Genomic DNA, 57,536 nt, shown 5'->3' with positions numbered 1-57,536 from the left:
TCGCCGATAAGGTAAATTTGGTCGTTCATTTTGCTAAAATTTATACATTACCAACGATAGTTTTTATCAAAAAGACTATCTAGATTTTGCTTTAATTCATATGCTCTATTCAAGTGTTTTTCTATATCGTTTTTATTCTCGCCGACAGCATTTATTCCCACAAAGTCAATCGATATACTCACGCCGTTATCGCTAATATTTGAAACTCGCATAACATAAAGATAGATATCGAATTTGCTCCCGTTTTTAAAAACCTCAAGCTGCTTGTTGTATATTGTTATAGCCTGCTTTATTATCATCTTTGTCTTATATTCTTGTTCAGTATTATAACCAGATACGGTTGGAACTAAATTTTCGATATTTTTCTCGTAGGACGCAAAATCAGCTGTTTTAATCACATTTTTACTCTTATAAGTTTCAAGGGCAGATTTCAAAAACTCTATATTTAAATTTACCATCGAATAAGAATCAGCTTTAATCCAGTCCAATCTATATTTTTCATTTCCAGAACTTCGTATATTTCTCCAAAATTTATCGTAGTTTTCTTTATTAAAATCAATCCAGCCGCCCGACATATCTATGGCTACCCTCTTTGCTATATGAAAATTCATATTACTTGAGGCTCCATCGCCCTTTGACGCTATGCCGCACCCGCAAAATAGTAGCGCAATCATAAAAATAATCAGCTTTTTCATCGCTTCTCCTATAAACATAATTTTGCAAAATTTTACTACCGCAAGCATTAAATTATACTTGCGTAGCGCAAGCTAAATTTCGCATCAAATTTGAGCGCTATCACTCGCCAAGTACTAGCATCGCGCCAAGGGCACTTTGGTTTATGTCGCTACAAAAGTGCCCAAGCCCCATTAGATACTTTAAATTTTCTGCCTTTTTCATCTAAAATAGCCCTTTTAAAAGCCCCTTTAAATTTTGCTTTTCGCCGTTTGCGCCTTCATCATCTTTGCCGCCTAGTTTTTTGTCCAAAAATCTACCTATCTCTTTTTTGACCTTATTTTCAAGATATTGCGACCTGACGTCGTATTTTAGCTTGTCTGTCGTACCTGAGATTTGCACGTTTAGATCGGTCTTTTCTAGCCTGCAAACAAGCGGCGCGTTAAGCATTTTTGTCGCGATATTATAAGTGCCATTTGCAACCTTTATATCGCTCTTTGGTGAGCTTAAATTTACGTTAAAAACGACGTTATCGCCCTTTATATCGCCGTAAATTTTGCCGTCTTTGTAAATTTCTTTTGTGATGTCCTTGCCGGTGAAGATTTTTATATTGTTTGTGAGATTTGTGCTGGCTAGGTGACCCTCTTTTAGCAAGATGTCAAATTTACCGAGCTTTTGTTTTGTTTCGTAGTTAAATTTAGCATCGCCGTTGCCGTCATATAGATGATCCAGCCCCAAAGTCTGTGTTAGTCCTTTGACTTCGAAGTTTTTTAGCACCGCACCAAGCGCGCCACCTTTGTAGTTCGCCTCTAGTTTGCCCTTAAATAGATCATCTGAAGTGGCTTTTACGCTTAGATCATCCACTTTACCATTTGCTGTTACGAGGGCTGCAAATTTACCGTGAAGCTCGCGACCAGCTAAAAATGCAAGCTTATTTAGCTCTGAAACTACCGCTTGAAGCTTTAAGCTAAGCGTGCTTTTGCCCACGTCAAAACTGCCATCTATGCCCTTTATATCAGCTAGCGAGCTAAGAAAGTCGCCGCTAAATTTTGCTATGTCGCCTTTATAGTCTAGACTCAAATTTGAGCTAAATTTCTCATTTTCTGGGAATTTTTTATCAAGCATTTTGCTAAGTGTTGCGGCGTTAAATTTGCCATCATTCAAAGCGATCGTTGCGGTGACGCTTGGGTTTTTACTAAAGATATTTTGCCCCTTTGCTTGGACATTTGTCTTAGCGTTTGCCAGCCTATCGTTGCCGCTAAGCGCCAAGATCTCTCCTAGCTGCGCATCTTTTAGGCTAAGATCAATATTTTCATTTTTTATGGTGGCGTTTAGCTTACCAGCAAAGGCATCGCCGCCTAAATTTAGCTCATCTATCTTGCTTGCTTTAACCTTCACATCGCCCGCAAGCGCCATCGTTGAGCCCACCTCAAAGCCACTAACTGCTTTAAATTTCTCAGGGTCGCTAATGAGCAGAGCAAATTTGCTAAAAATTTGGCTGTTTTTTATGTCAAAAACGCCCTTTACATCCTTTAGCTCGCCAAGGTCGCTAAGCATGTTTGCGTCAAAATTTACAAGCTCACCTTTTGCTGTGGCGCCACCTTTTAGCTCAAATTTCGCCGCGTTTTTAAGCTTTGCAAGACCATTATCTATAAGGCCATTTTTTATCTCAAATTTAGCCTCGCCTGCAAGCTTTTTTAGCTCATTAAAGCCGCTAAAATTTGCGTTTAAATTTATCTGCCCGTCTGCGTAGCTAGGCTGCAAAGCAAGCGCTAGAAGCTCTTTTAGCTTGATGTTAGTTGCATTTAGGGCTAAGTTTTTGCTATCAAAATTTGCATTTATCTTGCCGCCAAGGCCGTTTATCTCAGCTTTTAGGTTTTGAAGGGCATTTTCTTGCATTGTAATTTCGCCGTTTGCATCCACAGCGCCGCTTAGTTGCTCGCCTAAGAGCTTGCCAAAAAGGGCAAGATCAGGCACGTTTAGGGAAAAGTCGCTCTTTAAATTTTTGCTACTTAGATCATAAGTCGTCTCGTTTGTTTTTAAAGTGGCTTCAGGTGCGATGATAATGGTTTTTGCGCTCACTTTTTCATTTGCAAATTTAGCATTTACGCCACCTTTAAAGTTTATATCTTTTGCTAAATTTAGCCCAAATTCATTTTTAAGAATTTCTTTGTTTATCACTGCATCGCTTGCTAAAATTTGAGCGTTTATGATGGGCTCATTTTTCTCATCAACTCCTTGCATGTTGCTCGTTAGATCAAGCTTGCCGCTAGCTAAATTTGGCTTTTTAGCAAGAGCTGATATCTCAGAAATTTCTATATTTTTAGCGTCAAGGTTTATGGCTTTTGGCAGGTAGTCTTTTAAATTTACGTTTAAATTTATATTTGAGCCAAGCGCAGTGCCAGTGGCCGTTAGCTTGATGTCACTAAATTTACCAGCCACATTTGCTTTAAGAGCGACGTCTTTTTTTAGTCCAAGCTCGCTAGCCTTTGCCTTGTCAGTGTTTATATCTATGTTTAAGCTCATACTTTGAGCAAGCAGTGAAAGCTCGCCATTAGCTTTTAAATTTATGGCGTTCATCACGGTCGCTTCTAAATTTAGCGTGTTAAGTCCAAGGCTAAAATCTTTAAATTTCACATCGATACCACGAGCAAGTGCCTCTTTTTCTATTTTGTTGGCTATAAATTTATTACCAAAAGAGCTAAAGATAAAGCCAAAAATGCAAAGGATTATCAGTGCCAAAGCCGCTACTATATAGGCTATTTTTTTCATAAATTTCCTTTATATTAGTTTTACATATCATAAAACTTTAGTGTAAGTGACTAAAGTTTTAATAAAATTTAACTATAAATTATTGACTTTTTTAGAAAAAAGTGCTAGGATTTCATCACTCAAAAATAAAGAGTGCTAAAAAAGACAATTAAACCAAAAGGATGAACAATGAACTTTCAACCATTAGGCAAGCGTGTTCTAGTCGAACGCGTAGAGGAGACAAAGACCACAGCTTCGGGCATTATTATACCTGATAACGCAAAAGAAAAACCTTTAAGCGGCGAGGTAAAAGCAGTCGGGGCTGAAGTAGAGGGCATAAAAGTTGGTGATAAAGTTGTATTTGCAAAATACGGTGGCACTGAGATAAATTTAGATGATAAAACATATCTTGTTTTAAACATCGACGATGTTTTAGGCGTTTTAAAATAAGGCTGCAGATGGCTGCAATTATGTATGTTGATTTTCCGCAAGAAGGTCTTTTTGGAGACGAGATGTCAAAAGCTTTTGAGGATTTGGCTAAAAGCATCAACCAAGAACCCGGTATGATATGGAAAATTTGGACTGAGAACAAACAAACAAAAGAAGCCGGCGGAATTTATCTTTTTGACAATAAGGAGAATGCGGAAAAATATCTGAAAATGCATAGTGAAAGACTAGCTAAAAACGGCTATTCAAATATTCGCGGCAAAATTTTTGATATTAATATGCCTTTGTCAATGATAAATAAGGCTGATTTTTTAAAATAAATTAAAACCGAAAGGAAAAACAATGGCAAAAGAAATTTTTTACTCTGATGATGCAAGAAACCGCCTATACGAGGGCGTAAAAAAACTAAATGATGCTGTGAAAGTGACAATGGGACCAAGAGGCAGAAATGTTCTTATCCAAAAGAGCTTTGGCGCTCCAAACATCACAAAAGACGGCGTTAGTGTGGCTAAAGAAGTTGAGCTAAAAGATACTATCGAAAACATGGGTGCAAGCCTAGTTAGAGAAGTGGCAAGCAAGACAAATGACCAAGCGGGCGACGGCACTACAACAGCGACTGTGCTAGCTCACGCGATATTTAAAGAGGGTCTTAGAAACGTAACTGCTGGCGCAAATCCTATCGAAGTAAAACGCGGCATGGATAAAGAAGTAGCAGCTCTTATAGATGCACTAAAAAACATCTCTAAAAAAGTTTCTGGCTCAAAAGAGATCGCTCAGATCGCTACTATCTCAGCTAACTCAGACGAGAGCATCGGCAAGCTTATCGCTGATGCGATGGAAAAAGTCGGCAAAGATGGTGTCATAACAGTAGAAGAGGCAAAGTCTATCCAAGACGAGCTAAGCGTTGTTGAGGGTATGCAGTTTGACCGCGGATATCTAAGCCCATACTTCATCACAAATCCTGAAAAGATGCAAGTTGAGCTAAGCAATCCATTTATATTGCTATTTGACAAGAAGATCACAAATTTAAAAGACCTGCTTCCAGTGCTTGAGCAAGTACAAAAGAGTGGCAAACCACTTCTAATCATCGCTGAAGATATCGAGGGGGAGGCGCTTGCAACGCTTGTTGTAAATAAACTTCGCGGCGTGCTAAACATCTCAGCTGTAAAAGCTCCTGGCTTTGGCGATAGAAGAAAAGCGATGCTTGAAGATATCGCTATCTTAACAGGTGGTGAAGTCATTAGTGAAGAGCTAGGCAGAACACTTGAAAGCGCCACTATAAACGATCTTGGACAAGCTTCAAGTGTAGTTATCGACAAAGACAACACAACTATCGTAAATGGCGCAGGTGAGAAGTCAGCGATCGACGCTAGAATCACTCAGATAAAAGCTCAAATCGCAGAAACAACAAGCGACTACGACAAAGAAAAACTACAAGAGCGCCTTGCAAAACTAAGTGGCGGCGTGGCAGTTATTAAAGTAGGTGCTGCGACTGAAACTGAGATGAAAGAGAAAAAAGACCGCGTTGATGATGCTCTAAGCGCTACTCGTGCAGCTGTTGAAGAGGGTATCGTAGTAGGCGGCGGTTCAGCTCTTATCCTTGCTTCAAAGAGTGTAAATCTAAATTTACAAGGTGATGAGGCAATCGGCGCTGAGATCGTTAGAAGAGCGCTTCGTGCTCCACTTCGCCAAATCGCTGAGAATGCCGGCTTTGACGCAGGTGTTGTCGCAAACGCAGTTGAGACAAGCAAAGATGCAAATTTTGGCTTTAATGCTGCAACTGGCGAATATGTAAATATGTTTGAAGCCGGTATCATCGATCCAGTTAAAGTTGAGAGAGTCGCGCTACAAAACGCTGTTAGCGTGGCTAGCTTACTACTAACGACTGAGGCAACTATCAGCGAGATAAAAGAAGAAAAAGCAATGCCTGCAATGCCTGACATGGGCGGAATGGGTGGTATGGGCGGCATGATGTAGCAGCCCTTTTTCGAGCTAGAGCTTTCTAGCTCGAATTTATACTTAAACTTTAGACTCACTAAATTTATAAAATTATTTACTCCTTTTTAAATTTATTCTTGTATCATTTTGCTTTCTTTTAGGGAGAATTTACAATGAAATATGATGAAATTTTTAGAGAATACGACATCCGTGGCATTTTTGAAAAAGACTTGACAGAAGATAGCGTCAAGGCTATAGGGCTTGCTTTGGGTAAGAAATTTAACGAATTTGGCGTAAAAACTTTAAGTGTTGGTTTTGACGCAAGAATAAGCGCTAGTACGCTTTTTAGGTATCTGCTAAGCGGCCTAAATAAGGCTGGTGGCTTTAAAATTTATAGCATCGGCTTACTTCCAACTCCTGTTGGCTACTTTAGCGTTTATGCTGATTATTTCGACGCAAATATCATGATCACGGGCTCTCACAACCCAAAAGAGTACAACGGCTTTAAGATCACTATCAAAAAAGATAGTTTCTTTGGCAAAGATTTGCAAATTTTAAAAGATAAGGTGAACGAGATAATCGCTTCTGGTGAGCAAATAGCAGACGATGAGAGCTGCGAGAAATTTAATATCTTAGAAAAATATGTCGAGTTTTTTGTAAAAGAATTTAGTGAGCTTAAAAATTTCAAAAAGCCTTTTGTTATCGACTGTGCAAATGGCGCTGTTGGCGTGAGTTTGGTGCCTATCGTCAAGGCACTTGGACTAAATGCAAAAATTTTATATGAATATCCAGACGGAAATTTCCCAAATCACCATCCAGATCCAAGCGAAAAAGAGAATTTAAAAGAGCTATTTTCTCTTATAGAAAAGAAAGAATTTGACCTTGGATTTGGCTTTGACGGAGACGGCGACAGGATCGCGGTTATAACGCCAAAAAGAGATATAAAAGGCGATGAACTAGCATATCTTTATGCTCTAAATATGAAACATCCAAAGGTGCTTGGCGAGGTTAAATGCTCACAAAATATGTACGATGAGATCGCTAAGATCGGCGAAGTTTTTATGGGAAAAACAGGACACAGCAACATCAAAAAGATGATGAAAGAGCTAAACGTAGATCTTGCAGCTGAAGTGAGCGGTCATATCTTCTTTAAAGAGCGATACTTTGGCTTTGATGATGCGCTTTATGCGATGATGAGAGTGCTCGAACTAGTTCATAAGGGCTTTGACCTTGACGGCGAGCTTGATAAGATGCCACTTGTCTTTAGCACCGATGAGATCAAGGTAAAGACGACTGACGAGGCTAAATTTAAGATAGTTGCCAAGTTAAAAGAGTGCGTGAAAAACGAGAGTTGCGACCTGCCAAAGATAAAAAATATCATTGATATTGATGGTATTAGAATTCAGTTTGAAAATGGCTGGGCGCTGGTGCGTGCATCAAATACAACGCCAGTTATCGTCACTAGATTTGAGGCAAAGAGCAAGGAATTTCTAGAAGATATCGAGCAAAAAGTGACAAATTTGTTAAAGAGCTTAATGTAGCTTACAATGAGCATTTTGGGCTAAATTTACTCCAAAATGCTCTTTAAAATTTTTGTTTAAACATTTAAAAACTAAGTTGTATCTTTCTCGCCTAGCTTTCGTGGATTTTTTGGAAACTTTGCATACATATCATCCATCTAGAATTTAAATTTATAAAATAACAATTTAAATTTATAAAATAACATGCGGCTTAACTTTTTTGAACCTTCATGTGGATAATGTAATTTAAATCCACAAGTAGCCTATCTAATGTCGGCATTCTTTTTAAAATAGCTCATTATTGCAAGGGTTCATCTACTAGCTTACTGCTCAGTCAGATATGCAAGTTTATATATTTTATGACAATATCACCTACTGAAAAAGCCTACGAACATATTTGTTAAATTTAAAAAAAGAGAGATGGCGTAAAGATTTACGCCATTAAATTTTTAGAGTTTGCCACCTTCAACGACAAGTGATTCGGGATTGACACTGTCGCCGTAGATCGGTTTTAGTGTAGCATCATAGTCTTTGTGGAAGAAATTTTCTTTTCCAAGCTCAATGATTTCATTGTTTAGCCAGTCAAGTAAAACTTTGTTACCTTTTTTAACAGCTGGTGCTATCACGTCCACATCACCAAGTGCTTCAACGCCTACAACAAAACCAGGAGTCTCTTTCGCCCAGGCAAAAAGTAGGGCGTTATCATGCGCTAGAGCAGCACCTCTTTTATCAACCAAAGCTGCGAAAGTTTCGGTGTTTTGATCATACTTTAAAAGCTTGATATCAGGATAATTTTTTGTAAAAAATGCGTCTGCTGTTGTGCCTTTATTGACGATCAAAGTTTTATCTTTTAGCTCATCAACGCTCTTTATCACAGCGCCCTCAGGGCTAACGATGCCAAGAGATACTTTCATATATGGAAGCGCAAAATCAACAACTTGCGCGCGCTCAGGGGTCTTCGTGAAATTTGCAAGCGTGATATCGACCTTGTCAGCTGTGAGCACTTCGACCCTGCCAGCAGCCTCGACTAGCTCAAATTTAACCTTGCTCTCATCGCCAAGCAAGTCTTTTGCGATGCGTTTTGCAAAGTAGATGTCATAGCCTTGGTTTTTGCCGTCTTTATCGACGTAGCCAAATGGCGGTTTGTCGCTAAAAACGCCTATCCTTATATATCCACGCTCTTTGATCTTTGCGATCGTATCAGCTTGGTTTGAAGCGGCTGCTTTGTCCGCACCTTTGTCATCACCACAACCCGTTAGAAAGACGGTAGCGACTAATGCTAATAAGAAAAATTTAAATTTTCTCACTCTTTCTCCTTTTAGAAAATTTAGTAAATAAGAGCGGTCAAATCTCGCTCTAAACGCATTTTGAAAAAACGGCAAATTATCTCTTATTTTTTCTAAAATGAGAATAAATTTAGAAATTTCTTTGCGCGATCGCTCTTTGGATTAGTAAAAAACTCCTCTGGCTCGCTGATCTCCACGATCGCTCCAGCGTCCATAAATACGATCTTGTTAGCAACCGCTCTTGCAAAGCTCATCTCGTGTGTGACTATTAGCATCGTCATGCCATCTTTGGCTAAATTTAGTATCACATCAAGCACTTCTCTAACGATCTCTGGATCAAGCGCAGCCGTAACCTCGTCAAATAGCATGATCTCAGGGTTTAAACAAAGGCTTCTAACGATTGCTATGCGCTGCTTTTGACCGCCGCTTAGCTCCTTTGGATAGGCAAATTTCTTATCAAGCAGCCCAACCTTGCTTAGCCACATATCAGCCGTTTTTTCAGCCTCGACTCTATCTCTTTTTTGCACCTTTAAAGGCCCAAGAAGGACGTTATCTATGACGTTCATATGATCAAATAGCTCGTAGCTTTGAAAGACCATGCCGACCTTTTGGCGGATCCTTTGCCACTCTTTAAATTTAGCATCTATCACTTCGCCGTCTATGATTATCTCGCCGCTTGCGATGTTCTCAAGGCCGTTTATGCACCTAAGAGTTGTGCTTTTGCCACAGCCAGATGGCCCAAGAAGCACGACTACTTCACCACTTTTAACCTCTAAGCTTATATCTTTTAAGGCGTGAAGCTCTCCATAAAATTTGTTTATTTTTTTAAGTTCTAAGATATTTTCGCTCATTTTAGCTCCATTTTTCTTCTAGTTTTTTCGATAGTTTTGAGACTGGATAGCAGATCGCAAAATATAAAAAGAATATGAGCGTGTATATCCAAAATGGCGCCATAGGATTTGTAAATACATTTCGCTCGATGATCTGCTGGCCGACCTTGACTACCTCCACAACGCCAATTAGCACGACAATAGAGGTCGTTTTTATCATACGGCTTAGTAAATTTACAGCTCCAGGAACTAGCCTTCTTGTGGCAAGTGGGATGATGACGTGAGAGTAAATTTGAAATTTACTAAGTCCAAGCGATGCGGCTGATTCAAATTGATGTTTTGGTATTGATGTTATTGCACCACGCACGATGTCCATCATTTCAAAAATTCCCCACAAGCTAAAGACGATGAGTGAGGCTGTAAATGCTGAAATATGAATATCAAACGCCTTGCTGACACCAAAATAAAATAAAAATAGCCAAACGATCTGAGGCATTATACGAACGATTTCTAGGCAAATTTTTAAAATAAAATAGATAAATTTATTTTTCATGCTCATAAGTACGCCAAGCACTAAGCCGCCGATTATAGAGATAAAAATAGAGATAAATGAAATTTCTGTGCTAATGACTAGACCTTCAAAGAGCCTTAGTAAATTTTGTGTATCAAATAATATACTAACTCCTTGCATTTCTCACCCTTTTTTCGACATAGCTAAGCACCAGCGAGACTGGCAAGATGATGATGAGATAGCTAATTACTAGCATAAAAAGCGCTTCGTCTGTTTTGTAATAAAGCCCAATGAGATCCTTTGCGACGTAAACTAGATCAGCAAGAGCTACGATACTAACGATGCTTGTTTCTTTTAGTAAAAAGATAATATTTGCACTAATGCTTGGCACCGCTACGCTAAATGCTTGAGGCAAGATAACATATCTTAAGAGCTGATTTTTGCTAAGTGCGATGCTAAGACCTGCTTCTATCTGCGACTTTCTAACCGCCTCAAAACCAAGTCTAAAGCTCTCACTCATGTAACTACCGCCAAGAAAGCTAAGTCCCGCGACCGCACAGGCAAAGCCGCTCATCGATACACCAAGCTTTGGCAAGCCGTAGTATAAAAAGAAAAGCTGTATAAGAAGTGGTGTATTTCTTGAGAGCTCGATGTAGCAATCAATTACTTTTGATAGAAATTTTAGCTTGTAAAATTTCACGGCCATACAAAAAATACCGATCAAAATAGAAAAAATAATCCCTAAAAAGGCAATCTCACAGGTAAGCACTCCGGCCTTAACATAAAGCGGATAAAATTTCTCAATAAACTCAAAATCCATAAAACTTTAATCCAATCTGAAAAATGGAGTTATTTTATCTTATAATCATAAATTTAAAACTAATTAGATATGATCTTGCTTTAAATTTAAGCTTGCAAAAAGGATAAAATTTGATCGATCTTTTTCAAATCATCGGTTTTTTAGGGATGATTTGCATCGTGATGGGCTACTTTTTACTTCAGATCGGCCGCCTAAATAGCCGTGATCTAGCCTATCAGATAATAAATTTAGTAGGTGCGGTGCTACTTATCATCTCGCTTTTTGTGCACTTTAACCTCGGTTCATTTTTGATAGAGGTCTTTTGGATATTCATTACGATTTATGGAATTTATAAAATTTACAAGGAGAGAGCGTGAGAGCATATGCAGAGTGGGAAGAGCAGGAGCTTTTGTTTTTATCGCTGCCACATAGTAAGAGCGACTGGGAGCCTTATTTAGAGGAGATTTTGACGAGCTATGAGGAGCTTGTGGTTGCTATCGTGCCATTTCAAAAGGTGGTGCTCATCTGCCCTGATGAGGCAAATTTTGCTAGGTTTAAGAAATTTAAAAATGTAGAGTTTGTAAAGCTTGATACTGATGATACTTGGATCAGAGACTACGGCATGATCGATGTTTGCACTGAAGACGGCGTAAAGAGTTACGACTTTAAATTTAACGCTTGGGGCGGTAAATTTAAGAGCTCAAAAGATGATGCGATAAATTTAGAGCTAGCTAAAATTTACAAAACCAAGCTTGAGCCAGTTGATATGATACTAGAGGGTGGAAGTGTCGAGTTTAACGGAGATGGCGTGCTTTTAACCACCTCAAAATGTCTGCTAAATGAAAATAGAAACAAAGCACTTAGCAAAGAGCAGATCGAAGAAAAACTAAAAAATTTATTTGGACTAAAGCGTATCATCTGGCTTGAAAATGGCTTTATAAAAGGCGATGACACAGATAGCCACATCGACACTTTAGCGCGTTTTATCACGCCTGATACTATCGCTTACGTAGCTTGCAATGACAAGAGCGATGAGCACTTTGATGAGCTTAAAATGATGGAAGATGAGCTTAAAAAAACTGGCTTTAAGCTACTTGCTCTGCCACTACCAAAACCTAAATTTTATGATGGCAAAAGGCTTGGATGCACCTATGCAAACTTTATCTTTATAAATGGCGCGCTAATCGTGCCAACATATAATGACGAAAACGATGAAAAGGTGCTAAATTTACTAGCCCAGGCGCTGCCAGATAGAAAGATCATCGGTGTAAATTCGCTAGTTTTTGTGCGCCAAAATGGCTCGCTTCACTGCTCAAGCCAAAATAGATACAAAAGGGCTTAGCCTTGTCAAGTCCGTTTGATTATGAGTTTAACCGCATAAATAAGCAGGAGTGCACGCAGGGCGAAAATAAGGCAGTTATCGCGGCTGGAGCTTGCGCCTTTTTGCTCGCGCTTGTGAAATTTACAGCTGGGCTTTTTAGCGGCTCGGTCGCTGTGCTTGGCTCGGCGATTGACTCGATGCTTGATTTTATTGTCTCGCTTTTAAATTTATTTGCGCTTAGAAAGTCAAGAAAACAAGCCGATGAGAGGTTCAACTTTGGCTACACAAAGCTAGAGGCCTTAGCTGCTCTATTTGAGTGCGTCATCATCGTTGTGGCTGCTGGATATATATTTTATGAGAGTGTTAAGAAATTTAGTGAGCCAAATTTAGAGATAGACCTTGGTTTAAGCCTTGGCGTGATGGTCTTTTCGGTCATAGTGACGCTATGTTTGGTGCTATTTTTGAACCAAATTTCTAAAAAAAGTGGCAACCTTATCATAAAAGCAGACGCGCTGCACTATAAGATCGACCTTTTTAGCAACCTTGCAGTCATCATCTCGCTACTTATCATTAAATTTAGTGGATTTGTGATGATAGATGCGATCTTTGGTATCGTGATAAGTGGCTACATCGCTCAAAGCGCTATAAATTTAGGTAAAGACGCCTTTGGTATCTTGTTGGATCACGCAGCAAGCCCTGAGGTCACAGATGAGATCATCAAGATGATAAAGGCAAAGCAGAGAATTTCAGACTTTCACTATCTAAACACAAGACAGAGCACAAATACCATATTTTTAACGCTGCATTTAGTTTTTGACAAAGATATCTCACTTTACGATGCGCACGAGGTGGCCGACTCACTTGAAGCCGAGATAAGGGAGAAATTTAGGGATTATTCGTGGCAGATAACCACGCATTTAGACCCATACAACGATAAAGAAGGGAAATGAGATGAAAGTAGCACTACTTCAACAAGAATTTAAAGGCACAAAAGAGGCGACCATCGCAAAGACACTTGAGCTAATCAGCGAGGCAAAAAAAGGTGGCGCTGATCTAGTTGTCTGCCAAGAGCTGCACCAGACGCAGTACTTTTGCCAAAGCGAGGATACAAATTTCTTTAATCACGCAAATGACTGGCAAGAGGACGTCGCTTTTTGGGGCAGGGTAGCAAAAGAAAATGGCGTTGTTTTAGTCACTTCACTATTTGAAAAGAGGGCTGACGGACTTTATCACAACACCGCTTTTGTCTTCGAGCGTGACGGCAGCGTGGCTGGCAAGTACCGAAAAATGCACATCCCTGATGACCCTGGATTTTACGAGAAATTTTACTTCACACCTGGTGACATTGGCTTTGAGCCAGTTGAAACCAGCCTTGGCAAGCTTGGCGTTTTGGTCTGCTGGGATCAGTGGTATCCAGAAGCAGCAAGGCTGATGGCGCTAAAAGGGGCGAAAATCCTCATCTATCCAACGGCTATTGGCTGGTTTGAAGGCGATAGTGATGATGAAAAGTCAAGACAGCTTGAAGCGTGGGTGGCGGTGCAAAGAGGTCACAGTGTGGCAAATGGCCTGCCAGTTGTTGCAGTAAATCGTGTGGGCTTTGAAAAAGATGATAGCGGCGTGATGGATGGGATAAAATTTTGGGGAAATAGTTTTGTTTTTGGGCCACAAGGCGAGCAGCTTTTCCGTGCAAATAGCACAGATGAGCTTTGCAAGATCGTTGAAATAGATATGAAAAGAAGTGAAGAAGTGCGAAGAATTTGGCCATTTTTAAGAGATCGCAGGATCGATGCCTACGCAAATATCACAAAGAGGTTTATCGACTAAATTTAGAGCTAGAAATTCTAGCTCTTTTAAAATGTAAATTTCTTATCTACGATGCGAACTATCCTGCCGCCAAGCCTTTTTGCCTGCTCTTCATTGTGCGTGGTGATGATGATGGTGTATCTTTGCGACAAGCTTTTTAAAAGCTCCTCTACGATCAAAATATTTTTCATATCAAGCGATGAGCAAGGCTCGTCAAGCATGAGCACTTCAGGTTTTGTAGTTAGCATCCTTGCGATGCAAAGTCTTTGCTTTTGACCACCAGAGAGCTTGCTAGCTGGCATATCTAGGTCACTTATTTCACCTAGTAAATTTACGCTTTTAAGTAGCTCTTCTACCCTTTTTTGCTTATCTTTTATGCTGCCCTCGTAAAATTCCATCGCATAGGTCAAATTTCTTTCTACGCTAAAGGGAAAGAGTGTGGCATCTTGAAAGAGTATGGCTAGTTTTCGTCTCAGCCAAATTTCGCCCTTAATTTTAATATTTTCACCTTTAAATAAAATTTCTCCGCTATATCTGCCACCCTTTTGCTCTAAAAAGCCATTTAGTGCCGAAAGAAATGTTGATTTGCCACATCCTGAGCTACCCATTAGGCAGATGATCTCGTTTTCGGCGACGTTTAAATTTAGATCTTTTAAAATTTCATTATCTTGGTAAAAGATACTAAGATCTTTTATGTTTAAAATATCTGGCAATTTTCTCTCCTATATCAAATAAAACTACGGCTGAAAGCAGGTGCAAAATGATCAATATAAAAATGAGCACAAGCGCCGTGGCATAGGCATTTTGCGTTGCGACTGACTGGCTTAGGAGCATGTGCAGGTGAAAAGGCAGTGCCATAACTGGCGAGAGCAGGCCTTCTGCCTTTGCCATAAAAACGACCCCTGTTAAAAGTAGTGGCGCAGTAGCTCCTATGGCGTAGCTGCCAGCTAGTATCAAGATCGATATGATATTTTTCCTAATAGTTGGCAAAACCAGCTTTCTAGCCATGAAATTTTTATCAACACCAAGCGCAAAGCTATCTCTTAACATCTTCTCATCGATCTGCGAGATTACCTTTTCAACGCTTACTTCAACAAACGGAAAGACCATCAAAGCAAGCGTAATGCTAGCTGTTAGTAGGCTTTTAGGGATATCAAGACTAACGATAAAAAGCCCATAAACAAACATCCCAAGCAAGATAGAGGGTATGGAGGCCATCGTTTGGATGATAAATTTAAGCCCAAGTTTGATCGTGCTAGAGGTGCAGTAAATTTGCCTATAAATGGCGCAGCTAACGCCAAGAAGTGCAGAAAATATCATAGATAGTATCATCAGCAAAAATGAGCCTACGATAGCGTTTCTTATGCCGCCACTCTCACCTAAATTTAAACCTTGCGGATTTTTGATTAGAAAGTCTAAATTTATCTGAGAGATGCCATTTGCAAAGATGAAATAAAATATCCAAAATATCACCGCGACCACTATAAATACGCAAAGATAGGCATAAAATTTGACTATAAAATCTTTAAAAGCGTTCATTGTTTTTCTCAAATTTAAATATAAAAATATTTAGCATAAATATAAAAACAAGCAGGACAAATCCGCTTGCAATAAGAGCGTGATAGTGCAAGCTGCCAGCCTCGCTCATACCCATTTCAAGGGCTATTAGAGATGGTATGGTCTGAGCTTTTGAGAGCAGGTGCGGAAAAAGCGGGGTGTTGCCTATGACCATCATCACAGCCATCGTCTCGCCAGCTGCCCTTGAAAATGCGAGTATAAAGCCTGAAATACTAGCTTTTATGGATTTTCTTAAAATTATTTTTCTTATAAAATATCCAGTGCTTACGCCAAGCGCGTCTGAGTTTGTTTTGAAATTTTGCTTTAGCAAATCGACGCTTTGGAGCAAGTGCGAGGTAAAAAAGGGCAGTATCATGACGCTAAGTATGAGGCTAGCTGCCAAAACTGACTCGCCAGCGGACATTTTTAGCCCTGACTCTAAAATTTTTATAACTGTGTAAAGCGCGAAAAATCCATATATGATAGAGGGTATGCCAGCTAGTATTCGTATCATCCAGTCTAGCACATGCCTAAGCCAGGCACTCGCAAAAAAGCATATAAATATAGTAACGCCAAGCGAGATAAAAAATGAAAATATGCAAGCTAGAAACGCAACTGCGAAATTTGCGATTAGGATATTAAACAGCCCAAAGCTAAAAGGCTCCGTGCTAACGTCCCAGTCGCCATTTAGTAAGAAGTCAAAAAGGCTTACTTCTGCAAAAAAACTCGTGGAATTTAGCAGTAAAAACCCCACAAGTAAAAGCAAAAGCATGGCGGATAAAAGTGTAAAAAGATATACCCCGCCTTTAAAAATTTGCCCTGTCATTAGACTATTTTACTGGTATAAATCCCATTTTTTCGATAGTCTTTTGACCTTCGGCTGAATTTAGCACATCAACAAAAATTTGCTCACTCTTGCTTAGATCGCCACTTTTTACAATGATGAGCGGGCGAGAGATGTAGTATTTGCCATCAACTATATTTTTAACAGTTGGCTCGACGCCATCAACGTTTAGCGGTATTAGCTTGCCTTTGTTTTGGTTTGTGATACCAAAAGATGCGTAGCCAATAGCGTTTTTATTTTCGATTATTTTTGAGACAAGCGCGCCCATAGAAGGTGATTGGATGACGTTTTTGCTAACTTTGATATCTTTCATGATCTTTTTTTGAAATACCTCGTGAGCACCGCCACCAAGATCTCTTGTAACTACGACTATTTCGTCATTTGGTAGGGATTTGTCAAGGTCACTCCACTTTTTGTACTCGCCTGAGAAAATTTTGACGATCTCGTCTTTGCTTAAATTTCCGCCCTTTAGCTTTATCACCTCATTTTCTGGGTTTACAGCCACGCAAAGTGCGTCTATGCCAAGCGTATAGGCTTTCATATCCTTGATCTTTGCCTTTTCGCTATCTTTTATATCGCGAGCTAGCATGCCAAAGTCAGCGACATGATCAAGTACAGCTTTTACGCCAGCGCCAGAACCACCAGCTGAGACAAAAATGGTGATATTTTTGTTTGGCAAAGAGCTATCAACCTTGTCCCAAGTCTCGTACTTTTCAATAAAGTCGGTTGAAATTTTAGCAATAACTGGAGCCAGAGTAGATGAGCCACTAAAGCTAACCTGCGTTTTCTCGTCTGCACCAGAAGCGAAATTTAAAGATAAAAGCAGCATAGAAGCAGCCAACATAAGTGATTTTTTCATGAAAAACCTCCAAAATTTGATTGTTATTAACATTTATAAAAGCTATTGATTAGTTGTAAATTTGCAACAGTTTTTCTAAAACTTAGAACTGCGGTGGATTATACAATAAAAAACGATATTTAAATAGCCGGTTTATCAAATTTATTTTGGCTGATAAAGAAATATAAATTTAATCTTAAGAAAATATTTTTTTAAGTCTTGATTGTGTAGAATGGTTGCAACTTTACTAAAACGGCATGAAAATATCATATCAAATAAGGTAAAAAGCTAAATTTATAGAATAAAATAGCCTTAAATTTCTTGAAAGGATCTTAGATGAAAACTACTTCTTTGGCACTTGCTGGCTTGCTTTTAGCAACAACTCTTTCAGCAAAAGAATTTATCAGTATCGGTACTGGCGGCATGACAGGCACTTATTATCCGATAGGTGGAGCGATTTGCCGTTTAGCAAACAAAAATACTAATGTAAAATGCTCAGTCCAATCAACTGGCGGCTCGGTTTACAACGTAAATAACGTTTTGAAAAAAGAGCTTACATTTGGCTTTGTTCAAAGTGACGTTGTCTATGATAAATTTAATGGCACTGGCAAATTTGACGGAGCAAAAGATGAAAATTTACGCTCAGTAGTTGCTATCTATCCAGAACTTCTTGCATTTGTTGTAGCAAAAGATAGTGGTCTTACAAGTAATCTTGCTTCATTTGCAGGTAAAAAATATAACGTCGGAAACCCAGGCAGTGGCAACGAAGTGAGCACGCTTGAAGTCTTTAAAGCAAAAGGCTTTGACGTTTCAAAACTAGGATACCGCGGCGTTTTAACAGTTGGCGAATGCCCACACGCACTAAAAGATAAAAAGATAGACGGATACAGCTTTGTCGTCGGTCACCCAACTGCAAATATTACTGATGCTGCGACATCTTTGCCGATTGATATCCTAAATATCGAAGGCAGCGAGATCGATAATCTTCTTAAAGAGAAGCCATATTTTGCAAAAGGTGTGATCCCAAAAGGCTCATATGATGGCGTAGATCACGATGTAAATACTATCGGTGTAAAAGCTGTTTTGGTAACTAATAAAGATACAAAAGATGAGGCTGTAAAAGCTGTGATAAAAGCTATTTTAGACAACTTTGATGAGTACAAAACTCTTCACCCAGCGCTAAAATCAGTAAACAAAGAAGATCTTGTTCAAGGTCTTTCAGCTCCGCTTCACCCAGCTGCAGAGGCTGCATTTAAAGAGGCTGGCATCTTAAAATAATCCATTTCCAGGGGTTTTTGCCTCTGGATAAAATTTAAATATACAAATTTTTAATTTATATATTTAAATTTTAAAGGAGAGAGATGAACGAAGTCAAAGACAACGAAGAACAATTTGTCGAGGTAAAAACAAGGGAGATAAATAGCAATTTTTACAACTATTTCATTGCGATCGTATGCTTTTCTTGGTCAGTTTTTCAGCTTTATATAGCTTATTTTCCGCTAAATACAAACATTTCGCGCTCGATACACTTAGCCTTTGCGGTTGGTCTTGTATTTTTGCTTTATCCAGTCACTTTTCATAAAAAAGCACATTCTAGTTTGCCATTTTACGATCTGGTCTTTTGTGTGGTAGGCGTTGTTGCCGTGCTTTATCCAGCGGTTTATTTTTATGAACTAGCTGATAGGACAGGGGACTACATCACGCAAGATATTGTCATATCGTTTTTAGCGATCATTGTCTTGCTCGAGGCTGGCAGGCGTGTCATGGGACCAGCACTTCCAATTATTTGTATATTATTTTTAATATATGATCACTTTGGCCCTTATATGCCAGACATCATCGCTCATCAGGGTGCCAGCTTTGAAAAGATCGCAGGCCATATGTTTTTGACAACTGAGGGTGTCTTTGGTGTGCCTATCGGAGTTAGCGTTAGTTTTATCTATCTTTTTGTTCTTTTTGGCTCATTGCTTGAGAGGGCAGGTGCTGGGCAATATTTCATAAATTTAGCTTTCTCTCTTCTTGGAAAATATAGAGGCGGTCCAGCTAAAGCCTCGGTCATCGCAAGTGGTCTAACTGGTATGGTTTCAGGAAGCTCCACTGCAAATGTTGTAACAGTTGGTACATTTACCATACCACTTATGAAAAAAGCCGGTCTTTCACGCACAAAAGCTGGAGCCATCGAGGTTGCAGCTGGCGTAAATGGACAGCTTATGCCTCCGATCATGGGCGCAGCTGCCTTTATCATCGCTGAGTTTTTGGGCATGACATATACAAATGTTATGATGGCAGCGGTAATTCCAGCTTTTGCTTGCTATTTGTCACTATTTTTTATTGTTCATTTGGAGAGCGTCAAGCTTGGCTTAAAAGGTATAAATCAAAGCGAATTTCACTCAAGATTTAAAATTTTTGTAAGCGGACTTCACTATATAACTCCGATTTTGATTTTGCTTTATACGCTATTAATCGCAAAAGAATCGGCCATCGCTGCGGCATTTAATGCGATTGGATTTTTATTTTTAATAATGATCTTTCAAGAGCCAGTTAAAAAACTAGCAAGTGGCGAAAAAGTTGGAATAAATGATGCGTTAATAGGCTTTGAAGATATATTTTGGGCGATGGTTGCAGCCGCAAAAAGTATGACAACGATCGCTATAGCAACCGCTCTTGCAGGTATTATCGTGGGTTCTATCTCTCTAACTGGCCTTGGCCAAGTGCTTTCAGATCTAGTTGAGTTACTTGCTGGTGATAATATAGTTATGATATTGCTTCTTACTGCTATGATGTCGCTAATACTAGGAATGGGTCTTCCAACGACGGCAAACTACATCGTAGTTTCAAGCCTTGTGGCACCTGTTATTTTATTTTTAGCGCACAAAAATGGCTTTTTAATCCCAGCCATTGCTGTGCATCTTTTTGTCTTTTACTTTGGAATTTTAGCTGATGATACGCCACCAGTTGGTATCGCAGCTTATGCAGCAGCTGGCATTGCTAAAGCAAATCCTATAACTGTTGGCGTTCAAGGATTCTTTTACGATCTAAGAACGGCGATCTTGCCATTTGCTTTTTTCTTTAACAACAAACTTATGCTAATAGAAAGCGTAAATGAGGGCGATCCGCTTGATTCAAAAGGGATCGTTTGGATGAGCAATCCGCTTGAAATTTTACTTGTCTTTGGTATGGCGATCGTGGGAATGTTTGCATTTTCAAGCTTACTTCAAGGCTACTATGTCACAAAGCTTAGAATTTGGGAACGTATTCTTTTGATTCCAGTTGTGCCACTAGCTCTTGTGCCAAATATATGTGCGAAATTTAATCTTATACCAAACGAATACACTGCTTATATCGTAGCTGCTGTACTTTATGGATTTGTTTTTATGACTCAATGGGGCATTAAAGATAAACCACTTGATCAAATAAAAATAATCTAATCTTAGGCAAGAGTACTCTTGCCTAAATTTCTAATATAAATTTTTTAGGGCTACCTTTATACTTTGGATAATTTCTATTTAAAATAAGTGTTTTTGGATTTTTTGTTTAAGGATAAAAGAATTTTTAGGCTCGTAAGCCTAAAAATTATAGTTGTTTTGAGCGTCTTAGATCGCCTGCAAATTCGCAAGACATCTTATCGCCTAATTCGCAGCCTTTTACTAAAAATTCATAAGCTTTTTTAAATTCTTTAGCTTCTATCAAGATAGAACCTACCATCTCGCAAGAATATCCATCATTCTTATCACAAGCTTTATTAAAAAGTTCTCTTGCTTTTTGTGGCTCAGTATTTAGATAAAGTCCACCAGCTGCCGAACAACCTTCAACCTCACCAGCTTCGCAAGCTTTGTTATAGTACTCTAAGGCCTTGCTTGGATTAGGTAGAGCTGTTTTTCCTAGTTGGTAAATCGCTCCAACTTTTACGCAAGATTTTACATCATTTGCTAAACATCCTGCTTCAAATTTAGCCAAAGCTTCTTTAAAATTTGAACCAGCATAGGCTTTTAAGCCATCTTCAAAATCGCCTGCGAAAGCACAAGCAGCTAAAAGCGAAACAAGAATCATTTTTTTCATTTAAATTTCCTTTTGTAAAATTTCTCGCAATTTTATCATATTAAATTTACACTTACTTGATGAAAAATAATTACGCTTTTAAAATTTGCTCTTGCTTTCTATAATCAGGCATGATTTTTTCTATAAAATCGTAAAAACTTTTTTGATGATGCGGATAGAGTAGGTGTGTTAGTTCGTGAAGAACGACGTAGCGCACGGCTGAGAGTGGCTTTTCTATGAGTCTTAGGCTTAGGTTTATATAGCCTTTTTTATGATTGCAGCTGCCCCAGCGAGTTTTGCTATTTCGTATGACTATACGCTTGATTGGCTTATTTATAAAAGGCTGAAAATGGCTTACAAGCTCTAAAAATAGCTCTTTTGCTCTTGTTTTTTTGAAACACTCAAGACTTTTTAAATTTGGCGTAAAGACAAACTCGCCATCAAAAAATGGCTCTTTAAAATTTTCATCAAATTTTATCTTATAAATTTGCCCAAGAAATTTCATCTCATCATCTTTTGGTAAATTCAAAAGAGCTTTTTTATAAGTATTTTCAAGCCAAATTCTGTGCATCTCAAGAAAACTAAGAGCCATCTTGTGTGTGCTGTAAAATGGCATAGATAGCGTGATCTTAGCATCCTTGCCAACTCTTAAACGCATGGATTTTACATTTGTTTTAAAATTTATTAAAACGTTTAGCCCATAAAAGTCTAAATTTATGCTCTTTTGCTTTAAACTAGGCGTTTTTCTTGCCATTTTTTACTTCTCCAGCGCCACGTATTTGCAAGGCCTCTTAACCATTCATCAGCACAAAACCCTATCCAAACGCCGATAATTCCCCAGCCAAGATAGATGCCTAAAAAATATCCAAGTGGCAGTGAAAGCCCCCACATAAAGATAAGCCCGGTTGCTAGTGGAAATTTCGCGTCACCGCTTGCACGAAGGGCATTTACGATGACTATATTAAAGGTTCTGCCCGCTTCAAGAAATATCGAAAGTGTAAAAAGTGGTAGCATGATCGCACGTAAATTTTCATTTAAATTTAGTGCGTCCATGATTTGATACTTTAGTGCATAAGCTATAAGCACGACTACTAGCGTGATAAAAACTCCAAGTCTTAGCGCTCTAAATGTCCTTGTATAGGCCTCATTAAACTCGCTTGCTCCAACTAAATGCCCAACGATGACCTCGTTTGCCACGCTGATGCTTGCTCCACAAAGCAAGATAAGAAGCGTGATCTGAAAGTAAATGGTCTGCACGCTAAGGCTAGCCTCGCCCATGCTTGCCACAAAGCCAAAAGCGACCATGTATTGCGCCATCCAGAGTAAATTTTCGCCTGCACTTGGAAGGCCAATTGAGAGAATTTTCTTTAAAATTTCAAATGGCACGACAAGTAGCTTTTTAAAGTAAATTTTAACTTTTGCCTTTTGACTTAGCATATAAGCTAGCACAAAAATGCCTACCAGTCTGCCAACAAGTGTCGAAATAGCTACACCTTGCAGACCTAAATTTGGCAGATCAAACCAGCCAAAAAGGGAGATAGCGTTGCCTAAAATCGTAATTACGTTCATTAAAACCGAAGTTAGCATAACAGCAGTTGCTAGGTTATAAACACGAAGTACTGCAGCTAGCACCATGCCGATGCCATCAAAAAGTAGGGCAAAGCCAAGGATGTGAAGATATGAGAAGCTATCATTTATAAGCTCTTTTGGCACGTTTAGTAAATTTAAGATGTTGTAGCCAAAGACGTAGATGACGATAGCTGAGAAGATGCCAAAGAGCGTATTTGACGTGATACTTGCGTGTATGACGTTTGAAGCAAGATCGTTCTTTTTAGCTCCAAGTGCTTGGGCGACGACGACTGAACAGCCAATGCTTAGGAAGTTAAAAATGGTCATAAAAAGATCCATTACTTGATTGCCAGCACCCATTGCACCAACTAGATGCACGCTCACTTTTGTCACCATGTAGGTGTTGATGATGAGTGTAATGAAGTGTAAAAACATATCTAAAAATATCGGAACTACGAGTTTTCTCATAGATAAGTTCATTAAATTTTCCTTAATTATTTTAAAATTTTGGCGATTATAGCCAAAATTAGGTTTTAGCTCCCTTTTTGATATAATCGCGAGAAATTTAAAAAATGAGAGAAAAATGGCATTAATCGACCTGATAGGCGTAAGTAAAAAATTTGGCGCAAACGAGATTTTAAACGCTGTAAATTTTAGTGTAAATGAAAATGAGAAAATAGCGATCATCGGTAAAAATGGCAGCGGTAAAAGCACACTTATGAAGATCATCTCTGGCGAGGTGGCAGTAGATAGTGGTAGACGCATAGTGCAGAGCTTAATAAGCATCGAGATGTTAGCTCAAACTCCAAATTTTAACGCAACTTTTACCGTAAGGCAGGCACTAAATAACGAGCTAAAAGAGATATTTGATGCGATAAGCGAATATGAAAAGAGCGGTGTTTTACTAGCAAATGATCCTGAAAACAAAGAAATTTTAAAAGAGCAAGAGAGGCTTTTAAAATTTATAGAGGCAAAGGACGGCTGGAATATCGAGCATAAGATCGAGCGAATTTTGCAAGAATTTAAGCTAAAAGAGTATGAAAACAGACCCATTTGCTCGCTAAGTGGCGGCGAGATCAGGCGTGTGGCACTAGGCGCGCTCATCCTTAAAAAGCCAGATGTACTGTTGCTTGATGAGCCTACAAACCACCTTGATGTCTATATGGTCAAATTTCTTGAAGATATGCTTAAGGTCTCAAATCAAAGCATAGTTTTTATAAGCCACGATAGATACTTTATAGACTCGCTCGCTACTAGGTGCGTTGAGGTCGAGGATGCAAGCTTAAAAAATTTCGAGGGCGGATATGCAAACTATCTAACCAAAAAAGAGGAGATTTTAGCAAGCCTTGCAAAGTCGCATGAGACGCTACTAAAGCAGCTAAAGGCCGAAGAGGAGTGGCTAAGGCGTGGCGTAAAAGCTAGGCTAAAGCGAAACGAGGGTAGAAAAGAGCGGGTGCTTGCTATGCGCGAGGAGGCCAAGAAAAACCCAGGCGTGATAAGGCGCGTGAGGCTTGAGCTAGAGCGTGCGAGTAAAAATTTCAACCAAACGCAGAGCCAAAACCGCAAAAAAATGCTCTTTGAGTTTAAAAATTTAAGTAAAAGTATAGACGGCAAGGTGCTTTTTGAAAAATTTGACGCAAGGGTTTTGCAAGGCGAGAGGATCGCCATTGTGGGGCGTAACGGTAGTGGAAAGAGCACGCTGCTTAAAATTTTGCTAGGGCTTGAAAAGCCAAGTAGCGGAGAGATAAAAAGAGGTGAGGTGAGCATCGGCTATTTTGATCAAGCTAGAAATGTCCTTGATGATGACAAGAGCCTAATAGAGACATTTTGCCCAAATGGCGGCGATCACGTGCTGGTTCGTGGGCGAAATATGCACGTCTATGGCTATCTTAAAAATTTCCTCTTTCCAAAGGAATTTTTAGATAAAAAGATAGGCGTTTTAAGTGGCGGAGAGAAAAACCGCGTCGCGCTTGCAATGCTTTTTACCAAAACTTACGACGTGCTGGTGCTTGACGAGCCGACAAACGACCTTGATATAGCAACTATCAACATCTTAGAAGACTACTTGCAAAGCTTTGAGGGGGCTATCTTGCTAGTTAGCCACGATAGATATTTTGTCGATAAGATGGCAAATAAGCTTTGGGCGTTTGAGGGCACAAAGATAAATGTCTTGCACGAGGAGTATAGCGTCTATTTGGAGCTTGAAGATGAGATGAAAGAGCTTGATAAATTTGAAAAAGAGCTAACAAACAGCCAAAATGAAGCCAAACAAAAGAGTAAAACCGGCGCAAAACTAAGCTACAAACAAACGCAAATTTTAAACACATATCCAGATAAAGTTTCAGCCCTTGAAGCAAGAGTAGCCGAGCTAAATGAGGGACTAAGTGATCCAAAAATTTATCAAGAAGTGGGGCTAACTAAGCTTTATGAAGAGCTTGAAAAGGCAAAAGCTGAGCTTGAATGCCTAGAAAATGAGTACTTTGAAGTGCTTGAGATCGCCGAGGCACTGGAGTAGGGAAGATAAAGTATCGCAAGATGAAGTCATTTGCAGGTTTAAAATGATAAAAAAATACCCAATAATTGTCATAGTGCTACTTTTTGCTTTTATCTTGCTTGGTATTTATATATTTATGTTTATTTCCGCTGGCTATATAGATGAAGATAGAGAAAAATTTAAAGATATAAGAGGCAGTGTGTTTTATACCACCGAAGATGACAAGGTCTATGCCATGGTACCAAGCGGCGGTAAATTTGAGCTAATAGGCGTGAGGGCCAGTAAATTTAGATACATTGACACCGGCAAATACGACAACAGAAACGTTGGCGCTAGCGATGAGGCTGTATATTGCGGTAACCTCGTGATGAGTGGGCTTGATCCAAATGGCGTTAGAGCGCTTGGCAATGGCTATTTTGGTGACGGCAAGATTACATACTTTTGCGATAGCGTAAGCGAGACAAACCTCGAAATATCCGCACTTAAAGAGTTTTGGGACATTGTCTCGCACAAAATGTTTAACACCCCAAAAGCGCAAACCCATATCTATAAATTTAGGCAGGTTGATAACGCAAATTTAGCAGCGATCTTGGGCTTTGGCTACGCAAGTGACGGAGTAAAGGTCTATCATGAGGGCAAAGAACTAGAGGGCGCAAATGCCAGTAAGATGCGTTATATAGAGCAGATATCTGGCAGAAAGAGCGTGCATTTTACGACTGATGGGGAAAATGTCTATTATGACAGCACAAAGCTAGGGATCAAATTTAGCCCGCAAATACGTGATATCGGCGAGATATGGCGCATTCACTATCTTTATGAGCCAAATTCTGGCATGGTCTATGCAAATGATCATGAATTTGACCCAAAATTTGCCCCATACGAGCCACTTTTTAACCTAGAAGATAAGCACTCCTATCACGCTCTTTTTCGCGGCAAAGGCGGGATCTATCACTGGGAGCGAAAGTGGCAGTGGTATAACAGCATAGATGAGGGTGAGTTTGTAAGAGACGGCGATGATCCATTTAAGGGCGAGATAACGCCGCTATATGGCGACGTGGTGATAAGTGATGGCAAGACATATTTTTTAAAAACCTATGAAATTTGGCACAACACAAAAAATAACCACAGCCTAAGCTCACGCCACACGTGTATCGTTAGGCTTGATACAAAAGAGCAGTGGCGAAAGATAGGGTTTGTAAGAAACGATAGCTACGGAGCGGTCTATGCAAACGGCGATAAGACATATTATTTTGATAACGTCGGCTACGGCTGGCATTTTAACAGCAGCGTTTATGATATAAACGACCTTGGTGTGGTTGAAATTCTCACTCGTCCTTATGGCTCAAATGTTAAGAATTTAAAACTTGATGAGATAGTAAAAATGGTAGATCAAGGCGCTATGGTGCCAGCTGAGGGCGAGGTGGTGATCGATGCGATAAGCGACTTTGATGATTACTCGCAAAAATATGCTTACTGGATATTTTTAGCCATCGCATTTATAGTCTCGGTAGTTGGCGCTATTTTTAAAAACAAAAAGCAAAAAAGCGAGCTTAAAAAAAGGGTGGATGATTATAGATAATGAGAAAAATTACTATTAGGTTTGTTTATTTTTTAGTTATCTTGACGCTATTTTTTGTTTTGGCGATGCTTTATCTATGGCATGAGGGCGAGTATCAAAGAGGCTTTGCAAACATTGATAATAGCGAGTTTTACCGCTCGCCCGAGGGTAAAATTTACGTTCAAATTTCAGGTAGCGGCAAGTATGAGCTAAAAGGCGCTCATAAGGCTAGTTTTAGGGTCTTAAAGCTAAAACACGCGTATGATTACTCAAACGTGGCGGCTGATAAAAATCATGTCTATTGCGCTAGAGAAATTTTGCCTGGTCTTGATCCAAACAGCACCAAAGTGCTTGGCAATGGCTATATAAGTGATGGCAAGATAAGCTATTATTGCGCTACTAGAAGCGAGAAAGAGCCAGGATTTAGCGAATTTGGCGCCATTATGAAAAACCTTGTTCACGTTTTTATAAAAAGCTACGATGATAGCCCATATTTTTATAGGACAAAAAGGGTTGAAAGCGCAAATTTAGAGCCTATCTTTGACGCTGGTTTTGCAAGAGACGGCAGCACGCTTTACTACAAGGGCGAAAAGATAGACGCAGATCCTAGCGAGCTAAGATACATTACTACAGAAAGCGGCGCTGCTAGTGGATATTATACAGATGGCAAAAGCTTGTTTATGGGCTTTTATAGGCTTGATGCAAGCTACTCAGATGAGACGCGCCGGATATGCTACGATGCTAAGCATGATATAGAATATCTTTTTGAGCCAAAAAGTGGGGCGGCGTTTGCAAATGAGTATAAATTTAGTACCCAAAATATGCCTTATAGCGCCATTTATAGCGTGGATAATGTGCACTCGTTTTGGCCTCTTTTTGCCAGCAAAGATGGGATTTACTTTTGGGATGGCAGTAAAAACGAACAAACTAAAATTTCAGACTACCAGCTAAAAGGCGAGCTAAAAAGGCTCTATGCTGACGTTTTTGTAGATGATAGCTCAGCATATTTTTTACAGCAAGGCGAAGAGTGGCAGCGCTCAAAGCATGGCAGGCACTTAGTGGCACAAACGGTCTCTTTATATAAATTTTCCCCAAGCAGCTCTTGGCGTGAGATAGGGTTGGTAAAAGATGGCGAGTATGGCGCAGTCTATGCAAACGGCAACAAAGTCTATTTTTTTAGCAGTATAAAGCCATTTTATGGCATTAAGCATAGCGTTTATGAGGTGGCTGATCTTAGTGTAATTGAAATTTTAACAAGGCCGTCTAAAGAGCTTAGCGCAAAAGATATCAGCCAGATGATAAAGCGCGGCGAGCTAGTGGAGGCAAGCGGCGAAGAGGTCGCAAGGTCGAGGATAGAGTTTGACTCGCCAAAGATCATCTTGTATATTACATTTGGCATCGCTTTTTTCGTCATAGTGCTAACAACTCTTGCAAAACCAAAGAGAGATAAAAGAGACTTGAGATAAATTTCAAAGTGGCTATTTTTGGTGGCTGAAGCTTAAAATTTTATAAAAAATTTAAAGATAAAATTTGACCTATTTACTCTTTTTTGTTAGTTTGAAAAGAAGCTGACATTACAAAAAGGAGGAAAAATGATCAAATTTCAAAGATCAAAATTTAATAATTCAGTATTTATCCCATCGCTTATTGTCATAGTTTTAATAACAGCGTTTGCAGCGATATTTCCAAATTTCTCAAATGAATTTTTTAAGGGTATGCAAGATTACATCTCGGCAAAATTTGGCTGGTTTTACATCCTAGCCGTAGCCGTCATACTTCTTAGCGTCATCATCCTTGGCTTTAGCAAGCTTGGCGAGATCAAACTAGGAGCCGATCACGTAAAGCCAGAGCATAAAAATATCTCGTGGTTTTCTATGCTTTTTGCCGCTGGTATGGGCATAGGTCTAGTATTTTTTGGTGTGGCTGAGCCGCTTATGCACTATCTAAACCCACCAGTTGGTGACCCGCAAAGCGTCGCTGCAGCAAAGCTTGCGATGAATATCACTTTCTTTCATTGGGGCATGGGGGCATGGTCAGTTTATGCTATCGTGGCGCTAACACTTGCTTTTTTCTCGTATAGGCACGGCTTGCCACTCACGCTTAGATCGGCGTTTTATCCGATAATTGGCGATAAAATTTATGGCAAGATAGGCAATGCTATTGACACATTTGCCGTCGTGGCGACCCTTTTTGGCGTGGCGACATCGCTGGGATACGGCGTACTTCAGGTAAATGCTGGCCTTACGCACGTTTTTGGTCTGCCGACCATGCATATCACGCTTCTTATCGTGCTTTGTCTGGCTGCGACCGTCTCAGCGGCAAGTGGCGTGGATAAGGGCATTAAGATCTTATCAAACGCAAACATCGCGCTAGCTATATGTTTTATGTTTTTGATACTGTTTTTGGGCGATACGACGCAGCTTTTAAAGTCATTTGTGCAAAACAGCGGTGACTACGTCTCTACGCTCATTTCAAACACATTTAATCTCTACGCCTACGAGAGGCAAAACGAGAGCTGGCTTGGCGGCTGGACGCTGCTATACTGGTCTTGGTGGCTATCTTGGTCGCCGTTTGTGGGGCTATTTATCGCTAAAATTTCAAAAGGCAGGACGATAAGAGAATTTGTCATAGGCGTGCTTTTAGTGCCAACTGGCTTTACTTTTGCTTGGATGAGCTTCTTTGGCAACTCAGCTATCGCGCTTGTGCAAGGCGGCTTTAGCCAGCTAGCAACCACCGTAAATTCTGACTCAGCCTCAGCACTATTTATGTTTTTAGAAAAATTTAGCTTCTCAGGTGTGCTAAGCGTGATCGCAGTCTTTATGATCGTCATATTTTTTGTAACTTCTGCTGACTCTGCAGCGATCGTTATGAACATGCTTTGTTCAAACGGCAAAGACGATACACCAGTTTGGCAAAAGGTCTTTTGGGGCGTTGCAGTGGGCATCGTGGCGGCATTTTTGATGCTAGCTGGCGGACTTGCCTCACTTCAAGCGCTTACTATCACCACAGCACTGCCATTTGCGATCGTGCTACTTGGCGCTATTTACGGGCTATTTAAGGCTTTGCGCGTGGATCTAACCAAAAAAGAGACAAATAACTTTAGTAATATGCCTCTTAGCGATCTTTCAAAGCCATGGCAAGAGCGCCTAAGTGCGATCATCACGCTTCCAGGCAAGAAAGATGGCAAGAGATTTTTAAACGAAGTCGTGCTAAAAGCATTTAATGAGCTAAAAGAGGAATTTGCTAAAAACGGCCTTGAAGCAAAGGTCATAAATGGCAAAAATTTTGTAAATTTAAACGTTGGTCTTGGCGATGAGATGGATTTTAGATATGGCGTTTATCTTACTAAAAGCCAGAGCCCAGACTACACCAGAGAGCTTGACGGCGATGATCTTTACTATAGAGCTGAGGTCTATCTAAAAGAGGGCGGTCAAGACTACGACGTGCTTGGCTGGAGCGAAGCCACGCTGATAAATGACGTCATCGAGCAATACCGCAAACACATGCAGTTTTTACACGTCGTTAGAGAGTAAATTTGAGTGAAATTTGCCTGGAATTTGAAAATTTCTAGGCAAATTCTAAATTTTACTCACTCGTTATCGTTTGTTACTGAATTTAAAAGCGTGATATACTTGTTTGTAAATTTTAAAATTTGATTGAGTTTTATGCACGTGGTGTAAAGCAAGATATGAGTGTCCTTATTTTTTAGAGAAAACAAATTAGAAAATTTAACTTTATTAGTTTGTATTTTTGCTTGTAGCTATGAGATAAATTTGAAATAAAAAATGTTAATTTTTTGTTGCGTATCGTTCAAATTCCAGAGCCAAAATGCATTTTCTGTAAATTTTTAACTTTGATAGATGTTTTGCTGTATCGGTCATTGTAAAAATTTATAAAATCTCAAGTCTGGTGCTGATATCAGCAACGCCTTTTGAATACATCGCTGATGTTACTATCGCATCGGCATTTGCGTAATCTTTTGCATTTGATAAATTTATACCACCGGCTGCTAGGATAATGGTATTTGGCGAAATCTCATCTCTTAAAGAGAGTACATTTTCGATGAGCTCTGGACTAAATTTATCACACTGCACAACGTCGCAATTTGCTTTTAAAAGCTTGCTTGCTTCGTCTAAATTTTCAGCTTCAACGCAGATTTTTTTCTCAACCATTTTGGCTTTAAATTCTGGCAAAAGAGATGCAAACTCATCAAAATTCGCATAAGCTTTTATATGATTTTTAAAAAATAAAATGCTATCACTAAGCCCAAGCCTATGCATTTTACCGCCACCTTCAAGTACCGCTTTTACGCAAAATTTCTTAGCAAATGGAAAACCCTTTCTGGTTGCTAAAATTTCACATTTTTCATTGACGTACTTTGTGGCATTTACCATTTTATTTGTATAAGTTGCGATGGCACTGGCATATTCTAGTGCGACTTGAGCTAGTTTCCAAGCTTTATGCACATTTTCATAGCTGCCATAAATTTTTATGATTACATCGCCAGCCTTGCAAATTTGAGAATTTTGCATAAAAATTTCACTCTCGCACCCAAGTAGCCTCGCAACACTTGCGGCCACATCAACGCAGCTAACACAAATTTCATCACGTGAATAAATTTCAAGTGAGGCATTTTTATCGATATTTTGAAGCGACGTAGTAAGATCAAAATAAGGTATATCTTCATTTATATAGCTTAGAATTTCTACGTCGCTAAGTATCATTTTATGCCTTTTTTACCTCATTTTTTGCTTTTATTATCATTTTTTTAAAGATTCCATTGTCATAAAGCCCAGCGTGATAAAGGGCAAAACAAGTAAATGCAATGCCTGAAGCAACGTGAAATTTCTTAATACTTTTATTTCTTTTCATAAAAAGGGCGCTTAAGCAAACTGAGGCTAAAGTGATGCCCATACCGACTTTTGATACTTGTCTATGAGTGTTTATATCAAGTAGTTTGCCACTTATTTTTGTATCGTTTTTCAAATTCTTCTCCATTTAGTTTTTGTTCCAGCAACTTGTATTTTTGATGCCAAGACTTTCTGGGTCAAATTCTGGATTTTGCCCAGCTTTTCTTTGAGCTTCGTAGTCTTTGACTGCTATTATCACTACTTTTGAAAGTAAGAATATGGCGATAATATTAATAGTTGCCATTGCAGCCATTGTGATATCAGCGATATTCCAAGCGAGCTTTAAATTCATCTGAGCACCAATAAATATCATAACGACAGCTGTTATCTTAAATAGCAATGTAAGCTTGTGGTTTTTGGTTAAAAATTTCATATTTGCCTGAGCGTAGTAGTAGTTGCCAATAAGCGAAGTGATGGCAAAAAGTACGACTGCAAGAGTGGTAAAATGAACTCCAAATTCACCAAAATACTCTTTCATAGCGGCTTGAACGAGAGGAAGTGCTGTTAGCACCTCACCACTTGATCCAGTTTGCTTCGTAAGATAGGCCTGTGAAAATAGCACGATCATACCAGAAGCGATACATATAGTCATGTCTATAAAGACTGCCATTGCTTGAACTAGGCCTTGTTTTACTGGGTGGCTAGTATGTGCTGCAGCTGCTGCGTTTGGAGCTGAACCCATACCAGCTTCGTTAGAGAAAAGGCCTCTTTTGATACCTATTACGATCACGCTACCGGCAAATCCGCCAAATATGGCTTTAAAATCAAAAGCATTTTCCAAGATCATCTTGATAACATCAGGAATTTCTTTGAAATTTAAAACGATAGCAATAAGTGCTAATGAGATATAGGCAAGTGCCATAAAAGGCACGATGTATGAGCTTACTTTGCCGATGATGTGACTTTTACTAAAAAACATTACCGCTGCAAATGCCGTAAGTATAAGGCCGATGCCAACAGGTAGACCGCTTTGTGCAAAGCTAACGTTGCTACCAGCTTTGTCGTAGTAAATTTCAAAGGCTGATGTCATGGTATAGCTTTGAAGCCCGTTAAAGCCGTATGCGTAGGTGATGATGAGAATAACCGCAAAAAGCGAAGCTAGCCACTTTATGCCAAGGCCATTTTTGATGTAATAAGCTGGACCGCCTTTAAATCCAAAAACGTCTTTTGTCTTATAAATTTGCGCTAACGTACTCTCTATAAAAGCTGAAGCTGATCCTAAAAAAGCCATCAAACACATCCAAAAAAGAGCACCCGGACCGCCCGCGACGATGGCAGCTGAAATTCCAGCGATATTGCCTATACCAACGCGCGAAGCAGTCGAGATCATAAGTGCTTGAAATGGCGTTAAATGGTGCTTATTATACTTGTCCTTTTTTTCTACTAAGACTCTGCAAGCCTCAAAAAACATCCTAAACTGCACAAAACGAGTCAAATAACTAAAATAAATTCCCGTAGCCACAAGAATAATGACTAAAAAATATCCATATAAAAAGTCGTTGGCTACGTCCATTTTGCCGTTTAAAAAATTTAAGAAACTATCAAGCACCATCTACCCTTTCAAATTTATTTTGATTTGAATTTTACGCCCTTCATTGAATTTAATAAAAGCCAAATCGTTGTGCCATTATGAAGCATGGCAGTTGCTATTGGATTTAACATACCAAGTGTTGCAGCACTGAGTATAGCTGTGTTTACACCAACGGTTGAGCGGAAATTTGAGCTAATTAAATCCATTGTTTTATTTGCTAGCTCTTTTACAAGAGCTACGCTCATGATATCATCTTTTAAAAGACTTATGTCAGCCGTCGCTTTAGCTATATCAGCACCTTTGTGCATACTTATGCCAACATTTGCCTTAGTTAGGCTTGGAGCATCATTTATGCCATCTCCCACAAAGGCTACTTTTTTGCCCTCACTTTTTAGCTCTTCGATGATAGCTGCTTTATCTGTTGGTAAGCACTCTGCATAGACTCTATCAAGTCCAAGCTCGCGTGCCACCTCTTCAGCCTTGCTTTTGATGTCGCCGCTTAGCATGACGACCTCTTTTACGCCAAGGCTTCTTAGCTTTTTAACCATATCTTTTGCGTTTTCTCTCATATCATCTTTCATAGCGATGACGCCGACTAGCTCTTTGTCATATCCTACGTAGAGTAAGGTTAAGCCGCTATTTAATGCTTTGCTTATTAAAGCTTCATGAGCTTTAAAACTTATCATCTCGTCATCTTCCAAGAAGTGTCTACTGCCTATAACCACCTCTTTACCGTGCATCGCAGTTTTTACGCCATGAGCTACGATAAATTCAACTTCATCGTGATGAATATGGTGGAAACCACGCTTATTTGCAGCTTCAACTATTGCTTCGGCTACTGGATGAAAGTAGTGCTCCTCGGCACTTGCAGTTAAATTTAATATATCATTTTGAGAAAAGCCCTCTTTAAATGAATAAATTTCAACTACGCTTAGGCGTCCATGCGTCAGAGTGCCGGTCTTGTCAAATACAAAAGTATCAACTGAGCTTAAAGCTTCGATCGCTTTTGCACCTTTTACAAGAATGCCATTTCTGCCTGCTTTTGAGATACTTGATTTAAAAGCAACTGGTGTAGCAAGCTTTAATGCGCAAGAGTAGTCCGCTTGAAGTACGCTAGCAACGCTATTCATATTTTTATTTATAATGTATGAAAGTCCAGCAAGCGAGAGCGTAACAGGCACAAGTTTATCAGCTAGTTTTAACGCTTTTACGCCAATGGCTGATTTTTCATTGAGTGAAGTTTGTATGTACTCTTTGATCCTAGCTGTAGCTGTGTCGCTACCTACATTTTCAGCCCAAATTTTTATCCTACCTTCATCAACCACGGTGCCGCTTATAACACGGTCGCCTCTAGCTTTTGGTATAGGTTCAGCCTCTCCAGTCATTGAGACTTGATTTACATCAGCGTTACCTTCAACGATATAACCATCAACGCCTATCGTCTCACCAGCTCCAACTACTACGATGTCGCCCTTTTTTAAATTTTCGGTTTTTACTTTTTCAAGCGTCTTTTCACCATTTAAATTTCTCTCGACCCAGACTTCTTCGATATTTGGTTTTGCTAGCTCTTTGATGAGATCATCACTTCTGTGACTAGCACTTTCTTCCATATATTCGCCGATATTTATCATCAAATTTGTGCTATTTGCTGCTAAATGATCGCCCATTGCTAGGCTAGTACCAATGGCAGTTGCCTCAAGTACTTTTGAAGTGACGCCCTCATGCCTTAGCTCTTTTGCACCTTCTATTAAATTTGGTGCTGTAGCATAAAGAGTCACGGCTGATTTTAGAGTTTTATTGCTCATAAAAGGCGTTATGCCAAGTGCAGCAGCAGCCTTATAGATATTTGCCTTGCTTGGTAAATTTGGATCTTTTGCCTTTGTTGGAAATTCATAGCTCTCTATAAAGTTTAAAATTTTATCGTAGTTTTTATTGTATTCAACGATAATGCTTTTTGCGTATTTATTTACACGAACACTTAGTGCATCGGTTCGCTCTGAGATCGCAGCCTCGATAGCACTGACGTCGCTTCTAGCGTTTAGGCTCTCGCAAATAAACCTGGCCCTATTTTTACTCTTGTGAGCTAGAGTGATCTTATTTTTGTGAGTCAAGTTCTGCTTTGACATCTTCAAAACGCTCTTTTAGTTCTTCTATGCCAGCATTTATAAGCTCGCCACCTTTGATAATCGCTTTAAATACGCACTCTTGTGCTTTTGGATTAGTTAGTACATAAGCTGCGATACCACCTAAAACCAGACCTTTTACAAAGCCAGCAGCATTAAAATTTTCAGGTACAAATGGTAAATTTTGAGCTGCATTGTTTATTGCATTATCGATTGCGCTTGGCTGAGTAGCTGCTGCATTGTTAGCCGCAGTTTCACTTGTTACGTTTTCTTCATTGATGTAAGGGTTGTTCATTATTTACTCTCCAATTTTATTAGTTTTTCTGCTATCAAAAGACCGCCGATACCAGCTGCTGTAAAAGCTGCTGCATTTAGATATTTTTTTTGTGCTATTAAATTTGAAGCATGAATACCAACAGCACCTACAAAACCACCTGTTACAGCGTATTTCGCTATCTTTTTAGCAACATCTTTTTTAGTCGCTCTATTATTTAGATAGTCGCTAAAGCCAAGTGCAGCTGCACCCATGCCAGCGACTAAAGCACCGCTGATGAAGTGATCAAATGGAAGCCTTGTGCTTGAAAGCGTAAAAAGACTATTTCCTTGCATTCTCTATCCTTATGCTATATCGTTTGGTGTGATAGCTTTTGGAGCAGCTGGCTTTTTAGCGCGTGGTTTTCTTGTTTTCTTTACCACTTTTTCAGCCTCTTTTTCTATTTTTTTAGCACCACGTTTTGCTTTTTTCTCTTCTTTTACTATAAAGTCTTTTGCAACACTTTTACCTTTTTTGTAAAGATCTTTTGCGGCCTCTTTGCCTTTATCAAAGCCATCTTGGGCGTACTCTTTGATCTTATCTCTTTTATTCCAAGCAGCTATTGCTAAACCGCCTACTGCTAAACCTGCTAAAAATGGTAATGCCATTTTAAATCCTTTCTTTGTTTGATTTTGTAAATTATTCATTTTCTTCATCCTTATTAAAATTTTTGCTAACTACTGAAATGCCTAATGCCCCAAGCGCAAGTCCGCTAAAAAACGAGAAATTTGGATTATTGGTTATCTTTGCTAACTCGCTTTTATCAGCCTTGCCACTTGCGATATTTTGCAAGCTTTTAGTTATCTCATTAAAGTCATTTTGATAGTTTTCTAAAATATTTGTTATGCCATTTTGCTCAAAATTTTGTGAAATTTCATTTAAATTTAGCTCATTTTTTATTTCACAGCCACTATAAATTTCTTTTAAGCGTTGCTTTAAAGAGGCAACGTATTCGTTATTTGAAGTAGCCCAAAGTCTAAAAAATAGATCTTTTAGCTCTTCATCATCTAAGCTTTCACAAAATTTTTCATACATTTTATTTAGCTCTAACTCATAGTTTAAAGCTTGTATCAGCGCATCTTCTTTATTTTTTGCTGGCAAAAATATAGCTTCATTTTCGCAAGCAAGCTCATAATCATGCGTACTCGCAAATTTTTCTATCAAGATGATCGCATTTTTTCTGATATTTGCGATCTCGTTAAAAACATCACCAAATGAAGCTAAATTTTCATATAAGCTAAGTGCGTTCTTTTCGCTGGTGTATGATGCATTTAAAAGTTCATTAAGCATATTTCACTTCTTTTGCAACTTCATTTACTCTAGTTGAAATCTCTTCTAAATTTTGCCCTTTTAGAAGATCTTCCCAAAGGTTTTTTGGAAAAATTTCATGATCATATTCGATCGTTACAGAGCCGATTAGCTTGTTAAATTTTACATTTTTTATACCATTTATTTGAGCTATCACATCATCTAGGCTAGCTAAATTTACGCTACTGCTTAGCTCTTTTATCTTTGGACTAACTCTTACTCTTAGTCTACCGTTTGTGTGAGCTATCATTGAAAAATAGCTTGCAACTTGTGCTAAAGTTTGTGTTTTTATATCCATTTTCATCCTTTTTTTAATTGCGTATTATCTATTTCATAGCTTAAATAAATCTGAAATTTTTTTGTCTTTCATTATCAAAAAGTAAAATGAAATGATAAAATTTAATTTCCATTTTTCTCTTGGCAATCACTGCAAATACCATAAAGTATCATTGTGTGCGACTGCTCGCTAAAATTTTTTTCTTTGCAAATTTGCTCTTGCCTTTGCTCTATTATCTCATCTTCAAAATCAACTATCTTTTCACAAATTTCACATATCAAATGATCGTGCGATGATTTTAAATTTAGTTCAAATTTCTTTACTCCATTTTCTTCAAAGCAGTTTGCAAGATGATGCATTTCTAGAAAATTTAAAAACGAGTAAATTGATGTCATTGAAATTTCATTCTTGTGGATTTTGTAAATTTCTGAAGAAATTTCTTGAGCACTTAGATGAGAGTTACTAATGAAAAGTACATGCAAAATTTGTTCTTTTAACTCTGAGCTTTTTTGCCCAAAGGCTTCTAAAAACTCTTTAAAATGCTTATAAAATAGTTCAAAATTATCCACAAAAACCTAACTAAAATGATAATGAATATAAGGATTTTACAACTTTACTTATAAAAAAAGCATAAAATTTCTTACGAATTTCAAGTAAAGTATTTTATAAGATTGTTTTGGTATAGTGTCGCATTTTTTAAATCAAAATTAAGGAATAAAATGACTTACGACGAGCTTGAATTAGACGCCGTTTTGTTAGAGGTTTTAGAAAATAGAGGCAGTTTTGATTCTATGGATGACGAGGAGCTTTACGAGCTTATCGAACAAGTTGCACAATATACAGATGGCGATTACGAAGAAGCGTTTGAGTATATGACTCAATTTTCTCCAATCCCTAAAAAACGCTTTGTTTCACTATTTATGGTTTAGCAAAAAGCTAAGCCATAACTTCTATAAAATTAATCAAAAAAGTAAAAATAAAAAGAGCTCTTGACCCACTTAATGAGCCAAGAAATTTGAGCTATAAGAAGTATTTTGAGATTATTTCTTTAAATTTTAGAGTGTATTTACTAGCTTTTGGGCTATTGTTGTAGATATTTTCAAAATCATACATTCGCTCATAGTAATCATTTGTATCTTGTATATTTATTTTAAGCCTTGCTACATCTAGGCTAACGCCTACAAAAGCACCACTTGTCTTGCCGCGTTCCTCAGCAAATGCTGAAATTTCAGGCAAATCACTTGTGATCGCTACTTCGTTACCAACACCACCAGTTGCTTCTGCTTTTAGGCTGATCGTATCTTTTGCATTAAATAAATTTGCATAAGCTTCTGAATTTTTAAATAATATGATCATATCAGCTGAGCTGTAACCAAGTTGTAAGCCTATGCTACCAGATGTGTAATTTACAAAAAATGGGCTTGACCATTCATCATCATCGTTTTTAGCGATAAATACGCCTTTGCCTGTTGATCCAGTTACAACAGCGCCTGCTTTTGTTACATCAGGGATTATGGCGATCGCTTTTATGCCTTCAAATTTAGTGTTTGGCTTTAAATTTCTCGCACCAAAAGCATTTAAAATATTTATTGCATTTTTTAGCTTTTGATTTTGGATCACATCAGCATTTAAGCATGGCGTGAAAAATAAACCAGCAAGAAATATGATCAATAGTCTTTTCATTAAAATTCCTTCCTTAAATTTTTCGTTATTATAGCCTAAAATAAACTAATGGTAAAAATATTATTAATGATTTTTTATGAGAGTTCATTATAAAATGCGACCTTTTAAGGAAAAAATATGAGTTTAATACTTTTTGTCGAATACGTCGGTATCGCATCAGCTGCACTTAGTGGCTTTTTATTTGCAGTAAAAAAGGAGTGTGACTGGCTTGGAGTCTTTTTGTCTGCATTTTTGACTGCACTTGGTGGCGGTATCATGCGTGATATGCTTGTTGGTAGGGCGGTTTATTCATTTACACACTACATGCCAGTAAGCGTTGTTATTTTTATGTTGATTGTTTCAAGAGTGGCAAATTTACACATAAAAAGAGAAGGTTTGGAGCGAAAATTTGTATTCATTTTCGCCGATGCGATCGATGTTATTTGTTTTTCGATCGTTGGAGCAATGGTTGCTATTGAGTACAACTACAACATCTTTGGTGTGATGATGATTGCCTTTTTTAACGGCGTTGGCGGCGGTATCTTAAGAGATATATTGCTAAATGAAATTCCATGGTTTTTACGCACTGGACTTTACGGCACGATAAGCCTTGGTGTGGGGCTTGCTTACTTTGTGCTACATCATCTAGGCCTTACCAATATATTTTTTACTATGCTCTTGCTTGCTGCTGGCATAACGGTTAGGATGTTTGCATTTTATAGAGGCTGGAAGCTGCCAGATCTATGAAATTTAGCGAGTTTTTTGATATCTGGGTCAATGAAAACTACTATAAATTTGGCGTAGATATCGGCAAAAAGGGCGATTTTTACACAAATGTAAGCGTTGGCTATCTCTTTGGCGCCTGCCTTGCAAACTACTTTTTAAAGCTGCTTAGAAACGGCGAAATTTCTAGCTCTTGTAAGATCGTGGAGATCGGTGCAAACTCAGGCGAAATGCTTGCTGATTTTGCGCAAGGAATTTTTACGCTTGAGCCAGAAATTTTGCCAAATTTAGAGTTTATAATCATCGAACCTCATGAAATTTTACGTAAAAAACAGCTTGAGACTTTTGCAAAACGCTTTGGCGATGATATCGAAATAAAACACTATGAAAATTTAGACGAGTGCTCGTTTGATGAAATTTTTGTCATCTCAAATGAGCTACTTGACGCATTTAGCTGCGAGGTGATAGATGGACAAAATATGCTTTTTGTGGATAGCGATCTAAAATTTCACTGGCAAAAGGCGGATCAAAATTTACTAGCTCTTGCAAAAAAATTTGGCATAAAAAAGGGCGAGATATCAACTAGCTACGCTAAATTTGCGCTCCAACTTGCAAGTGCAGCAAAAAAGGTGAGATTTTTAAGCTTTGATTACGGCGAATTTGAGCCAAAAAATGAGTTTAGTTTAAGGGTTTTTAAAGACCATCAAGTATTTTCTTTATTTGAAATTTCAGATCTTGAGCCGTATTTTAAAAGATCGGATCTAACTTATAGCCTTTGTTTTAAACAAGTAAAAGAGGCTTTTTGTGAGGCTGGCTTTTTGATGCTTAATTTTAAAAAACAAAACGAAGCTTTAGTTTGCGATCTTGGTGTGGATGAAATTTTATCTTTAGTGCTTGAAAAAGGTAGCAAGCAAGCCTATGAAAATGCAGCTAAACAGGCGAAATTTCTACTCTCACCCGAGTTTTTAGGCGAGAAGCTTAAATTTATAGAGTTTTTAAAGAGCTAGCCTAGCGATATTGGCAAAACTTGCCCCACAAGCCTTTAAAAGGTCATTTGGAGCTATCTTTATCTGCTTGCCTCTTACTCCAGCACTTACTAACACGTATTCTTGCTCTTTTACACGTTCATCGATAAATATTGCAAAGTGTTTTTTCATCGCAAGCGGTGAGCAGCCGCCCCTGATGTAGCCAGTGATCTTTTCTAAGTCTTTTAAATTTATAAGTTCGCAGCGTTTGGCGCCACACGCGTGAGCAAGTGCTTTTAGATCAAGCTCCAAATCACCCTGCAAGCAAGCAACAACGAAATTTTTAGGCTCACACTCGCAAACGATAGTTTTGTAAATTTGCTTTATATCTTGCTTGGTGCTAGCTGCTACGTGGAGGGCTGAAAGATCGTTTAAATCAACTTCATACTCTAAAATTTCATAATTAATTTTTAGCTTATCTAAAGCTCTGGCAGCATTTGTCTTATGTATCATTTTTTCTCATTTTTGCGAATTTTTTGTATAATTATAGCCAAAACTTAAAGGAGGAAAGATGGCTGAAGAAGTTGAAGAGAAAAAAGCAAAAAAAGGTGGCAATGGTGCATTAATGATAATTATCATTGCGATATTTGTTTTGCTGCTAGTTATTGGAGGGCTAGTTGCGTTTTTGATGCTTAGTTCTGACGAGCCAAAAGAGGCAAATATGATGCAAGCACCAGCTCAGACTCAAACGCAGTCCATGCCAGCTCAAAATAAGGCAAAGCATGGTAGCAACGACTATTCAAATATGGGACCGATATATCCGCTTGATCAGTTTATTGTAAATTTGCTTAGCGAAAATGGCTCAAGATTTCTTAAAACCAAGATTGATATGGAGCAAAGCGATGAGTTGCTAACTCCTGAGCTTGATAAGAAAAAGGCACTTTTAAGAGACATTATCATCAGGACACTTTCGTCAAAAACTTATGAAGAAGTAAGTACCGCAAAAGGCAAAGATAGGCTAAAAGACGAGATCGTGGGCAAGCTAAATGAAGTGCTAAATGATGGCTACATCAAAAATATATTTTTTACTGATTTTGTGGTGCAATGATAGGTATTGATATCGTTAAGATAGATAGAATTTCTAGACTTAAAGCTCGTTACGGCGAGCTTTTTTTAAAAAAATTTCTTAGTGATGACGAGATCACGCTAGCAAAAAACGATACGACTTTGGCTGGATTTTGGGCGGCCAAAGAAGCAGCTAGCAAAGCCCTTGGTGTGGGCATCAGCAAAGAGTGTGGCTTTTTAGACATTGTACTTAGCAAAGACGCAAAAAACGCACCAAAGATAAAATTTAGCCCAAGAATTTATACAAATTTTAATATCAAAGAAGCAAGCCTTAGCATAACTCACGATGGCGGATTTGCCGTAGCTGCAGTGATGATTGTCTAAAATTTATGCATTTTTACAAAGCTTTTTAATATCTTTTAACTGCTTCTGATAAATTTAAAAAACGTATTTTTATAAAATTTTTTAAAGAAAAGACGATATCTTTAATCAAGATTTAATGGAGCTAAAGAAACTAAGGATAGTAAAATGCAAATTTCTAATAACCTCCCAACCACTAACTACCTCTCAAGAGAGAACATAGCAAGAGAGATGGGCTTTAAATTTAATGATATAAACGAGATACTTAGTAACGATATGGGATATGGTATGAGCTTTCCTAAATACGCAGGGCTTGATAGAAAATCTCAAGCTGCGGCTTACGATAGACACATATATCCACTATCTGGCTTTACAAAAGGCGATGAAGCAAAAGTCACTATCATAGGAAAGCTTAGAGGTTATGATCCTAACTTTACAAGCGAGCAGCTATCAGATCTTAAAAATTTCATAAATGAAAGCAAGGGCTTGTTTGTAGAGTATATACAAGGTCAGCAAGCAAAACCAGACAATGATAAGCCAAAAATTTTAAGAGATACCCCATACACTGTAAATGAATTTTTAAATGAATATCGCGGCAATAGCGATTTGCTATTTGTGCAAAACTCAAGGACTATTGATCTGCTTGATAGCGATATGAGCATCGATGAGTTTAAAGAGGAGTGGGCTAAATATGCACTAAAAGAGCGGTTTAATATAACTCTATCTGGCGAAGATGCTAAAAATGCTGTTAATATATTAAAAGAGTTAAACGAAAAAGGTGTTCAGAATATAGATAACCTTGAAAAAGAAGACAACGCCAAAGAGAAGAAATTTACACCTATACAAGTTACTAAAAAATCTCACACCTATAAGCTTGAAGCCGATGAGAGATTTAAAGAGCTTTATAAATTTATAAAGAGTGAATTTGATAGTGGCAAGAGCATGTTTGAAATTTTAGAAAAAGTGGCAAAGCTTAAAGTGGATAAGAGTGCATAGGTGTTTTATAAGCAAAGAATGGAATTTTTATAATTTAAATTTCAAAGAAAAAGCATAGATATCATAAGACTTATGCAAAAGATAAATTTCAAAAAACATGGCCTAGCCAGCAAAGTATTGATATTAAGTCGCTGGCAAGACAAATTTACATCCACTCAAGCACTTGCGTGATATCTTTTGCGTAAAAGCACCTTAGTCCTTGCGTGTCAAGTGGTTTGTTTGGGATGATAGCATTTTTAAATTTCTGCGTTTTTGCCTCTTTTAGTCGCTGATCTAGGTTGAAAATTTCTCTTATTTCGCCGTTTAGGCTTAGCTCGCCGATGAATACGCTATCCTTGCTAATAGGGCGGTTTTTGAAGCTACTGATTATCGCTGCTATGACGGCTAGATCGGCCGCAGTCTCGCTTATTTTAACGCCACCTGAAACGTTTATGAAGACGTCGTAGTGTCCAAGTGGAATTTCTAGTTTTCGCTCAAGTAGGGCTAGCAGCATATCTAGACGGTTTCTCTCAAAGCCAGTCGAACTTCGTTTTGGATAGGCACTTTCGCAAACAAGTGCTTGTATCTCGATGCTAAGTGCTCTTGAGCCTTCCATTATGATGGTGATCGCACTGCCACTCATCGCCCCGCCACGTGTGAAAAATTTACTCGAGACTTCATTTGCGCTCACGAGTCCGTGCTGGCTCATCTCAAAGATGCCAACTTCGCTTGTCGAGCCAAAGCGGTTTTTAAATCCACGTAAAATTCTCAGCTCTCTGCTCGCGTCGCCCTCGAAATAAAGTACCACATCGACCATGTGTTCAAGTACTCTAGGTCCTGCGATCGAGCCCTCTTTAGTTATGTGTCCGATGATGAAGACGCAGATATTTTGGCTCTTTGCAAGTCTCATTAGCTCAAATGTGATCTCGCGAACCTGCGTGATCGAGCCTGGAGCGGAGGTTATATTTTGGCTATAAAGCGTTTGTATGGAGTCGATTACTAGCACCTTGTAGTCGCTCTTTTGCGCCTCTAGCATGATATCTTCTAGGCAAATTTCAGTTAATAGGTATAAATTTTTATCCACCGCATTTAGCCTATCAGCTCTCATTTTTATCTGGCTTTGGCTCTCTTCGCCACTTACATAGAGCGTTTTTTTACCGTCTTTTGCTAAATTTGAGCCGATTTTTAGAAGCAAGGTTGATTTGCCAATTCCTGGGCTGCCGCCTATTAAAACTAGCGAGCCTTCGACAACGCCACCACCAAGAACGAGGTCTAGCTCGCTATCTTTGGTGCTAAATCTCGTGAAATTTTGAATTTCAACTTCGTCTATGCTTATGGCTTTGCTAGGTGTGCTAGCACTTTTTGCTATCTCTTTGCTTATCTTTATCTCTGCTTGACTAAGCTCGATAAAGCTATCCCAAGCACCACATTGTGGGCATTTGCCCAGCCACTTTGCCTGTTGATTACCGCAGGCTTGACACTCAAAAACTGGCTTTGCTTTTGCCATAAATTATCCTTTTTAAAATTTCAACTACTATCACTCCAAAAGCCGCTCCGATCATGTCAGCCACGATGTCAAGCAAGCTAAATTCCCTATTTGGTAAAAACGCCTGAACGAGCTCTATTTGCACACCAAAGGCTAAAAGTAGGGCTAAATTTTTTAAAATTTTAAACTCATAGCCAAGGTAGAGCAGTATATAAAGGACGAAAAAAGCTAAAAAATGGTTAGCTTTATCCCACGAATTTTCGATGATAGTAGGAGATTTTGGAGTAAATGCAAGAAAATCAATTGCCAAAAGAGCAGCGAAAAAGCAAATTTTACTAAGAAATTTTACCCTACTCAAAAATGGCGTCCATTAGCTCGTCTAAAAACTCGTCTGGATTAAATTTGATGATATCATCCATGCTCTCGCCAACGCCTATATAAAATATAGGTAGCTCAAGCTCTCTTGCCACGCCAAATAGCGCTCCACCCTTTGCGGTACCATCAAGCTTTGTGATGATGACACCATCAAGCGAGACAATATCGTTAAATGCTTTCGCTTGCGCAACTCCGGCGTTACCTTGCGTACCATCAAGAATCAAAATTTTTCGGTGAGGTGCCTTTTCGTAAGCCTTTTTGCTAATACGAACGATCTTTTCTAACTCGTTTGCTAAATTTGTCTGGTTTTGAAGTCTGCCGGCTGTGTCAAGGATGACTCGGTCGATACCTTTTGCAAGGGCTGAGCTGATCGTATCGTAAGCAACAGCCGAAGGATCATGCCCTTGCTGTGTGGCGACTATTGGCACATTTAGTCTAATTGACCACTGGCGGAGCTGCTCGATCGCTCCAGCTCTAAATGTATCACAAGCGCCCAAAATAACGCTTTTGCCATTATTTTTATATAAATTTGCTAGCTTTGCGATGGTTGTCGTCTTACCAGCACCATTTACGCCGAGGATAAGATCGACAAATGGCTTATCAGGCTCGATCACACGCTCATTTTCGTAGATAAAATAGCTACTCATAACGCGCCTAAGATCAGCTCTGCTCACTTCATCTTGTGGCGGTAAGTAGTATAAAATTTCTTCCACGATCGCGTAAGCTACGTCGGCCTCAAGTAAAATTTCTTCTAAGCTTTCTTTGTCTATCTTTTTTGACTTCTTCGCTGAGCTTATCGCTCCAAAAGTCTTCTCAAGGCCTTTTTTTAGAAAATCAAGCATTATTTTGTTGCCCTATTTATGTCATTTTCAAGCATCTCTTCAGGCACAAGACCGATGTAGCCTTGAACGTAGTCGCCATTTGCTTTAAAAAGTGCTGACGCAGGCAAGCCTTTTATGCCACCCATTGCTTTTTCAAATAAAAAATTTCCTTCGCCAACTGCGACTTCATATTTTATTTTATATTTTTGAGCAAAATCTTTTACTTCATCTTCACTTTTGTCTTCAAGTAGCACACCAACGATATCTAGCTCGTTTTTAAATTTCTCGCTTAGGTTGTTTAGGTGAGGGATCTCAGCCTTGCAAGGAGGGCACCAAGTGGCGAAAAATACGTAAAGTGTCGCTTTTTTGCCATCTTTTACATCAAAGCCATTGCTTCTTTTTGTAATCTGCATAGTTGCTCCACTTAGCAGCTTTAGATTTATCTCTTTTATCTCGCTATCTTGGGCATTTTCACTCATTTTTGGAGTGAGTGAGTCTTTGCTTAAATTTTCATCTTTGCTAGCATTTTTATCTAAAATTTTGCCTTGCGTTTGTTCGCTTGTATTTTGCTCTTTTTTTTGCTTGTTCTCGTCGCCGCATCCAAAAAATGCAAAAATGCAAAGTGATGTTATAATTGCTCGTTTTAATGTCATAAATTTCCTTTTGAATAAGATTTCAGGATTATACAAGAAAGAGCATAAAATGAGCGTTAATTTAGAAAAAAATGAATTTAGAAAAAATGCAAGAGCAAATTTGATAAAACTTACTAAATTTAAGGCCAAATGCTCGCACTATAAAGCTACAAAAACGCTTTTGAAATTGATAAATTTTACAAATTCTAAGAAAGTATTGTTTTATTTGCCACTTAACTACGAAGTCGATGTGCTTAAAATAAGGCGAAATTTATCACGTAAATGTGAAATTTTTGCCCCTTTTATGGTAGGTCTTAGCTTAAAGATGGTAAGATTGCGACTGCCATTTATAACTTATAAATTTAACGTCAGACAGCCATCTGGCAAAAAAATGAATAATGTTAGACTTGATATGGCAGTAGTTCCAGCGATTGGGGTTGATGGAGCTATGGCTAGGATAGGGCATGGAAAAGGATTTTATGATAGATTTTTTGACTCTTTGCCTATTAAGCCAAAACGGATAGTTTTTCTTGAGATAAAAGACTTTTATACCAAAGATGTGCTTTCAAATACACAAGACGCGGTAGCAGACTTTTATATAACCCCAAATAAAAATTATATAAAAAGAGGAATAAATGATAGAGGTTTTAATAGGCTTAGGAGCCGGTGTGGCGGGCGTTGGAGCAGGGTATCTATACGCTAAAAAGATAAATGATGCAAACTACAACATCTTCTTAGAACAAGCAAAAGCAAAAGCAAAAGCAATAGAATACGAAGCTGAACTAACGCTTAAAAATTCTAAAATTTCAGTACAAGAGGCTGAATTTGAGGCTAAAAAAAAATACGATGACAAGACGACAAAGCTTCAAAAAGAGTATGCAAGTAAATTTGATGAACTAGCCAAAAAAGAGAAAATTTTGCTAAATGAGCAAGAGCTTTTAAACGAAAGTAAAGAGCTTTTTGAAAAGGATAAGCAAGACGCAAAGATAACTTACGAAGAGGGCTTAAATTTAAAAGCGACTTATCAAAACAAGGTAGAAGAAGCGATAAGAGTGCTTGAGCATGCTGCTGGCTTAACAGAAGAAGAGGCAAAAGAGGTCGTACTTAAAAAGGTCGAGGAGAAGTCTCGTGCGGATATTGCTCACATAGTCAGAAAATACGAAGAAGAAGCCAAAAGAGAGGCTAAAAAGAGGGTTAATTACATTTTGGCGCAGGCTACGTCGAGATTTGCTGGAGAATTTGCGGCTGAGCGTCTGATAAATGTCGTAAATATTAAAAACGATGAGCTAAAAGGTAGGATCATTGGCAAAGAGGGACGTAACATCAAGACCCTTGAAATGGTGCTTGGCGTTGATATTATCATTGATGACACACCACATGCGATCATCTTAAGCAGCTTTAACCTTTACAGACGTGCGATCGCAACAAGAGTGATCGAGCTTTTGGTAGAGGATGGAAGAATCCAGCCTGCGAGGATAGAAGATCTTCACAAGAAAGTGACTGAAGAATTTGAGCAAAGCATACAAGAAGAGGGCGAAAACATCGTCATGGATCTTGGTCTAAATAAAATTCATCCAGAGATCGTAAAACTAATAGGCAAGCTTAAATTTAGAGCGAGCTACGGTCAAAATGCCTTGGCTCACAGCCTTGAAGTAGCTCACCTTGCTGGTATCATCGCAGCTGAGTGTGGTGGAGATGAGAAGCTTGCAAAAAGAGCTGGCATACTTCACGATATCGGTAAGGCGCTAACTCACGAGTACGAGGGCAGTCACGTTGATCTTGGAGCAGAAATTTGTAAACGCTATAAAGAGCATCCAGTAGTCATTAACGCCATCTATGCTCACCACGGCCACGAAGAGGCAACAAGTATAGAAAGTGCGGCTGTTTGCGCAGCTGACGCACTAAGTGCGGCTCGTCCAGGTGCAAGGCGTGAGGTGCTTGAGAGCTTCTTAAAGCGTGTCGAAGAAATCGAAAATATCGCAAAAAGCAAAGATGGCATCAAGCAAGCTTATGCGATCAACGCTGGCCGTGAAATTCGCGTCATTGCAAATGCCAAGCTCATAAACGACGATGAGGCCGTACTTGTAGCAAAAGAGATAGCTCAAGAGATCGAGAGCAAGGTGCAGTATCCTGGTGAGATAAAAGTAAGCGTCATCAGAGAGACTCGCGCTGTTGATTTTGCAAAATAACGGCAAAATATGAAATTTCTTTTTTCAATTTTATTATTTTTCTCACTTGGCTTTGCCAGCGAGGAGCTTGTGCTGGACTCGGCAAACTCGTTTATAACAACTATGAGAGGCGCTAGAAACGCTCCTATAAAAGAGCTAATCGAGCAGTCAAAAGCGACGATCATCTTTCCAAGTGTTAAAAAGGTCGGTTTTGTAGTTGGTGGTATGGGTGGAGATGGCATTATGGTTGTTGGTAACATTAACTCGCCAAGTGAAATTTTACCAGTTAGCATAAGTGGCGGTAGCATCGGTATACAGCTTGGTTATGAAGATAGTTCGCTTGTGCTTTTTATATTTAAAGATAGCATTATCCACGATATTAAAGATGCCAAGATCACGCTTGATACAAAGCTTTCAGTAGCTTTTGGTGACATTGGACGCAATTACAGTAAAGTAAGCGATTTTAAATTTTCAAGTGATATTTACGCATATGCCGCAAATGATGGTTTCTTTGCGGGAGCTAGCTTTGGTGGAGCAGTCATCAGTGCAAGGGAAGAAATTTTAAAGCAAAGTGGCTATGCCTATGAACAGCTAATAGCCTCTGCATCTAAACTTTTAGGAGATTAATGCAAGATATCATAAACTCAGTTTCAACATACGGCTATATTGTATTGTTTTTTTATAGCCTTGGTGGCGGCATGGTTGCATTAATCGCCGCTGGAATTTTAAGTTTTGCCGGTAAGATGGATATCACTCTTAGTATAATTGTCGCTGCTGTGGCAAATACAATCGGCGACACGTTAATTTTTTATGTCGCAAGATTTAATAAAAACTCACTTATGCCTTATATCAAAAATCATAAAAGAAAGCTTGCTTATGCAGGAATTTTGGCCAAAAAACACGGCGATAAGATAATATTTATCAAAAAATTTATCTACGGAGTTAAAACTTTGGTTCCTATCGCGCTTGGACTTACGAAGTATTCATTTTATAAATTTAGCATTATAAATTTGATCTCGTCAGTACTTTGGGCGGTCATTATCGGATTTGCTAGCTTTAAAGCGGGTGATTATTTTGTAGGTGCAAGCGACTATCTTGGCGAGCATGGATATATTATGCCTCTTGCTATGGTTTGTTTGTTGCTTGGAATTTGGTTTTTTTTACAACATATTACAAAAAGGAGAAAAGCATGAAAAAGGTGATATCTGCTTTAATCGTGGTTATCGTGGTGGCCATTGGAGCGGTTTATTTTGCTTCAAATGAGGTGGAGAAAAACTATCAAAGGATAGTGAATGATCTAAACAATATTAAGGGCTTTAAAATTTCTAATAACAATTACAAAAAAGGTTTTTTTGGTTCAAAAGGATCATTTGATTTTAGTGTTTCAAAAGATCTTTTGGAAAATATATTTGGTAAAAATGTAAATGAGGATTTGGTTTTTAAAGTAGAAAATGAAATTTCTCATACAGCGCTTGCTTTTATAGATGGCTTTGAAATAGACTCAAAAATTTCTATTCAAAACGATATGATTAAAAATATTATCGCAACATTTATGGGTTCAAATGTCATTGCAACAACTAAAACAAAAGTCAGCCTAACTGGCGATAAAGATGTGGATATTAAATTTAGTAATATTGAATTTAACGATAAGCAGAAAACTGCCGTTAATACAAAAGATATAAAGATTGGTATGACGCTTGATTCAAAAGATAGTATAAACAGCTTAAAAATTGAAGCAGATAAGATTGTTTTGAAAGATTTTAGTGAGTACAACAAAGTTGATCTAAATATCGAAGGGTTTTATATTGACTCAAGCTATAAAGAGCCAGTTAAGATTTCAAAAATTTTAGAGAGTCAGCTTGTACCTTATCTAGCAAAAGTTAAATTTAAAAGGGTGTCTTTCGCATCTAATGATATAAGTAATATTTTGATAGATGACTTTAAGTATGACTCAAAATTTGAAATCTCAAATGATCTTGGAAGATCGGACGATGTTATAAAAATAGGTATAGTAGCAGTTGATAAAGTAAAATATACAGATTTTGTCTTTGATAGCAAAATCGCAAATATCAATGTGCCTGCATTAAATAATGTATTAGACAAGCTTAATAATTTAAATAATGAAGAAAATTATAATGTTTTAGCTGGATTAAATTTTGATGAGATAATAGATCAAATCTTAGAAAAGAATCCAAGCATAAAAATAGATACATTAAGCTTTAAAAAAGGAGATAAGGCTTTAAAGCTAAATTTGGATGCAGCAGTAAATGGCTTTAAAAAGGGAACAAATCAGTCAGAAATTTTTGATAAATTATCTCTTAGTGGAAAAATAAGCGTCGACGAAAGTCTAGCGAATTTTTTTGATACATTAGTGCCAGAAGTAGCTTTTGTTGAGCCTACTTTGATATCTACTGGATATTTTAAAGAAGAGGACAAAAAAGTAATAAGTGAATTTAAATATGATCCAAACAAAAAAGATATTATATTTAATGGAAAAGTTGGACTTCAAAATTTCTTTATGGGTTTTTAAAAAATTAGCCTGATTTTTATCTGCATTTAAGCATCACTTCTATATACTTCACTTTCTGTTTTGCAAAACGCAGAGCAGAAAGTTCTTTTAACTTACAATTGTTAAACTATTAGTCAATCTTTGAAATCTAAACAAGTGATCGATTGAGCCAGTCTATTATTTTATAATTTATAATAGATTAGACAAACTAATAAATAAAACTAAAAGTTTTTTTGATTAAAAACTTCATAATAAAATCCTATCAAATAAATTTTGCTAGGTAATTAATATGGAGAGTTTGATCCTGGCTCAGAGTGAACGCTGGCGGCGTGCCTAATACATGCAAGTCGAACGGACAAGTAAGAGCTTGCTCTTATGAGTTAGTGGCGCACGGGTGAGTAATGTATAGCTAATCTGCCCTACACTAGAGGACAACAGTTGGAAACGGCTGCTAATACTCTATAATCCTGTCTTACATAAGTTAGATAGGGAAAGTTTTTCGGTGTAGGATGAGGCTATATTGTATCAGCTAGTTGGTGAGGTAATGGCTCACCAAGGCTATGACGCATAACTGGTCTGAGAGGATGATCAGTCACACTGGAACTGAGACACGGTCCAGACTCCTACGGGAGGCAGCAGTAGGGAATATTGCTCAATGGGGGAAACCCTGAAGCAGCAACGCCGCGTGGAGGATGACACTTTTCGGAGCGTAAACTCCTTTTGTTAGGGAAGAATAATGACGGTACCTAACGAATAAGCACCGGCTAACTCCGTGCCAGCAGCCGCGGTAATACGGAGGGTGCAAGCGTTACTCGGAATCACTGGGCGTAAAGGACGCGTAGGCGGATTATCAAGTCTCTTGTGAAATCCTATGGCTTAACCATAGAACTGCTTGGGAAACTGGTAATCTAGAGTGAGGGAGAGGCAGATGGAATTGGTGGTGTAGGGGTAAAATCCGTAGAGATCACCAGGAATACCCATTGCGAAGGCGATCTGCTGGAACTCAACTGACGCTAATGCGTGAAAGCGTGGGGAGCAAACAGGATTAGATACCCTGGTAGTCCACGCCCTAAACGATGTATACTAGTTGTTGCTAAGCTAGTCTTGGCAGTAATGCACCTAACGGATTAAGTATACCGCCTGGGGAGTACGGTCGCAAGATTAAAACTCAAAGGAATAGACGGGGACCCGCACAAGCGGTGGAGCATGTGGTTTAATTCGAAGATACGCGAAGAACCTTACCCGGACTTGATATCTAACAAATCATCTAGAGATAGAAGAGTGTCTGCTTGCAGAAATGTTAAGACAGGTGCTGCACGGCTGTCGTCAGCTCGTGTCGTGAGATGTTGGGTTAAGTCCCGCAACGAGCGCAACCCACGTCATTAGTTGCTAACAGTTCGGCTGAGCACTCTAATGAGACTGCCTTCGTAAGGAGGAGGAAGGTGTGGACGACGTCAAGTCATCATGGCCCTTATGTCCGGGGCGACACACGTGCTACAATGGCATATACAATGAGAAGCAATATCGCGAGATGGAGCAAATCTATAAAATATGTCCCAGTTCGGATTGGAGTCTGCAACTCGACTCCATGAAGCCGGAATCGCTAGTAATCGTAGATCAGCCATGCTACGGTGAATACGTTCCCGGGTCTTGTACTCACCGCCCGTCACACCATGGGAGTTGATTTCACTCGAAGCCGGAATACTAAATTAGTTACCGTCCACAGTGGAATCAGCGACTGGGGTGAAGTCGTAACAAGGTAACCGTAGGAGAACCTGCGGTTGGATCACCTCCTTTCTAGAGTACATATAGATATTCTCTCACAAGATATCTATAAGAAAGATATTCTCAATCATCCTTGTTTAGTTTTGAAAGATTGATAGACCTATAGGGGCCTATAGCTCAGCTGGTTAGAGTGCACCCCTGATAAGGGTGAGGTCACAAGTTCAAGTCTTGTTAGGCCCACCAGAGAATTTAATTGGGGAATTAGCTCAGCTGGGAGAGCGCCTGCTTTGCACGCAGGAGGTCAGCGGTTCGATCCCGCTATTCTCCACCATAAAATAGTTTAACTATATTAAGTCTAATTAGAGAGCTTAAAAATTAAACTTTCTAATTAGACTTTTGTCTAAATGTTCTTTTAATTAATATTGTTAATAGTCACAAGCAAGTTTTAAAAACAATTTTACAGGACTTGTTAAAGATTTAAATTTCTATTCTCTTTGCATTTAATGCAAAAGTTTGACATCACAATCTATTTAGGATTTAAAACTTATCTAAATAGTAGTCAATGCTTTCCGTCTTGAGAGCTAGAATTTAAATATAGTAACATAAAGTTATCTTTAACAAGGAAGTGATGCGAATTAGAATAATCTAATATAGAAAAGGTAAGCTACAAAGAGCAAGTGGTGGATGCCTTGGCTAGTAGAGGCGATGAAAGACGTGCCAGGCTGCGATAAGTCTCGGGGAGCCGTCAAGGGGCTTTGATCCGGGAATTTCTGAATGGGGCAACCCAGTTAAGCGCGAGCTTAACTACCTAATATGGAGCGAACGAGGGGAATTGAAACATCTTAGTACCCTCAGGAAAAGAAATCAAAAGAGATTACGCTAGTAGCGGCGAGCGAACGCGTAAGAGGGCAAACCGTTAGTTTACTAACGGGGTTGTAGGACTGCAATATAGACTAAACTTAGCTAATAGAATAATCTGGAAAGATTAAGCATAGAGGGTGATACTCCCGTATATGAAAGCTTTGTTTTACTTAGCAGTATCCTGAGTAGGGCGGAACACGTGATATTCTGTCTGAAGCTGGGTAGACCACTATCCAACCCTAAATACTACTACTAGACCGATAGTGCACAAGTACCGTGAGGGAAAGGTGAAAAGAACTGAGGTGATCAGAGTGAAATAGAACCTGAAACCATTTGCTTACAATCATTCAGAGCCCTATGATTTATCAGGGTGATGGACTGCCTTTTGCATAATGAGCCTGCGAGTTGTGATGTCTGGCAAGGTTAAGGAAACCCGGAGCCGTAGCGAAAGCAAGTCTTAATAGGGCGTTTAGTCAGACGTTGCAGACCCGAAACGATGTGATCTATCCATGAGCAGGTTGAAACCGGTGTAAGAGCCGGTGGAGGACCGAACCCGCTAGCGTTGAAAAGCTATGGGATGACTTGTGGATAGGGGTGAAAGGCCAATCAAACATCGTGATAGCTGGTTCTCTCCGAAATATATTTAGGTATAGCGTCATGTAGTAACACTGGGGGGTAGAGCACTGAATGGGCTAGGGCATACACCAATGTACCAAACCCTATCAAACTCCGAATACCTAGTGTGTAATCATGGCAGTCAGGCGGCGAGTGATAAAATCCGTCGTCGAGAGGGGAACAACCCAGACTAACAGCTAAGGTCCCTAAATCTCATTTAAGTGGAAAACGATGTGGAGTTACTTAAACAACCAGGAGGTTGGCTTAGAAGCAGCCATCCTTTAAAGAAAGCGTAATAGCTCACTGGTCTAGTGATTCTGCGCGGAAAATATAACGGGGCTAAAATGAGTACCGAAGCTTTAGACTTAGTTTTACTAAGTGGTAGGAGAGCGTTGTATTTGCGTTGAAGGTATACCGGTAAGGAGTGCTGGAGCGAATACAAGTGAGCATGCAGGCATGAGTAGCGATAATTGGGGTGAGAATCCCCAACGCCGTAAACCCAAGGTTTCCTACGCGATGCTCGTCATCGTAGGGTTAGCCGGGTCCTAAGCAAAGTCCGAAAGGGGTATGCGATGGAAAATTGGTTAATATTCCAATGCCAACTATAATGTGCGATGGAAGGACGCTTAGAGTTAAGCAAGCTAGCGGATGGTAGTGCTAGTCGAAAGGTGTAGGTTAAGATCCAGGCAAATCCGGATCTTTTTAAGCCGAGACCCCATAGGCGTTTGAAGTTCTTCGGAATGGATAGCGAATTGCCGATACTGTCGAGCCAAGAAAAGTTTCTAAGTTTAGTTATAGTTGCCCGTACCGTAAACCGACACAGGTGGGTGGGATGAGTATTCTAAGGCGCGTGGAAGAACTCTCTTCAAGGAACTCTGCAAAATAGCACCGTATCTTCGGTATAAGGTGTGCCTAACTTTGTGAAGGATTTACTCCGTAAGCATTGAAGGTTACAACAAAGAGTCCCTCCCGACTGTTTACCAAAAACACAGCACTCTGCTAACTCGTAAGAGGATGTATAGGGTGTGACGCCTGCCCGGTGCTCGAAGGTTAATTGATGACGTTAGCTCTGCGAAGCGTTTGATCGAAGCCCGAGTAAACGGCGGCCGTAACTATAACGGTCCTAAGGTAGCGAAATTCCTTGTCGATTAAATATCGACCTGCATGAATGGCGTAACGAGATGGGAGCTGTCTCGAAGAGGGATCCAGTGAAATTGTAGTGGAGGTGAAAATTCCTCCTACCCGCGGCAAGACGGAAAGACCCCGTGGACCTTTACTACAGCTTGACACTGCTATTGGGATAAAAATGTGCAGGATAGGTGGGAGGCTTTGATCCATAGACGCCAGTTTATGGTGAGCCATTGTTGAGATACCACTCTTTTTTATTCTGATAGCTAACTAGCTTGAGTTATCCTCAAGTAGGACAATGTCTGGTGGGTAGTTTGACTGGGGCGGTCGCCTCCCAAAATGTAACGGAGGCTTACAAAGGTTGGCTCAGAACGGTTGGAAATCGTTCGTAGAGTATAAAGGCATAAGCCAGCTTAACTGCGAGACATACACGTCAAGCAGAGACGAAAGTCGGTCTTAGTGATCCGGTGGTTCTGTGTGGAAGGGCCATCGCTCAAAGGATAAAAGGTACCCCGGGGATAACAGGCTGATCTCCCCCAAGAGCTCACATCGACGGGGAGGTTTGGCACCTCGATGTCGGCTCATCGCATCCTGGGGCTGGAGCAGGTCCCAAGGGTATGGCTGTTCGCCATTTAAAGCGGTACGCGAGCTGGGTTCAGAACGTCGTGAGACAGTTCGGTCCCTATCTGCCGTGGGCGCAAGAAGATTGAGGAGAGTTGACCCTAGTACGAGAGGACCGGGTCGAACCAACCACTGGTGTACGAGTTGTTCTGCCAAGAGCACCGCTCGGTAGCTATGTTGGGATGTGATAACTGCTGAAAGCATCTAAGCAGGAAGCCAACTCCAAGATGAATCTTCTTTTAAGAGCTCATATAGACTATGTGTTTGATAGGCTGGGTGTGTAATGGATGAAAGTCCTTTAGCTGACCAGTACTAATAGCTCGTCTGCTTATCTTTTAATAAGCATCACTTCCTTGTTAAGGATAAAAACTTAATAAGATATGTTTTTATAAAACTTTGTTTATGACTTTTAACTTTATCAAGTAGTGTTAAATAAGAGATTTATATGATATATCTTTTATTTAACACTGCCCGTGACTATACAGACGAGGAAACGCCTTGCTCCATCTCGAACCAAGAAGCTAAGCTCGTCCTGGCTGATGATACTCTCCCTTACTGGGATGTTGGAAAAGTAGGTCGTTGCGGGCTTTGTTAATTTTTAATCTTCTTTATCTAAACAATCTTCTTTTAGTATTATTTTTTTAATTTATAACAAAATATCAAATCTTACATTTATTTATATTTTTAAATAATCAGACTTTTTATCTTTACATTTATAAATATCTTTTAGCTTATGCTTTTATACGAATATTGACTAAAAACACCAAATATGATAGACTCCAAACCCAAATTTACCCAAAAAGGACAAAAATGAAAAAGATTATATTCTCACTATTAGCAGCAGCTTCTACATTACTAGCAGCCATAAATTTAAACACCGCCACAAAAGAAGAGTTAATGAGCTTAGATGGTATAGGTTCTTCAAAGGCAGATGCAATAATAGAGTATAGAAAAGCGAATAAATTTAACTCAATAGAAGACATAAAAAATGTAAATGGTATAGGTGATAAGACATTTGAAAATCTAAAATCAGATATATCAGTATCAGGCACTACAAAGATAGATGACACAAAATCAAAAATAAAATCTAAAAAAAATGAGATAAAAGAAAAAGCAAGTAAAAAGAGTGATGAAGTAAAAGAGAAAAAAGATAGTGCAAAAGATAATAGTATAAAAGAGATAAAAGATAAGAAAGAAAAGCTAAAAGATAAAGCAGAGAAAAAGAGTAAATCTAAAAAAGAGAAAAGCAAAGAGTAATAAAAGCTAGAAATTTATAAAAATTCTTACATAAAGTATATAAAAATAGTTAGGAGTACATGGTGCTCCTAATAAATAAAATAGATTGGTTTTTTATATATCTGCCCACTTTTTAATTCTATAACTTAGTTTACCTACTTTTAAATTTTATAAATTAATAAGTTCATCTAATAGATCTTGTAAAGTAATGCTTCTTAGTTCACTTTCTAAAGCTTCTTGTGCTTTTAGGAAGTGGTTGGTTAAGAGGCCTTCGATCTTGCCACCAAGCGGGCAGGCTTTAGGTGAGTCAGAGTGGATCTTAAAAAGTTTTTCTTTATCATTTACTGCGTTAAAAATTTGAAGGAGGGTTA

57 protein-coding genes, 2 tRNA genes and 3 rRNA genes (1 of these 62 running past the window's edge) are annotated in these 57,536 nt (G+C 38.8%); 31 read left to right on the top strand and 31 right to left on the bottom strand.

Annotated features, from left to right (window positions below):
• From G6W45_RS09860 to G6W45_RS08340, 3 genes are all read right to left on the bottom strand, one after another.
• Positions 1 to 29, bottom strand: partial view of a metallophosphoesterase gene (locus G6W45_RS09860; protein WP_242039089.1) — the start only. Its footprint begins 136 nt before the window's first position; only the first 29 of its 165 coding nucleotides appear in the window; the start codon lies at positions 27 to 29; its stop codon lies off the left edge, out of view.
• A gap of 18 nt (positions 30 to 47) precedes the next feature.
• Complete coding sequence (locus G6W45_RS08345; RefSeq protein WP_103580116.1) at positions 48 to 695, bottom strand: hypothetical protein; 648 nt, start codon at positions 693 to 695, stop codon at positions 48 to 50.
• A gap of 202 nt (positions 696 to 897) precedes the next feature.
• Entirely contained in the window at positions 898 to 3,444 is a 2,547-nt protein-coding gene (locus G6W45_RS08340) for a translocation/assembly module TamB domain-containing protein (protein WP_194168166.1), read from the bottom strand.
• Positions 3,445 to 3,612: 168 nt separating this feature from the next.
• Here G6W45_RS08340 and groES point away from each other — a divergent pair, with 168 nt between their 5' ends.
• From groES to G6W45_RS08320, 4 genes are all read left to right on the top strand, one after another.
• Positions 3,613 to 3,873 (top strand): co-chaperone GroES, encoded by a 261-nt coding sequence (gene groES / locus G6W45_RS08335; RefSeq protein WP_084042162.1) that lies wholly within the window; start codon positions 3,613 to 3,615, stop codon positions 3,871 to 3,873.
• 8 nt (positions 3,874 to 3,881) lie between these two features.
• Positions 3,882 to 4,190, top strand: coding sequence for a monooxygenase (locus G6W45_RS08330; protein ID WP_084042163.1), 309 nt, complete (start codon positions 3,882 to 3,884; stop codon positions 4,188 to 4,190).
• Positions 4,191 to 4,212: 22 nt separating this feature from the next.
• On the top strand, positions 4,213 to 5,847 hold the full coding sequence (groL, locus tag G6W45_RS08325) for a chaperonin GroEL (RefSeq protein ID WP_002940160.1): 1,635 nt from the start codon (positions 4,213 to 4,215) through the stop codon (positions 5,845 to 5,847).
• Between the two features lie 134 nt (positions 5,848 to 5,981).
• Complete coding sequence (locus G6W45_RS08320) at positions 5,982 to 7,349, top strand: phosphomannomutase/phosphoglucomutase (protein WP_194168165.1); 1,368 nt, start codon at positions 5,982 to 5,984, stop codon at positions 7,347 to 7,349.
• A 428-nt stretch (positions 7,350 to 7,777) separates the two neighbouring features.
• On the opposite strand, the gene G6W45_RS08315 is transcribed toward G6W45_RS08320, so the two are convergent.
• The 4 genes from G6W45_RS08315 to G6W45_RS08300 form a co-directional block, all read right to left on the bottom strand.
• The gene (locus G6W45_RS08315) at positions 7,778 to 8,635 is read right to left on the bottom strand and encodes a transporter substrate-binding domain-containing protein (protein WP_194168164.1); all 858 of its coding nucleotides are present in this window, start codon (positions 8,633 to 8,635) and stop codon (positions 7,778 to 7,780) included.
• A 92-nt stretch (positions 8,636 to 8,727) separates the two neighbouring features.
• A complete protein-coding gene (locus G6W45_RS08310) occupies positions 8,728 to 9,465 on the bottom strand; it encodes an amino acid ABC transporter ATP-binding protein (protein WP_194168163.1) in 738 nt (245 codons plus the stop codon).
• A gap of 1 nt (position 9,466) precedes the next feature.
• Positions 9,467 to 10,135, bottom strand: coding sequence for an amino acid ABC transporter permease (locus G6W45_RS08305; RefSeq protein WP_149710826.1), 669 nt, complete (start codon positions 10,133 to 10,135; stop codon positions 9,467 to 9,469).
• Positions 10,122 to 10,775, bottom strand: a complete 654-nt coding sequence (locus G6W45_RS08300) for an amino acid ABC transporter permease (protein ID WP_194168162.1) — start codon at positions 10,773 to 10,775, stop codon at positions 10,122 to 10,124. The genes G6W45_RS08305 and G6W45_RS08300 overlap by 14 nt, the downstream gene beginning before the upstream one ends.
• Before the next feature lie 110 nt (positions 10,776 to 10,885).
• Between G6W45_RS08300 and G6W45_RS08295 the strand changes: the two genes are divergently transcribed.
• The 4 genes from G6W45_RS08295 to G6W45_RS08280 are packed head-to-tail and all read left to right on the top strand — an operon-like array spanning position 10,886 to position 13,899.
• A complete protein-coding gene (locus G6W45_RS08295) occupies positions 10,886 to 11,131 on the top strand; it encodes a CBU_0592 family membrane protein (RefSeq protein WP_087579327.1) in 246 nt (81 codons plus the stop codon).
• A complete protein-coding gene (locus G6W45_RS08290) occupies positions 11,128 to 12,096 on the top strand; it encodes an agmatine deiminase family protein (RefSeq protein ID WP_194168161.1) in 969 nt (322 codons plus the stop codon). The genes G6W45_RS08295 and G6W45_RS08290 overlap by 4 nt, the downstream gene beginning before the upstream one ends.
• A gap of 2 nt (positions 12,097 to 12,098) precedes the next feature.
• Positions 12,099 to 13,025: a cation diffusion facilitator family transporter gene (locus tag G6W45_RS08285; protein WP_194168160.1), complete on the top strand. Its 927-nt coding sequence runs from the start codon at positions 12,099 to 12,101 to the stop codon at positions 13,023 to 13,025.
• A gap of 1 nt (position 13,026) precedes the next feature.
• A complete protein-coding gene (locus tag G6W45_RS08280) occupies positions 13,027 to 13,899 on the top strand; it encodes a carbon-nitrogen hydrolase (RefSeq protein ID WP_194168159.1) in 873 nt (290 codons plus the stop codon).
• 26 nt (positions 13,900 to 13,925) lie between these two features.
• Here G6W45_RS08280 and G6W45_RS08275 read toward each other — a convergent pair whose 3' ends face one another.
• The 4 genes from G6W45_RS08275 to G6W45_RS08260 are packed head-to-tail and all read right to left on the bottom strand — an operon-like array spanning position 13,926 to position 17,138.
• Positions 13,926 to 14,591 (bottom strand): phosphate ABC transporter ATP-binding protein, encoded by a 666-nt coding sequence (locus G6W45_RS08275; protein WP_194168158.1) that lies wholly within the window; start codon positions 14,589 to 14,591, stop codon positions 13,926 to 13,928.
• Positions 14,560 to 15,417 (bottom strand): PstA family ABC transporter permease, encoded by an 858-nt coding sequence (locus tag G6W45_RS08270; protein ID WP_194168157.1) that lies wholly within the window; start codon positions 15,415 to 15,417, stop codon positions 14,560 to 14,562. The genes G6W45_RS08275 and G6W45_RS08270 overlap by 32 nt, the downstream gene beginning before the upstream one ends.
• Positions 15,404 to 16,261 carry a phosphate ABC transporter permease subunit PstC gene (gene pstC / locus G6W45_RS08265; RefSeq protein WP_194168156.1) on the bottom strand — a complete coding sequence of 286 codons (858 nt, stop codon included), beginning with the start codon at positions 16,259 to 16,261 and terminating at the stop codon, positions 15,404 to 15,406. The genes G6W45_RS08270 and pstC overlap by 14 nt, the downstream gene beginning before the upstream one ends.
• A 4-nt stretch (positions 16,262 to 16,265) precedes the next feature.
• A complete protein-coding gene (locus G6W45_RS08260; RefSeq protein ID WP_194168155.1) occupies positions 16,266 to 17,138 on the bottom strand; it encodes a phosphate ABC transporter substrate-binding protein in 873 nt (290 codons plus the stop codon).
• Between the two features lie 315 nt (positions 17,139 to 17,453).
• On the opposite strand from G6W45_RS08260, the gene G6W45_RS08255 reads away from it, so the two are divergent.
• Both G6W45_RS08255 and G6W45_RS08250 read left to right on the top strand, forming a co-directional pair.
• Positions 17,454 to 18,395 carry a TAXI family TRAP transporter solute-binding subunit gene (locus G6W45_RS08255; RefSeq protein WP_194168154.1) on the top strand — a complete coding sequence of 314 codons (942 nt, stop codon included), beginning with the start codon at positions 17,454 to 17,456 and terminating at the stop codon, positions 18,393 to 18,395.
• Positions 18,396 to 18,478: 83 nt separating this feature from the next.
• Complete coding sequence (locus tag G6W45_RS08250; RefSeq protein ID WP_194168153.1) at positions 18,479 to 20,545, top strand: TRAP transporter permease; 2,067 nt, start codon at positions 18,479 to 18,481, stop codon at positions 20,543 to 20,545.
• Positions 20,546 to 20,690: 145 nt separating this feature from the next.
• Here the strand turns inward: G6W45_RS08250 and G6W45_RS08245 are convergent, their stop codons facing one another.
• The 3 genes from G6W45_RS08245 to G6W45_RS08235 form a co-directional block, all read right to left on the bottom strand.
• Positions 20,691 to 21,176: a tetratricopeptide repeat protein gene (locus tag G6W45_RS08245; RefSeq protein WP_021091236.1), complete on the bottom strand. Its 486-nt coding sequence runs from the start codon at positions 21,174 to 21,176 to the stop codon at positions 20,691 to 20,693.
• A gap of 70 nt (positions 21,177 to 21,246) precedes the next feature.
• On the bottom strand, positions 21,247 to 21,909 hold the full coding sequence (locus tag G6W45_RS08240) for a M48 family metallopeptidase (RefSeq protein WP_194168152.1): 663 nt from the start codon (positions 21,907 to 21,909) through the stop codon (positions 21,247 to 21,249).
• On the bottom strand, positions 21,885 to 23,204 hold the full coding sequence (locus G6W45_RS08235) for an MATE family efflux transporter (protein WP_194168151.1): 1,320 nt from the start codon (positions 23,202 to 23,204) through the stop codon (positions 21,885 to 21,887). Before G6W45_RS08235 ends, G6W45_RS08240 begins: the two co-directional genes overlap by 25 nt.
• A gap of 103 nt (positions 23,205 to 23,307) precedes the next feature.
• Between G6W45_RS08235 and abc-f the strand changes: the two genes are divergently transcribed.
• The 4 genes from abc-f (at position 23,308) to G6W45_RS08215 (ending at position 30,309) form a co-directional block, all read left to right on the top strand.
• Entirely contained in the window at positions 23,308 to 25,239 is a 1,932-nt protein-coding gene (gene abc-f / locus G6W45_RS08230) for a ribosomal protection-like ABC-F family protein (protein WP_194168150.1), read from the top strand.
• Between the two features lie 43 nt (positions 25,240 to 25,282).
• Positions 25,283 to 26,797, top strand: coding sequence for a DKNYY domain-containing protein (locus G6W45_RS08225; RefSeq protein WP_194168149.1), 1,515 nt, complete (start codon positions 25,283 to 25,285; stop codon positions 26,795 to 26,797).
• Complete coding sequence (locus G6W45_RS08220; RefSeq protein WP_194168148.1) at positions 26,797 to 28,242, top strand: DKNYY domain-containing protein; 1,446 nt, start codon at positions 26,797 to 26,799, stop codon at positions 28,240 to 28,242. The genes G6W45_RS08225 and G6W45_RS08220 overlap by 1 nt, the downstream gene beginning before the upstream one ends.
• 126 nt (positions 28,243 to 28,368) lie before the next feature.
• The gene (locus tag G6W45_RS08215) at positions 28,369 to 30,309 is read left to right on the top strand and encodes a BCCT family transporter (RefSeq protein WP_194168147.1); all 1,941 of its coding nucleotides are present in this window, start codon (positions 28,369 to 28,371) and stop codon (positions 30,307 to 30,309) included.
• Between the two features lie 357 nt (positions 30,310 to 30,666).
• Here the strand turns inward: G6W45_RS08215 and modD are convergent, their stop codons facing one another.
• The 10 genes from modD to G6W45_RS08165 form a co-directional block, all read right to left on the bottom strand.
• Complete coding sequence (gene modD, locus G6W45_RS08210; protein WP_194168146.1) at positions 30,667 to 31,500, bottom strand: ModD protein; 834 nt, start codon at positions 31,498 to 31,500, stop codon at positions 30,667 to 30,669.
• Position 31,501: 1 nt separating this feature from the next.
• A complete protein-coding gene (locus G6W45_RS08205; protein WP_103583443.1) occupies positions 31,502 to 31,762 on the bottom strand; it encodes a helicase in 261 nt (86 codons plus the stop codon).
• Positions 31,763 to 31,774: 12 nt separating this feature from the next.
• Positions 31,775 to 33,238, bottom strand: a complete 1,464-nt coding sequence (locus tag G6W45_RS08200; RefSeq protein ID WP_196780163.1) for an alanine/glycine:cation symporter family protein — start codon at positions 33,236 to 33,238, stop codon at positions 31,775 to 31,777.
• A gap of 14 nt (positions 33,239 to 33,252) precedes the next feature.
• Positions 33,253 to 35,328: a heavy metal translocating P-type ATPase gene (locus G6W45_RS08195; RefSeq protein WP_194168184.1), complete on the bottom strand. Its 2,076-nt coding sequence runs from the start codon at positions 35,326 to 35,328 to the stop codon at positions 33,253 to 33,255.
• Positions 35,312 to 35,635, bottom strand: coding sequence for an oxidoreductase (locus G6W45_RS08190; RefSeq protein WP_084110081.1), 324 nt, complete (start codon positions 35,633 to 35,635; stop codon positions 35,312 to 35,314). Before G6W45_RS08190 ends, G6W45_RS08195 begins: the two co-directional genes overlap by 17 nt.
• Positions 35,635 to 35,949, bottom strand: coding sequence for a magnetosome protein MamC family protein (locus G6W45_RS08185; protein ID WP_072594358.1), 315 nt, complete (start codon positions 35,947 to 35,949; stop codon positions 35,635 to 35,637). Before G6W45_RS08185 ends, G6W45_RS08190 begins: the two co-directional genes overlap by 1 nt.
• Positions 35,950 to 35,958: 9 nt before the next feature.
• Positions 35,959 to 36,261, bottom strand: a complete 303-nt coding sequence (locus G6W45_RS08180; protein WP_242039088.1) for a hypothetical protein — start codon at positions 36,259 to 36,261, stop codon at positions 35,959 to 35,961.
• A 31-nt stretch (positions 36,262 to 36,292) separates the two neighbouring features.
• Positions 36,293 to 36,943 carry a ferritin-like domain-containing protein gene (locus tag G6W45_RS08175; RefSeq protein WP_084042189.1) on the bottom strand — a complete coding sequence of 217 codons (651 nt, stop codon included), beginning with the start codon at positions 36,941 to 36,943 and terminating at the stop codon, positions 36,293 to 36,295.
• A complete protein-coding gene (locus G6W45_RS08170; protein WP_021091233.1) occupies positions 36,936 to 37,259 on the bottom strand; it encodes an HMA2 domain-containing protein in 324 nt (107 codons plus the stop codon). The genes G6W45_RS08175 and G6W45_RS08170 overlap by 8 nt, the downstream gene beginning before the upstream one ends.
• A 101-nt stretch (positions 37,260 to 37,360) precedes the next feature.
• Complete coding sequence (locus G6W45_RS08165) at positions 37,361 to 37,807, bottom strand: Fur family transcriptional regulator (protein ID WP_084042191.1); 447 nt, start codon at positions 37,805 to 37,807, stop codon at positions 37,361 to 37,363.
• A gap of 150 nt (positions 37,808 to 37,957) precedes the next feature.
• Between G6W45_RS08165 and G6W45_RS08160 the strand changes: the two genes are divergently transcribed.
• Entirely contained in the window at positions 37,958 to 38,167 is a 210-nt protein-coding gene (locus tag G6W45_RS08160; RefSeq protein ID WP_002942234.1) for a hypothetical protein, read from the top strand.
• A 91-nt stretch (positions 38,168 to 38,258) separates the two neighbouring features.
• Here the strand turns inward: G6W45_RS08160 and G6W45_RS08155 are convergent, their stop codons facing one another.
• Positions 38,259 to 38,921: a lipid-binding SYLF domain-containing protein gene (locus G6W45_RS08155; protein ID WP_194168144.1), complete on the bottom strand. Its 663-nt coding sequence runs from the start codon at positions 38,919 to 38,921 to the stop codon at positions 38,259 to 38,261.
• A gap of 117 nt (positions 38,922 to 39,038) precedes the next feature.
• Between G6W45_RS08155 and G6W45_RS08150 the strand changes: the two genes are divergently transcribed.
• Positions 39,039 to 39,647: a trimeric intracellular cation channel family protein gene (locus G6W45_RS08150; RefSeq protein ID WP_194168143.1), complete on the top strand. Its 609-nt coding sequence runs from the start codon at positions 39,039 to 39,041 to the stop codon at positions 39,645 to 39,647.
• On the top strand, positions 39,644 to 40,630 hold the full coding sequence (locus G6W45_RS08145; RefSeq protein ID WP_194168142.1) for an SAM-dependent methyltransferase: 987 nt from the start codon (positions 39,644 to 39,646) through the stop codon (positions 40,628 to 40,630). Before G6W45_RS08150 ends, G6W45_RS08145 begins: the two co-directional genes overlap by 4 nt.
• On the opposite strand, the gene ybaK is transcribed toward G6W45_RS08145, so the two are convergent.
• Positions 40,619 to 41,101 (bottom strand): Cys-tRNA(Pro) deacylase, encoded by a 483-nt coding sequence (ybaK, locus tag G6W45_RS08140; protein WP_194168141.1) that lies wholly within the window; start codon positions 41,099 to 41,101, stop codon positions 40,619 to 40,621. The genes G6W45_RS08145 and ybaK overlap by 12 nt on opposite strands.
• A gap of 58 nt (positions 41,102 to 41,159) precedes the next feature.
• Between ybaK and fliL the strand changes: the two genes are divergently transcribed.
• From fliL to G6W45_RS09680, 3 genes are all read left to right on the top strand, one after another.
• Positions 41,160 to 41,696, top strand: coding sequence for a flagellar basal body-associated protein FliL (gene fliL / locus G6W45_RS08135; RefSeq protein ID WP_084042196.1), 537 nt, complete (start codon positions 41,160 to 41,162; stop codon positions 41,694 to 41,696).
• Positions 41,693 to 42,037, top strand: a complete 345-nt coding sequence (gene acpS, locus G6W45_RS08130) for a holo-ACP synthase (protein ID WP_194168140.1) — start codon at positions 41,693 to 41,695, stop codon at positions 42,035 to 42,037. The genes fliL and acpS overlap by 4 nt, the downstream gene beginning before the upstream one ends.
• 144 nt (positions 42,038 to 42,181) lie before the next feature.
• On the top strand, positions 42,182 to 43,009 hold the full coding sequence (locus G6W45_RS09680) for a Cj0814-related protein (RefSeq protein ID WP_196780162.1): 828 nt from the start codon (positions 42,182 to 42,184) through the stop codon (positions 43,007 to 43,009).
• Between the two features lie 145 nt (positions 43,010 to 43,154).
• On the opposite strand, the gene radA is transcribed toward G6W45_RS09680, so the two are convergent.
• The 4 genes from radA to G6W45_RS08105 are packed head-to-tail and all read right to left on the bottom strand — an operon-like array spanning position 43,155 to position 46,323.
• Positions 43,155 to 44,495, bottom strand: a complete 1,341-nt coding sequence (gene radA / locus G6W45_RS08120) for a DNA repair protein RadA (RefSeq protein ID WP_194168139.1) — start codon at positions 44,493 to 44,495, stop codon at positions 43,155 to 43,157.
• A complete protein-coding gene (locus G6W45_RS08115) occupies positions 44,470 to 44,832 on the bottom strand; it encodes a VanZ family protein (protein WP_072594348.1) in 363 nt (120 codons plus the stop codon). The genes radA and G6W45_RS08115 overlap by 26 nt, the downstream gene beginning before the upstream one ends.
• Positions 44,825 to 45,691 (bottom strand): signal recognition particle-docking protein FtsY, encoded by an 867-nt coding sequence (gene ftsY, locus G6W45_RS08110; protein WP_194168138.1) that lies wholly within the window; start codon positions 45,689 to 45,691, stop codon positions 44,825 to 44,827. Before ftsY ends, G6W45_RS08115 begins: the two co-directional genes overlap by 8 nt.
• Positions 45,691 to 46,323: a TlpA family protein disulfide reductase gene (locus G6W45_RS08105; protein WP_054196779.1), complete on the bottom strand. Its 633-nt coding sequence runs from the start codon at positions 46,321 to 46,323 to the stop codon at positions 45,691 to 45,693. Before G6W45_RS08105 ends, ftsY begins: the two co-directional genes overlap by 1 nt.
• 49 nt (positions 46,324 to 46,372) lie before the next feature.
• Between G6W45_RS08105 and G6W45_RS08100 the strand changes: the two genes are divergently transcribed.
• From G6W45_RS08100 to G6W45_RS10115, 11 genes are all read left to right on the top strand, one after another.
• Entirely contained in the window at positions 46,373 to 47,005 is a 633-nt protein-coding gene (locus tag G6W45_RS08100) for a 5-formyltetrahydrofolate cyclo-ligase (RefSeq protein WP_072594346.1), read from the top strand.
• Positions 46,938 to 48,491: a ribonuclease Y gene (rny, locus tag G6W45_RS08095; protein WP_194168137.1), complete on the top strand. Its 1,554-nt coding sequence runs from the start codon at positions 46,938 to 46,940 to the stop codon at positions 48,489 to 48,491. The genes G6W45_RS08100 and rny overlap by 68 nt, the downstream gene beginning before the upstream one ends.
• 9 nt (positions 48,492 to 48,500) lie before the next feature.
• The gene (locus G6W45_RS08090; RefSeq protein WP_054196777.1) at positions 48,501 to 49,097 is read left to right on the top strand and encodes a lipid-binding SYLF domain-containing protein; all 597 of its coding nucleotides are present in this window, start codon (positions 48,501 to 48,503) and stop codon (positions 49,095 to 49,097) included.
• Positions 49,097 to 49,663 carry a DedA family protein gene (locus G6W45_RS08085; protein ID WP_021091280.1) on the top strand — a complete coding sequence of 189 codons (567 nt, stop codon included), beginning with the start codon at positions 49,097 to 49,099 and terminating at the stop codon, positions 49,661 to 49,663. The genes G6W45_RS08090 and G6W45_RS08085 overlap by 1 nt, the downstream gene beginning before the upstream one ends.
• Entirely contained in the window at positions 49,660 to 51,000 is a 1,341-nt protein-coding gene (locus G6W45_RS08080; protein WP_194168136.1) for a DUF945 family protein, read from the top strand. Before G6W45_RS08085 ends, G6W45_RS08080 begins: the two co-directional genes overlap by 4 nt.
• 265 nt (positions 51,001 to 51,265) lie before the next feature.
• Positions 51,266 to 52,776 (top strand): 16S ribosomal RNA (locus G6W45_RS08075).
• Between the two features lie 94 nt (positions 52,777 to 52,870).
• Positions 52,871 to 52,947: transfer RNA gene (locus G6W45_RS08070), tRNA-Ile, on the top strand.
• 12 nt (positions 52,948 to 52,959) lie between these two features.
• Positions 52,960 to 53,035 (top strand) — tRNA-Ala (locus G6W45_RS08065).
• A gap of 326 nt (positions 53,036 to 53,361) precedes the next feature.
• Positions 53,362 to 56,265, top strand: a 23S ribosomal RNA gene (locus G6W45_RS08060).
• Positions 56,266 to 56,398: 133 nt separating this feature from the next.
• Positions 56,399 to 56,517, top strand: a 5S ribosomal RNA gene (gene rrf / locus G6W45_RS08055).
• Together the 16S, 23S and 5S rRNA genes with 2 tRNA genes alongside form the textbook arrangement of a ribosomal RNA operon.
• A 222-nt stretch (positions 56,518 to 56,739) precedes the next feature.
• Positions 56,740 to 57,186, top strand: coding sequence for a ComEA family DNA-binding protein (locus G6W45_RS10115; RefSeq protein ID WP_196780161.1), 447 nt, complete (start codon positions 56,740 to 56,742; stop codon positions 57,184 to 57,186).
• A gap of 147 nt (positions 57,187 to 57,333) precedes the next feature.
• On the opposite strand, the gene G6W45_RS08045 is transcribed toward G6W45_RS10115, so the two are convergent.
• Positions 57,334 to 57,536, bottom strand: a 203-nt coding sequence (locus tag G6W45_RS08045; protein WP_242039087.1) for an Rrf2 family transcriptional regulator, incomplete at its 5' end; no start/stop codon positions are given.

The organism is Campylobacter concisus, from assembly GCF_015229955.1.
GTDB classification, from domain to species: domain Bacteria; phylum Campylobacterota; class Campylobacteria; order Campylobacterales; family Campylobacteraceae; genus Campylobacter_A; species Campylobacter_A concisus_AT.
Note: the sequence above shows the minus strand (reverse complement) of the source record. Positions and strands in the feature narration are given on the sequence as shown.

Coding starts and splice junctions, on each gene's coding strand:
- G6W45_RS08080 (WP_194168136.1), top strand. CDS start 49,660: ATGAAAAAGGTGATATCTGCTTTAATCGTGGTTATCGTGGTGGCCATT.
- acpS (WP_194168140.1), top strand. CDS start 41,693: ATGATAGGTATTGATATCGTTAAGATAGATAGAATTTCTAGACTTAAA.
- G6W45_RS08170 (WP_021091233.1), bottom strand. CDS start 37,259: ATGGATATAAAAACACAAACTTTAGCACAAGTTGCAAGCTATTTTTCA.
- G6W45_RS08180 (WP_242039088.1), bottom strand. CDS start 36,261: ATGGCATTACCATTTTTAGCAGGTTTAGCAGTAGGCGGTTTAGCAATA.
- G6W45_RS08085 (WP_021091280.1), top strand. CDS start 49,097: ATGCAAGATATCATAAACTCAGTTTCAACATACGGCTATATTGTATTG.
- G6W45_RS08245 (WP_021091236.1), bottom strand. CDS start 21,176: ATGAAAAAAATGATTCTTGTTTCGCTTTTAGCTGCTTGTGCTTTCGCA.
- fliL (WP_084042196.1), top strand. CDS start 41,160: ATGGCTGAAGAAGTTGAAGAGAAAAAAGCAAAAAAAGGTGGCAATGGT.
- modD (WP_194168146.1), bottom strand. CDS start 31,500: ATGATACTTAGCGACGTAGAAATTCTAAGCTATATAAATGAAGATATA.
- G6W45_RS10115 (WP_196780161.1), top strand. CDS start 56,740: ATGAAAAAGATTATATTCTCACTATTAGCAGCAGCTTCTACATTACTA.
- groL (WP_002940160.1), top strand. CDS start 4,213: ATGGCAAAAGAAATTTTTTACTCTGATGATGCAAGAAACCGCCTATAC.
- G6W45_RS08200 (WP_196780163.1), bottom strand. CDS start 33,238: ATGGTGCTTGATAGTTTCTTAAATTTTTTAAACGGCAAAATGGACGTA.
- G6W45_RS08220 (WP_194168148.1), top strand. CDS start 26,797: ATGAGAAAAATTACTATTAGGTTTGTTTATTTTTTAGTTATCTTGACG.
- G6W45_RS09680 (WP_196780162.1), top strand. CDS start 42,182: ATGCAAATTTCTAATAACCTCCCAACCACTAACTACCTCTCAAGAGAG.
- G6W45_RS08260 (WP_194168155.1), bottom strand. CDS start 17,138: ATGAAAAAATCACTTATGTTGGCTGCTTCTATGCTGCTTTTATCTTTA.
- G6W45_RS08155 (WP_194168144.1), bottom strand. CDS start 38,921: ATGAAAAGACTATTGATCATATTTCTTGCTGGTTTATTTTTCACGCCA.
- G6W45_RS08150 (WP_194168143.1), top strand. CDS start 39,039: ATGAGTTTAATACTTTTTGTCGAATACGTCGGTATCGCATCAGCTGCA.
- G6W45_RS08255 (WP_194168154.1), top strand. CDS start 17,454: ATGAAAACTACTTCTTTGGCACTTGCTGGCTTGCTTTTAGCAACAACT.
- G6W45_RS08235 (WP_194168151.1), bottom strand. CDS start 23,204: ATGAACTTATCTATGAGAAAACTCGTAGTTCCGATATTTTTAGATATG.
- G6W45_RS08270 (WP_194168157.1), bottom strand. CDS start 15,417: ATGAACGCTTTTAAAGATTTTATAGTCAAATTTTATGCCTATCTTTGC.
- G6W45_RS08185 (WP_072594358.1), bottom strand. CDS start 35,949: ATGCAAGGAAATAGTCTTTTTACGCTTTCAAGCACAAGGCTTCCATTT.
- G6W45_RS08280 (WP_194168159.1), top strand. CDS start 13,027: ATGAAAGTAGCACTACTTCAACAAGAATTTAAAGGCACAAAAGAGGCG.
- G6W45_RS08240 (WP_194168152.1), bottom strand. CDS start 21,909: ATGGCAAGAAAAACGCCTAGTTTAAAGCAAAAGAGCATAAATTTAGAC.
- G6W45_RS08145 (WP_194168142.1), top strand. CDS start 39,644: ATGAAATTTAGCGAGTTTTTTGATATCTGGGTCAATGAAAACTACTAT.
- G6W45_RS08305 (WP_149710826.1), bottom strand. CDS start 10,135: ATGCAAGGAGTTAGTATATTATTTGATACACAAAATTTACTAAGGCTC.
- G6W45_RS08100 (WP_072594346.1), top strand. CDS start 46,373: ATGAGCGTTAATTTAGAAAAAAATGAATTTAGAAAAAATGCAAGAGCA.
- pstC (WP_194168156.1), bottom strand. CDS start 16,261: ATGACAGGGCAAATTTTTAAAGGCGGGGTATATCTTTTTACACTTTTA.
- radA (WP_194168139.1), bottom strand. CDS start 44,495: ATGGCAAAAGCAAAGCCAGTTTTTGAGTGTCAAGCCTGCGGTAATCAA.
- G6W45_RS08105 (WP_054196779.1), bottom strand. CDS start 46,323: ATGACATTAAAACGAGCAATTATAACATCACTTTGCATTTTTGCATTT.
- G6W45_RS08090 (WP_054196777.1), top strand. CDS start 48,501: ATGAAATTTCTTTTTTCAATTTTATTATTTTTCTCACTTGGCTTTGCC.
- ftsY (WP_194168138.1), bottom strand. CDS start 45,691: ATGCTTGATTTTCTAAAAAAAGGCCTTGAGAAGACTTTTGGAGCGATA.
- abc-f (WP_194168150.1), top strand. CDS start 23,308: ATGGCATTAATCGACCTGATAGGCGTAAGTAAAAAATTTGGCGCAAAC.
- ybaK (WP_194168141.1), bottom strand. CDS start 41,101: ATGATACATAAGACAAATGCTGCCAGAGCTTTAGATAAGCTAAAAATT.
- G6W45_RS08190 (WP_084110081.1), bottom strand. CDS start 35,635: ATGAACAACCCTTACATCAATGAAGAAAACGTAACAAGTGAAACTGCG.
- G6W45_RS08340 (WP_194168166.1), bottom strand. CDS start 3,444: ATGAAAAAAATAGCCTATATAGTAGCGGCTTTGGCACTGATAATCCTT.
- G6W45_RS08250 (WP_194168153.1), top strand. CDS start 18,479: ATGAACGAAGTCAAAGACAACGAAGAACAATTTGTCGAGGTAAAAACA.
- G6W45_RS08345 (WP_103580116.1), bottom strand. CDS start 695: ATGAAAAAGCTGATTATTTTTATGATTGCGCTACTATTTTGCGGGTGC.
- G6W45_RS08175 (WP_084042189.1), bottom strand. CDS start 36,943: ATGCTTAATGAACTTTTAAATGCATCATACACCAGCGAAAAGAACGCA.
- rny (WP_194168137.1), top strand. CDS start 46,938: ATGATAGAGGTTTTAATAGGCTTAGGAGCCGGTGTGGCGGGCGTTGGA.
- groES (WP_084042162.1), top strand. CDS start 3,613: ATGAACTTTCAACCATTAGGCAAGCGTGTTCTAGTCGAACGCGTAGAG.
- G6W45_RS08225 (WP_194168149.1), top strand. CDS start 25,283: ATGATAAAAAAATACCCAATAATTGTCATAGTGCTACTTTTTGCTTTT.
- G6W45_RS08300 (WP_194168162.1), bottom strand. CDS start 10,775: ATGGATTTTGAGTTTATTGAGAAATTTTATCCGCTTTATGTTAAGGCC.
- G6W45_RS08330 (WP_084042163.1), top strand. CDS start 3,882: ATGGCTGCAATTATGTATGTTGATTTTCCGCAAGAAGGTCTTTTTGGA.
- G6W45_RS08160 (WP_002942234.1), top strand. CDS start 37,958: ATGACTTACGACGAGCTTGAATTAGACGCCGTTTTGTTAGAGGTTTTA.
- G6W45_RS08320 (WP_194168165.1), top strand. CDS start 5,982: ATGAAATATGATGAAATTTTTAGAGAATACGACATCCGTGGCATTTTT.
- G6W45_RS08310 (WP_194168163.1), bottom strand. CDS start 9,465: ATGAGCGAAAATATCTTAGAACTTAAAAAAATAAACAAATTTTATGGA.
- G6W45_RS08215 (WP_194168147.1), top strand. CDS start 28,369: ATGATCAAATTTCAAAGATCAAAATTTAATAATTCAGTATTTATCCCA.